Source organism: Shewanella sp. 0m-6, assembly GCF_052977325.1.
Window position 1 is genome coordinate 1 of the sequence record NZ_JBRIMD010000023.1, and the last position, 57,671, is coordinate 57,671.

A 57,671-nucleotide genomic window follows, 5' to 3' on the forward strand; every position below is an offset into this window, starting at 1 on the left:
TTCATGATTAGTGAGTTTTTTATTAAAGCAGGTGCCCTAAGTTTGCCGCTTTTGGCGGGAGGGATTTCATGATTAGTGAATTTTTTATTAAAGCAGGTGCCCTAAGTTTGCCGCTTTTGGCGGGAGGGATTTCATGATTAGTGAGTTTTTTATTAAAGCAGGTGCCCTAAGTTTGCCGCTTTTGGCGGGAGGGATTTCATGATTAGTAAATTTTTTATTAAAGCAGGTGCCCTAAGTTTGCCGCTTTTTGCGGGAGGGAACTCATGATTGGTGAATTTTTTATTAAAGCAGGTGCCCTAAGTTTGCCGCTTTTGGCGGGAGGGAGCTCATGATTAGTGAATTTTTTATTAACAGGCCGAAATTTGCCTTTGTGATCTCAACGGTTTTGACCTTGGTTGGTCTGATCGCCATTCCAGTGTTATCTGTGTCAGAATTTCCAGAAATAGCACCGCCACAAGTAAGTGTATCAACCAGTTACTCTGGTGCCAGCGCTGATATTGTCAAAGACACCATAGCCCAGCCTTTAGAAGCCGAAGTGAACGGTGTTGAAGGCATGATATATATGGAGTCGAAAAGTGCTAACGATGGTAGTTACTCGTTAAATGTTACTTTTGAGGTAGGCACCGATGCCGATATGGCTCAGGTGAAAGTACAAAACCGAGTGCAGCAGGCCATGCCGCGTCTACCTGAAGAGGTAAAGCGTCAGGGGGTTAAGGTCGAAAAACAAAGCCCTAACATGCTGATGGTGGTTAACCTGGTTTCACCTAATGAAACTTTTGATTCTCTGTTTATTACTAACTATGCCGGCTTAAACGTAAAAGATGCGCTAGCGCGTCAATATGGTGTGTCTAAAGTACAGGTCATTGGCGCACTGGATTATGCCATGCGTATTTGGCTGGACCCTGACAAAATGGCCAGTCTTGGCGTCACGGCGACCGATGTTATTGCAGCGCTACAAGAGCAAAATATTCAAGTGGCATCAGGGCGGATTGGCGCAGCGCCAGTGGATCCTGAACAGCAATTTCAGTATACATTGCAGACCAAGGGGCGTTTAAAGGACCCTAAAGAGTTTTACGACGTGATGATTAGAGCTAATAACGATGGCTCTAAGGTGGTGGTTGGCGATGTTGCTAGAGTGGAGCTTGGCTCTCAAACCTATGATGCTCAAGGTAAGCTAAATAACAAGCCATCGGCAATTATCGCCATCTATCAATCACCAGATGCAAACGCCTTAGAAGTCGGTAAAGCGATTAAGGCTGAAATGGAAAACCTGTCTGAGCGTTTTCCTGATGATCTGCAGTATGAAGTGCTGTATGACACCACTGAGTTTGTTGAAACCTCAATTAAAGAGGTGGTGCAAACCCTATTTATCTCTATTGCGCTGGTGGTTTTTGTCGTATTTATCTTTTTACAGGATGCACGCTCAACCTTAGTGCCTGCTATTGCCATTCCAGTTTCGCTTATCGGTACATTTGCCTTCTTACTTGCTTTTGATATGAGTATCAATACTGTTTCTTTATTCGCGCTTATTCTCGCGATTGGTATCGTCGTCGATGATGCGATTGTGGTGGTGGAGAACGTCACTCGTTTGATGCAAGATGAAGGCTTATCACCTAAAGAGGCGACATCTAAAGCGATGAAAGAGGTCACAGGGCCGATTATTGCAACGACCCTGGTATTGCTTGCGGTATTTGCACCAACGGCTGTGATGCCGGGGATCACTGGACAGATGTATGCCCAGTTCTCCGTGACTATCTGTATCTCTGTACTTATCTCATCAATTAATGCACTTACCTTAAGCCCAGCTCTTTGTGCATCATTACTACGCCCGCCTAAGACACATACGAAAGGCTTCCATGCTGCCTTTAATAAGTATTTTGAACAATTTACGGGCAAGTACATGAAGTTAGTGTCGTTGCTGACACGTAAGCTCGTCATCGTTGGCGTGGTGTATGTTGGTCTAATCCTTGTGACCGGCGGGGTCGCCAAAATGTTACCGTCGGGTTTTGTACCGATGGAAGATAAGAAAGCCTTCATGGTGGATATTCAGCTACCCGATGGCGCCTCACTTAACCGTACCGAAGATGTGATGCGAGATCTGGTTGAGTTAACGCTTGCCGAACCGGGGGTGGAGAATGTGATCCATGCCAGTGGCTTTAGTATTTTAACCGGTTCAGTGTCATCAAATGGTGGTTTGATGATTGTCACTCTATCAACTTGGAGTGAACGTGAATCCCCCGACATGGTTGAGTCAGCGATTGTAGCTAAGCTACAAGCTAAATATGCCGCTAACCCTGCAGTGAAGGCGATGGCATTCTCACTGCCGCCAATTCCTGGCGTAGGTAGCGTGGGTGGCTTTGAGTTTGTATTGCAAGACACTCAAGGGCGCAGTCCCCAAGAGTTGGCCTCTGTGATGCGTGCTTTAATTATGAAAGCCAATGAGCAACCTGAAATCGCCATGGCCTTTAGTAATTTCCGCGCCGATGTGCCACAAATGTTTGTTGATGTTGATAGAGATAAAGCTAAAGCACTGGGGATCTCGTTAAATGAGATCTTCTCGACGATGCAAACCATGCTTGGCTCTATGTACGTCAATGACTTTAACCGTTTCGGTAAGGTGTTTAGAGTTATTTTGCAGGCAGAATCAGAGTACCGTAACTCCGATAGAGATATTTCACGTTTCTATGTGCGCTCTAAGACTGGCGAGATGGTCCCCTTAAGTACGTTGGTGACAGTGACACCAATTTTGGGGCCTGACGTGATGAATAACTACAACATGTTTAGTTCGACCACGATTAATGGTTTTCCGGCTCCCGGCTTTAGTTCGGGTGATGCGATTACTGCAATGGAGCGCGCGGCCAACGAGTCGCTTCCGGCTGGTTACACCTTTGAGTGGACAGGACAAACTTATCAAGAGATTAAAGCGGGTAACCTAGCACCGCTGATTTTCTCGTTGGCGTTAGTCTTTACTTACCTATTCCTAGTGGCTCAGTACGAGAGTTGGACAATTCCATTTGCCGTTATTCTAGCGGTACCAATAGCGGTATTAGGAGCATTCCTTAACATCTTGTTAGTGGGGTCAGACTTAAACCTCTATGCTCAGATTGGTTTGGTGCTCTTGATTGGTCTTGCCTGTAAGAATGCGATTTTGATTGTGGAGTTTGCTAAACAGTTGCACGAAGAGGGTAAGAGTATCATTGAAGCTGCACAGACGGCGGCGCGATTACGCTTTCGTGCAGTATTGATGACGGCGTTCTCATTCCTTTTAGGGGTATTGCCATTAGTGATAGCGACGGGCGCAGGCTCAGGAAGCCGCCGCGCGTTGGGTTACTCTGTGTTTGGCGGTATGTTAGCGGCCACTATTGTGGGTACGTTATTAGTGCCGGTATTTTACGTTATCATGCAAAAGATGCGTGAAAGGGCTAAAGGCTTACCTAAAGAACCTGAGGAGTCTCAAGTTCAAGAGCATCAAGTAAAGCCATAAGACATTAGCCTACGGTTATCGCTTTAACTAAATTGCCTGCTGCAAAGCAGGCTTTTTTATGCAGAGTGATTGTGGGACTTAAGCGAGTATCGGTTATGAAAGTAAGGTCTGCCTTGGTCGTTGGCGCTAGCATGCATAACCACAATCAATATTGTTATGATTTAGAATGTACTTTATGAAATGGCGCGAAGTGGTGCGGTTAAATTGCTGCAGAAAGGAAAAAACCCACTCCGAGGAGTGGGTTTCTAAGCTTGCTTTAACTTTTGCAGGGAAAAAGCGAACCAGATAATTATATCAAACATGTATCGCTTTGTATCCTACCTCCAACATTAAAATAATCTTAAAGTAGTACTCTTTTGCTACACATTGTTAAAAATTAGCAGTTTTTTCTCTAAAAAAATTAAATCTAGAGCAGATTGTCGGCAATATGGTTAACGACTCATTATCGAATGAGAAGAGCATAAAAGGCGCAAGTCAAATTATGGGAGCTAAATTTGCTTGCGACCTTTCACCTCTTACTTAACCGTTAAGTGTTTGCTCTGGGTAAAACTAGACTTTGACTTTTTAGAGCGAGTTAATGCGTATTAACTATTGCTCTTAACTAAAGCGCATTAACTATTGCTTCTTACTTCTTACTTCTTACTTCTTACTATTGTTTCTTAACTAAAGCGCATTAGTAAAAATTTGGCAGATCTCTGCGTGAGTCGCTTGCTTAGGGTTGGTAAAACCACATGCATCTTTAAGTGCATTGTCAGCAAGTGTTGCAATATCTTCAGCCTTGACCCCAAGTTTGGTGAGGTTTTCTGGGATATTGACTGCAACAGATAGCGTTTTAATGGCTTCAATTGCAGCTTGTGCACCTTGCTCATCACTCATTGCTGTGACATCTACGCCCATGGCTTTGGCCACATCTTTTAGACGAGCGGGTACCACTTGCGCGTTGTAGGCTTGCACATGAGGCAGTAGTAATGCGTTACATACGCCATGTGGTAGGTCATAGAAACCGCCGAGTTGGTGCGCCATTGCATGCACATAACCAAGGCTCGCATTGTTAAATGCCATACCGGCTAAGAACTGTGCGTATGCCATTTGATCGCGCGCTTCAATGCTTTGGCCATTTTCAACGGCCTCGACCAAGTTTGCTTGAATGAGCTCAATCGCTTTAATCGCGCACGCATCCGTTATTGGGTTCGCGGCAATCGATACGTAAGCCTCGATGGCGTGGGTTAATGCATCCATACCTGTCGCAGCGGTTAGGCCTGCAGGCTTTAGTAGCATTAACTCAGGATCGTTTACGGAAAGAATGGGGGTCGTGTTCTTATCTACGATGGCCATCTTAATATGACGCTCTTCATCGGTAATGATGCAGAAACGGGTCATTTCACTCGCAGTGCCTGCGGTGGTGTTGATGGCAACGAGGGGAAGTTGTGGCTTAGTTGATACATCTAAACCTTCATAATCTTTAATGCTACCACCATTGGTTGCAACTAATGCGATGCCTTTTGCGCAGTCATGTGGCGAGCCACCACCAAGAGAGATCACAAAGTCACAGTTGTTAGCGGTTAATATTTCAAGACCTGCTTCGACGTTACCCACTGTTGGGTTAGGTTGTACACCATCGAAGATGACAGAGTTAATATTGTTGCTTGCCAACTTGTCTGTGACCTGGGCTACCAGACCAATATCAACGAGAGGTTTATCTGTAACAATTAATGCATTTTTAAAGCCTAGTGACTTGATGTCACCAATCGCTTCAGTAACAGCATCTTGCCCTAAGATATTGACAGATGGGATAAAAAATTTAGCAGCCATAAGAATCACCTATTACGCTTTTAATGTTAAAAGTTGTTATCTTTTCTGGTAATTAAAGTACCAACACTAGTTTGATAAAGGTGTGACCAACTTCAAATAAGGCGTTTATTTAGCTAAAAATAGCCCGAAAGTTGGATCTGTCTTACTAATTTTGTAATTTTATGACATGGAGACAAGTATTCAGTTAAGCACAATTTTTCAGGTATTCGCTCTACTGAATTTTGATATTACTGTTCGCTCTTAATCTCTTATTTTATGGCTAATATCGTTCAATATCGTTCAATATCGTTCAATATCGGTCAGCGGCTGCGCTAATTTTGTGCAGATGTCTGCCTGACTGTTTAATGCCTTTTTTAGATGTTTCGATTACATCTGTTTGTACTTCCCATTTAACGTGCTGATTTTATTAGCATGAATAATGTCACCCTGTTGCAATAAAACTGTCTTCAAGCTGTTATTTGTCTTTGGCATGGTAACTGCTCTATTAAGTTTTTGAATGGCGAAGTGCAAGGATGACAGGTATGGGGCTAGAAAAGTTACTGTATTTGCAAGGCGTAGCGGCGGAGTTTATCGACTGCCATGGCGCGCACATCCGGATCTCAGAGGAGGATAGGCTTAATATATTAGCCTGCATGCTAGCACCCCATGAGCAGCATAAATGTGAACCCGCAATGGTACGCCGTCATCAACTTCAGTCTTCCCCATGGATAGAGCAAAGAAACTATCTACTTGATGCTAAACCTTGGACACAACTATTACCGGTATTTCAGCATTGCGATATTAACCAGCTAACCCTAGAGGTTTATCTGCCACAAACTTATCGGCAGGTGCTTAATATTAAGCTGCAGCTTGAATGCGGTGAGTGTTATCAATTTAGTTGTACGCCGCACAGTAACGAGCACTGTGAGGTTATTGGTAATTATCACATCGCTGCAGATGTGTATCTGCATTATCGATTAACAATATCAGCGGCTTTAATGGGTATTGAGTTACCTCACATCGGCCTTGGGTATCATAAAGTCAGTGTCGAGCTTGATACCTTAGGGGCTATACCTGAAGCGTCATTGACTCAAGCCTTAACTGAATCGAGCAAGCAGCATGCTACGGGGACTTGGCTGGTGGCACCTGTTGAGACTTTTCAGGGAGCAGAAGCGGTAGCGCGGGCCAGTAAATTTACTAAATCTACTAATGCCAATAAGTCCACTAATGCCAATAAGCCCACGAAAGCCTGGGGACTGAGTATTCAGCTTTATAGTCTACGCAGCGAAAACCAGTGGGGGATAGGTGATTTTGGCGACTTAATGCAGCTTATCGATATGCTTGCTAAGCATGGCGGGGCATTTATTTTACTTAACCCACTACACGCACTCGATATTGCCAATCCAGATGCAGTGAGTCCTTACAGCCCAGATGATCGACGTCGACTTAATCCACTTTATATTAATATTGAGCAAGTGGCAGAATTTGAACTGCTGAAGCTTGAAGCGCTATTAACGGCATTAAATCGTGGTTACGCACCGAGTAAAGCACATAAGCCATCGGTAAGTGATGACAGCTTCAAAGGGGTTGCTAGTCTTGATGCGTTAAAAAGGGTGTTAAACCAATCAAACTGGTTAAATTATCGAGATATTAGCCACTATAAATACATCGTTTATCAACAGTTATATCAGGCATTTTGTCAGCAACACCTAGACGTTAATACACCTAGAGCGCGGCTATTTAAACAATTTGTCTGCGAGCAAGGCGCGGCGCTTAACCAGTTTTGCCAGCATCAGTCTGCAGCCCAAAAGTGTAACCGTGACGAACCGCAGTTTTTTGCTTACTTGCAGTTTATCGCTGAGCAGCAGTTAGCCCAGTGTCAATTGCACGCTAAACAGTTGCAGATGTCTATCGGGCTAGTCCGCGATCTTGCCGTTGGGGTATCGGCCGATAGCTGTGAAGTCGCGTCTCAGCCTGAGTTATTTTGTACCCATGCCAGTATTGGCGCGCCGCCCGATGAGTTTGCACCTCAGGGGCAAAACTGGGGACTGACTCCTTTTGATCCAATCGCGCTTAAATCCACTGGTTATCAGCATTTTATCGATTTATTACGCTCGAATATGCAGTCTTGCGGGGCCCTTCGTATCGATCATGTTATGTCACTACTGCGTTTATGGTGGTGGCCAAAGGATAGCGAGCTTGGTGGCGGGGCTTATGTTTATTATCCGCAGGATTGCTTGATTGCGATCTTATGCATCGAAAGTCAGCGTGCTCGCTGCCAGATTATTGGTGAAGATTTAGGCTTGATTCCGCCAGAAATAGTGTGTCGCTTGCAAGCTGCAGGGGTGATGTCAAACCAATTGTTTTATTTCAATAAGCAAGATGATCAGTTTACTCCCCCGGCGGATTATAAACGTCGTTGTTTAATGATGTTAGCCAATCATGATGTCCCAACATTAAAAGCCTGGTGGCAAGGTAGCGACTTGTACTTACGTCGCTCGCTTGAGCTTATTGATAGTGATGAAGCGCTTAAGCTTGCACAAGATGAGCGCGCCAAGAATAAGATACAACTGCTCAATCTGTTGATCAACCAAGGTGCGATGTCTAGTCAGTGCAAATTACATGAGATTGATTATCCGCAATTGTTACAGGCTTGGATAAAGGTGAGTGCAGCCGGTAATGCTGAATTATTTAGTGTACAGCTGTGCGATCTTACATTAGAGCGTTTAAGCGTTAATGTGCCGGGCACGTGGCAGCAATACCCTAACTGGCAGCGACGCTTACCTAAAACATTAGCTGAGATAGCAAAAGATGACCGCGTGCAGCATTTGATGCTGCAAGTGTCGGCAGGTCGCATGGCGGGTTTTGCCGCTAATACTAAGGACGCAGTTCAACATAGCAGCAGTGATACTGGCTCAGAGCTGTGCAGGGACAAGACGTTTGAGAGTGCAAGCTCGTCAATTTCTGAATATTCAAACCACACCAATACGGACAACCTTCTATGAACTCTATTGCTATGACTCAACATGCTGGTGAATTGCAAAGCGGTGGCGATATTGCGCTACTTAATAGCGAATATGTAGACGTATTTGGTTTGCTAGGCATGCACAGTATTAATCAAGGTAAGGCTTTGAGTGTACGTTGCTTCTTGCGTGGTGCGCTAAGTGTTGAGGTCATTTGCTATAAAACAGGTCGTAAAGTTGCCAGCCTAGAGAGACATAATGAAGAGGGGATATTTAGCGGCATTATGGGGCGTAGAGTTAAACCTTTTTTGTATCTATTGCGCGTGCAATACCCTTTGAGCCAAGAAGATATTATTGACCCTTACCAATTCCCGAGTTTGTTAGCTGATGATGACGTATATCTGTTTGGTGAAGGTCGACAAGAGCACGCTTACCAGTTTCTGGGTGCTAACTGGCGCAGCGTTCAAGGTATCGAGGGGGTGCATTTTTGTGTATGGGCTCCCAATGCAAAGCGAGTCTCGCTTCTAGGGGATTTTAATCATTGGGACGGCGCCGTTCATGTTATGCGTCAGCATTTGGCCAATGGTTTATGGGAGATTTTTCTTCCCAGCGCCAAAGGGGGTCAACATTACAAATTTGAAATTGTGAGCTGCCATGGCGAACGGTTAGAAAAGTCCGATCCTTATGCCAAGGCGATGCAAGCTGCGCCAAGTAATGCTTCTTTGGTGCCGCAGCAAACTTTATATCAATGGCAAGATAGCCAATGGCTTCAGGCTCGCGCTAAGGTCAAATGGCATCAAGCGCCGATGTCAATTTATGAAGTTCACTTAGCATCATGGCGGCGTAAAGGTGAGCAGGGTGAAGAGTATTTTGACTATCAAGACTTGATTGAACAGCTTATTCCCTATGTCGTTGATATGGGCTTTACCCATTTACAGTTAATGCCAATCAGCGAGTATCCGTTTGATGGCTCTTGGGGGTATCAGCCTGTTGGCTTGTTTGCGCCTACTTGTCGTTTTGGTGATCCCCAAGCCCTTAAAGCTTTTATTGATGCCTGCCATCAAGCTGGGATCGCAGTGATCTTAGATTGGGTGGCGGCGCATTTTCCAAAAGATCCCCATGGATTAGCTCAGTTTGATGGGAGTTGCCTGTATGAACATAACGATCCTCGCCAGGGGGAACATCCTGATTGGGACACGCTTATCTATAATTATGGCCGCGGTGAGGTACAAAGCTACCTGTTGAGTAATGCGTGCTATTGGCTCAAAGAGTTTCATTTTGACGGACTCAGGTTAGATGCCGTGTCATCTATGCTTTATCTCGATTACAGCCGAGAACCCGGAGAGTGGCAGCCTAATGAGTTTGGTGGTCGAGAAAACTTAGCGGCCATTGACTTTTTACAGGCGCTGAATCAGCGCATGTACCAAGCGTTTCCGGGGATCTGCATGATAGCCGAGGAGTCTACCGCTTGGCCGGGGGTCACTCATATGCTTGATGCGCAAGACGCCGAGCGACACGGCTCACACAATTTGGGCTTTGGCTTTAAGTGGAACATGGGCTGGATGAATGACAGCTTAGGTTATATTAAGCGCGACCCGATTTACCGAGTACACCATCACCAAGAATTGACATTCAGCTTAGTGTACCAATATACCGAGCAGTTTATTTTGGCGCTTAGCCACGATGAAGTGGTACACGGTAAAGGCTCTTTACTGCACAAAATTCCCAATGATGATAGGCAAAAATTTGCCACCCTAAGAGCCTATTATGGCTTTATGTGGGGTCATCCGGGGAAAAAGTTGCTGTTTATGGGCAGTGAGTTTGCTCAGCGTGATGAATGGAGCCATAACAAGAGTTTAGATTGGCATCTGCTGCAATACGCGCCCCATCAAGGAGTGCAATTGTGGCTTAAAGATCTCAATAGACTTTATCAGTCGAGTGAGCAATTGTGGCAGCTAGATGGCGAACCTGACGGGTTTCGTTGGTTAGATTGCAATAACAGCCAAAGCTGTATTTTTAGCTTTATGCGCAGTAGCAGGGCCGTCGATAGTAAACAAGGTGATAGTAAAAAAGGCGAGAGCCCAATTATCTTTATTATCAATATGACGCCACAGGTGCATGAAGGCTTTCGTATCGGTTTACCCGATAAGCATGATTATATCGAATTACTCAATAGTGATAGTCAGGCTTATGGTGGCAGCAATGTCGGCAATAATGGCGTTATTTTAGCGCAAGAACAGCCCTATCAGGGACTGGCTTATAGTGCTGAGATCACGATTGCTCCACTTGCTTGTTTAGTCTTAGGTCGGGGCTAAAGCGTGCAAGTACTGAAGGGAAGACCTTACCCTCTTGGGGCGACCTTAGATGACAATGGGGTTAATTTTGCGCTGTTTTCTGCCCATGCAACCAAAGTCACGCTGTGTTTATTTGACCGCAGCGGTCGTTTTGAAACCCAGCAAATCGTATTGACCGAAAACACACAACAGGTTTGGCACGTGTATTTGCAAGGCGTAGATGCCGCTCAGGTTTATGGTTACCGGGTTGATGGCTTATATGAACCTCATTCAGGGCACAGATTTAACCCTTACAAACTGTTACTCGACCCTTACGCTAAGCAGTGGGTGGGTGAGTTTATTGAGCACGAAAGTCACTATGCTTATCAGGTGCAAACTGCTGATGATGTGGGAAGTGCACATGATAAGAGCGGCAACTATGACAAGAGTAGCGATCAGGATTTATGCTTAGATCTGCGTGATAATAGCCAATATATGCCAAAGTGTAAGGTGGTTGATTGTCGAAATCTGCCCCCAATAGCCCCACTCAATCACATAGTTCAAGCTGCATATCGTCATAATGAAGTTGGCTGTCATAGCGGCAATCATAGCGGCAATATGAGTGGATATGAGCCAACAGCACTAGAGCAAAGCATTATCTATGAGCTGCATGTAAAAGGCTTTTCTCAGCAGCATCCCCAGATTGAACCACGTTTTAAAGGCACTTTTCTCGGTTTAGCTCAGTCTAGCGTACTGCAATATCTCAAACAGTTAGGGGTGACGGCAGTTGAGTTGTTGCCCGTCCATAGCTTTATCTCCGAAGCGTTTCTGCAAGATAAACAGCTAACCAATTACTGGGGATACAACAGCCTTGGGTTCTTTGCCCCCCACAACGCATATTTAAGCCAAGGTAACATTGACGAGTTTCGCCAAATGGTGAGCGCGCTGCATCAATCCGGTATCGAGGTGATCCTCGATGTGGTTTACAACCATACCGGTGAAGGAAATCACCTTGGACCTACGCTGAGTTTTAAAGGCATAGATAACCTAAGCTATTACCGCTTACTGGCGAACGATAAACGCTTTTATATTAATGACACAGGCTGTGGCAACAGTTTGAACATCACTCACCCGCGGGTGTTACAACTGGTTCTCGACTCGTTACGATATTGGGTCGAGGTGATGGGGGTTGATGGTTTTCGGTTTGATCTGGCCAGCGCGCTTGGGCGGGAGGCCTATGGATTTGATCCGGGATCCGGTTTTTTTGATGCTATCGCGCAAGATCCCGTGCTTAATCGAGTGAAATTGATCGCTGAGCCATGGGACATTGGTCCGGGCGGTTATCAGTTGGGGGGCTATCCACAAGGGTGGAGCGAGTGGAATGATCGATATCGCGATACCTTAAGGCGGTTTTGGCGCGGCGATATGGGTATGTTGCCAGAGCTTGCGCGCCGATTTCATGGCTCAAGTGATCTGTTTGAGCCGTCAAAGCGTGGCCCCTGCGCGAGCATCAACTTTATAACCAGTCACGACGGTTTTACCTTACAAGATCTTTTGAGTTACAGCGAGCGTCATAATCACGCCAATGGCGAAGATAATCGCGATGGACACCAAGAAAACGTTAGCAGTAATTACGGCGTAGAAGGGCAGACCGAGCAGGCTGAGATCCAGTCATTACGTCATCGACAGGCGCGTAATATTTTGACCTGTTTAATGTTGTCCCAAGGTGTGCCCATGTTACTGGCAGGCGATGAATTTGGCCACAGCCAACAAGGCAACAATAACGCTTACTGCCAAGATAATCCGCTTACCTGGCTTAATTGGAACCTGGCAGATTGGCAGCAACAACGTTTGCTGTTTACTCAGGCGCTCATCGCGCTAAGAAAACGTTACAGAGCGCTGTGTTACAAGCGTTATATCCATAACGACTCCTCTGATGATTCACCACAGTTACATTGGTTTTGCCGTCAAGCTGAGCCCATGAGTAAGGTGCTTTGGGCTGAAGGACAAACTCGCAGTTTAAGTCTTATTTTAAGTGGTGAATTAGAGGGGACATCGGGTAAGCAACAAGCCTTACTGTTAATGCTTAATAGCGACGAGCAAGCATTACAGTTCACCGCCCCCACGCTAGCCAATTTCTCCCCATGGCAGCGACTTATCGATACTCATAGTGAGCATTTTAGCGGCCAAGTCTGCCTTGACGCAAAGTCGCAGTTTACGCTCGAGCCCCAACAAACCTTATTGTTACAAGACAGAAGTGTAATGTTGTTTTACGCCCAATCTAAAGGAGTGACTGCATGACGACGCCTGTAAAAACAAGCGCTAAGACCTCGCTTAAAAAACAAAGCAAAGATAAAACATCGGCTGTAATCAAGGAGCAGGAGCAAGGCCTAGAAGCGATTCAAGCGATTGACCCTTGCAGTTCGCTCGGGGCTAGAATGCAGCGTCATGTTAATAATGGACTCGGTCGAGACTTACATGACAAGCAAGAGTTGTTTAATGCCTTGGCTTTAAGTGTTAAGGAGCAAATGCTTGAAAGCTGGCGCGCCACTCGTCAAGCCGATTGTCAGTTTGAGCGTAAGCAGGTGGCGTACCTGTCATTAGAGTTTCTTATGGGGCGGGCCATGGGAAACGCCGTTATGAACCTAGATCTGTTGCAGCAAACTAAAGAGGTGTTACAAAGCTATGCGGTAGAGCTCGAAGAGATTGAGCAGATGGAGCATGACGCAGGATTGGGTAATGGTGGCTTGGGCCGCTTGGCGGCTTGTTTTCTTGATAGCTGCGCCAGTTTAGATCTGTGCGTCACAGGTTACGGCATTCGTTACGAATACGGTATGTTTGCGCAAAAGCTGGTGGAGGGTTTTCAAGTAGAGCGCCCTGATCGCTGGCTTCGAGAGGGTAACCCATGGGAAGTACGGGTTGCTGAGCATAATGTCACAGTGCCATTTTTTGGCCACACCAGTAGTTATGTTGACCCAAGTGGTCGTCGTAATGTGGTCTGGTTAGATACGCAAGATGTGTTAGCTGTCGCCTATGACATGCCGGTTCCTGGCTATCAAAATAATCGTATCAATACCTTAAGGTTATGGAAATCAGAAGCTACCGATGATTTTGACTTAGAAGAGTTTAATCAAGGCGATTACACCGAGGCGGTGGCGCGAAAGAACATGGCTGAGCAGATCACTATGGTGCTCTATCCAAACGATGCCAGTGAAAACGGTAAAGAGCTGCGCTTAAGGCAGCAATACTTTCTTAGCTCTGCCAGCTTACAAGATTTACTGAGAACCTGGGTTCAGCGCCGCGGTAATGATTTTAGCCAATTTGCCAAATTTAATGTGATGCAGCTAAACGATACGCACCCGAGCATTGCCATTCCTGAGTTAATGCGGCTGTTAATTGATGAACACTTTTTAGAGTGGGATGCCGCGTGGCAAGTGGTAACACAAACCATGGCGTATACCAACCATACACTATTACCTGAAGCGCTTGAGCGCTGGCCTGTACGGATGTTGGCGCACATGTTGCCTAGGATTTTAGAGATTATTTATGAGATCAACGCCCGTTATTTAGAGCAAGTGGCGCATCACTGGCCTGGAGATGCACAGCAACTGGCGGCAATGTCAATTATCGAAGAGGGCAGTGAACCCCATGTGCGCATGGCCTACCTAGCAATTGTGGCAAGCTTTTCGGTTAATGGCGTGGCAGAGCTGCATAGCAAGCTCTTGGTGTCGGGCTTGTTTAAAGACTTCTATCAGCTATGGCCTGAAAAGTTTAATAACAAGACAAACGGTGTCACCCCAAGGCGCTGGCTAGCCCATTGTAATTCGGAGCTCGCATCATTGCTGACCAGGCGTTTGGGCGATGAGTGGGTGACAGATTTGAGTCATCTCAATGCCTTGAATGCCTTTACTGATGACAACGCTTTCCTGCAAGAGTGGCGTCAGGTCAAACAGAATAATAAAGCAAAGCTGGCACAATTGATTAAAGCCGAGTGCGACGTCGATTTTGATGTTGAGATGCTGTTTGATGTGCAAGTTAAGCGTATTCATGAATACAAACGCCAGTTACTCAATATCTTGCATGTTATCCATCTATACCACCAAATTCAGCAAGGCCATACCAGTGAACTGGTCCCCCGCTGCGTACTGATTGGCGGTAAAGCCGCGCCGGGTTATGCCATGGCCAAACTGGTCATTAAGCTTGCCAGTAATGTAGCTCACATGGTCAATTGCGATCCCGCGGTATCTAAGTATTTACGCGTAGCCTTTTTACCCAATTATAACGTCAGCGCGATGGAAAAAATCTGCCCAGGGACAGATCTGTCAGAGCAAATTTCGACAGCAGGTAAAGAAGCGTCGGGCACTGGCAATATGAAGTTTATGATGAATGGTGCCATAACCATCGGCACCTTAGATGGTGCCAATGTTGAGATGCTCGAAGAGGTGGGCAAAGACAATTTTTTCCTGTTCGGGCTAGATGCTCAAGAGGTGATGCGTCAGCGCCAAGATTATTGTCCGCAGCATTTTATTGATGCTTCTCCGGCTTTAAGTGAAGTGTTGGCGCTACTTAAAAGTGGTCATTTTAGCCTGCTTGAACAAGGGATCTTCTCACCAATCATTGATGCCATCACCAATAAAAATGACCCATGGATGATAGCCGCAGACTTTGAGTCATACCGTTTAGCGCAAGAGAAAGTGTCCAGAGCCTATAAAAATCCGATCACATGGACACAAATGAGTATCCGTAACACTGCTGCAAGCGGTCGTTTCTCTAGTGATGTCACCATCGCTAATTATCGTGACGAAATCTGGAAGGCTTAACCATGGAACAGATACAGACTCAGGTAAATAACGCACGACATAATCTCGATTTTTGTTCAAGGAGTGAACGCTAATGACTATCACCAACCCACGTTATATTAGTAACTTAACCCGCGATACTTATGCCATTATTCTTGCGGGGGGCAGAGGTTCTCGCTTACATGAACTGACGGACTGGCGCGCTAAACCTTCATTATATTTTGGAGGCAAATTTCGCATTATCGATTTTCCGTTATCTAACTGTATTAATTCTGGGATCCGCAAGATTGGTGTGGTGACTCAATATAAATCTCATTCACTGATCCGTCATGTGATGCGCGGTTGGGGGCACTTTAAGAAGGAGCTGGGTGAGTCGGTTGAGATCTTACCAGCATCACAACGTTACTCGGAAAACTGGTACCAAGGTACGGCTGATGCAGTGTTTCAGAACATTGATATTATTCGCCACGAGTTGCCCAAATACGTGATGATATTATCGGGCGATCACGTATATCGCATGGATTATGCGGGGTTGTTGGCAACTCACGTTGAATCGGGGGCTGATATGACAGTTTCCTGTTTAGAGGTTCCGGTTGCAGAGGCCGCTGGTGCATTTGGGGTGGTTGAAGTGGATGAAACCAAACGTATTTTAGGTTTTGAAGAGAAACCTGAATTACCTAAGCATTTACCTGAAAACCCTGAGATGTGTTTAGCCTCTATGGGCAACTATGTGTTTAATACAGAGTTCTTATTTGATCAACTTAAGCGTGATGCTCAAAACGAAGATTCAGATCGGGATTTTGGCAAGGATATCATTCCAGCCATTATTAAAGAGCACCAAGTGTTTGCCCACCGTTTTCGCAGTGCCTTTCCGAACGAGGAAGCTTACTGGCGTGATGTGGGGACATTAGATTCGTTTTGGCAAGCCAATATGGAGCTGCTATCACCGACACCAGCACTTAACCTTTATGACGCCAAGTGGCCGATTTGGACGTATCAAGAGCAACTGCCGCCAGCTAAATTTGTATTTGACGATGATGAACGTCGCGGCATGGCATTGGACTCGATTATTTCTGGTGGCTGCATTATCTCTGGCTCAACGGTGCGCCGCAGTGTGCTATTTAATGAAGTGCGAGTGTGTTCATTTTCCAGTGTCGAAGACTCGGTTATCTTGCCTGATGTGGTGGTGCTACGAAATTGCAAAATCAAAAATGCGATTATAGACAGGGGCTGCATTATTCCCGAAGGGACTGTGATTGGCTATAACCACGAGCATGACAAAGCCAAAGGCTTTAGAGTTTCGGAAAAAGGTAAAGTGTTAGTCACGCGAGATATGTTGGGCTTACCTGTGGGGTATGAGTGATTTATGCTGCCGCACAATAATATCGACAACCAGACTCAGGCGCTGAACGTGGGTAATGGTCTGAGCCAAAACCATACGCTAAGCAATGAGCTTAATCGTGCGCCTACTGAAACCACCCAGGCTCGGGTATTAATGCTGGCCGCTGAAAACGGAGCGATTCCAGGCGCGAAAGTTGGCGGCATGGCCGATGTGATCAATGACTTACCAGTGGCGTTAGCGGAGCTCAATATTGCCGTTGATGTGGCAATGCCAAGTTTTGGCTCATTGATAGCGGCGGCCAATGCACATTGGCTGGCAGATGTTGACGTTGAGTTTTCAGGGAAAAAGCAACAGGTCGGCGTGTACCGCGCGCTAAACCCTAAGCTTGCTAATAGTCATTTCTACTTATTTGAACATCCACTTTTTCATGGCAGTCATGGCGCTTATTCTCAAGGTGAGGCCTCTAGACCATTTGCAGAAGATGCAACTAAGTTTGCCTTGTTTAATCTTGCTGTTGCAGAAGCGCTGCGCATCGATTTTCTAACTGAAGACGGAGCGCAGTACTTTGCTGATAAACCGAGTCATATTCATCTGCATGATTGGCATAACGGATTATTTGCGGTGCTGCGTGCCTTCGATAGTCGCTATGGTTTTTTGCAAGATTTACCTTGTGTGTTCAGTATTCATAATTTGGCATTGCAGGGGATCAGGCCTTTTAACGATGAGGCATCGTCATTTGCAGCCTGGTATCCGCACTTAAGTGCCGAGCTTACTGAACTGCAATGCAGCTTGATTAAAGATCCACGCTATAGCAACTGCATTAACCCAATGCGGGCAGGTATTGTTCTCAGTGATAAGGTTCACCTGGTATCGCCAAGTTATGCCTTAGAGGTGCTCAGCCCCTCATTACCCGAGCAGGGTTTCTTTGGTGGTGAGGGCTTAGAGCTGGACTTGCAACATCAGCGTAATCGCAACAACCTGGTGGGTATACTTAATGGCTGTATGTACCCACAAGCACTGGCAGATGTTGAAAAAGAGGTCGAACAAGGCGGTGATAACGAGCATTGCAGCAATGTAGGTGCTGAAGTTACCAAGCAAGAGGCTAACAAGAAAAAGCCTAGCAAGAAAGCCAATCAACAAGGCCGAGTCGATTTAACTAGGCAGTTTATCGAGCAGGCGTTAAACACGATTATTCAATGGCAGGTGGGCAAGGCACAGGTAAGAACGCAAGACTTTATTGCTCAATGGCGTTTGCAGCAATGGCTGGCAGAGGTGACTCATCATATCGATTTAAACAGTGCCAATGCAAAAGAGGCCACTCACACTGAAGATACTAGGTTTATCATGACCTCAGTTGGTCGCCTAACGGATCAGAAGGTGATGTTGCTGCGTAGCCGTTTTGAGATCGACAATGACGACTGCACTTTACGAGGCCGCACGGTATTAGAGGCCTTGCTGATACGCATGGCAGCTTTCGATGTTAATGCACGTTTTGTCATGCTGGGGAGCGGTGATGCAGAGATAGCCCGTGAGTTTTCAGACATAGCGGCTAAACATCAACAGTTTATTTTCTTAGATGGTTATGATGAACAGCTATCCGATAAGCTTTACAAGCTAGGTTCACTATTTTTAATGCCCAGCTCGTTTGAACCTTGTGGGATCAGCCAAATGTTGGCGATGCGCGCGGGGCAGCTCTGTTTAGTTAATCGGATCGGTGGCCTTAAAGATACGGTACATCATCTAGAAACAGGTTTTACCTTTGAGGGGGGAGATATTCCATCTCAGGGCGCGGCGCTATTGCAGGTCTTTGATGAGGCTACCACTATGGTGGGAAGTGCACGTTGGAATGCTATGCAACAAAGCGCCAAGGCGCAGAGATTTGATTGGCATTCACAGGCAAAGCGTTATCAGGCGTTGTTATACGACTGCACTTGAACAATAAGCTGTTAACGGGCTTGTAGCAACGCACCTGAAAAGTAATGGCTGTTAACTGGATAAATAAATTATGGCGGACAGATAGTCCGCCATAACACTTGTCGCTCACTCAAAAAATGTCACTGTTACAGCAGTAAGCTGTCATTGATTTCGTGGAACTGTTCAGTTGAGTCAATCAGTGATTTGGCCGTTAAACTAGGCACGCCATAAACTTGGGTTTCAACACCATATCTTTGTTTTATTTTTTGCATTAACAGATCAAAGTCACCATCGCCAGATAGCAAAATCACCGCGTCGACTTCACTTGCGGCTTCCATGATGTCAATGGTAATACCTACGTCCCAATCGCCTTTAGCTGAGCCATCGCTGCGCTGAATAAAAGGCTTAAGTTTTACCTCAAACCCTATGTGTTTTAATGCATCTTGAAACTTGAGCTGGCCATCATCACCGCGATGAATGGCATAAGCGGTCGCTTGAACTATGTCACCTTCATAGCCTAAATGTTGCCACAGTTTGCGGTAATTAAATTGCCGTCCGTATGCTTGGCGGCACGTGTAATAGATGTTTTGTACATCAACAAAAAGGGCAATTTTTTTCACAGAGTACTCATTGGGTTAGCGTGCTATAGCTTAATGATGAACATTATTGTTGCAGCACTGAGGTTACTTTTCATTGGCAAGCAAAGACAATAGCGCAGCTTGGCTATTGAGTGAAGTCCAGTATTGGGAAAATTATCGCTAAATGTAGAGATCTACCAGATGGGAGTCATTATTATCTGATTGTCGGCGATCGTAGACATCTAAATGAGGACTGTGAGGGTATTTACTTTGGTTGCCACTTAAGCGGCGCTCTGCGATAAATTGCCCATTAATAAAAACTGTCTCGTAGATCCTTGGTTCGGCTTCCTGCCAATCTTTTTGTTTAAACTCTGCTTCCTGCATAAGTTCCACCTAACGCTATAAGTCATTATTCGAGCGTGAATAACGGCTGTTTATGTGTGATTTAGCAACCTTGATACCTTTTAGTATAGAAAGAATTGATTAAATCGCAGCAGTATCGGTAAGGTAAGTGGATTGCCATATAAACAAAAAGGAGCTCAATGAGCTCCTTTTTTACGCAAAAACGGGAACTTACGCTATTGTTTTGCGGGGTTTGAATGCAGATGTTCTGCAATGGCTTTATCAAGTTGTGACTCGACAAAACCGGGTGATTTAGTTGCTCCAGAGATCAAGCGATACATAGCGGGGATCACTAGCAAGGTCACAAAGGTGGCAAAGGCCATGCCAAAGAACACCACTGTACCAACGGCTATCCGGCTTTCAGAGCCTGCTCCTGTAGACAGGATAAGCGGGATTGCGCCAATTAAGGTGGTAAAGGCTGTCATTAGAATGGGGCGCAAGCGTCTTACAGAGGCATCGATAATCGCTTGTTCGATCTCAAGACCTTTATCACGTAGCTGGTTAGCAAATTCAACAATCAAAATACCATTTTTAGTTACCATGCCAATCAGCATTATCATGCCTATCTGGCTGTAAATATTCAGGCCTTGACCAGTTAAATACAAACCTAAGAAACCGCCAAATACTCCCATAGGAACAGTAAACATGACGACCAATGGGTTAATAAAGCTTTCAAACTGCGCGGCTAAAACAAGATAGGCTACCAGCAGAGCTAAACCAAAGACCATAAACACACTGCTTTGGTTTTCTTTAAAGTCTTTAGACTCGCCAGTATAGGCAACCGAAATATCGCTTGGCAGCATCTCAATGGCTTTCTGGTCAAGAAAGTCCAATGCCTGGCCTAACGTATAACCCTCACCTAAATTGGCCTTTAAGGTGATTGATTTCTGTTTATTGTTATGGCTTAGCTTTTGTGCTGACGCCACCTCTTCGATGTGGGTGATGGTGTCTAGGGTGATTAGTTCACCTTTGGCTGAGCGCATATAGATTTGGCTTAAGTCTGCTACGTTACTAAAGCTGTTTTCGTTACCGCGAAGGTAAACATCGTATTCTTCACCGCGCTCAACAAAGGTGGTTTCACTGCGACCGCCTAGCATGATCTCTAAGGTTTCAGACACTTGGGCAACACTTATCCCAAGCTCTGCAGCGCGTTCTTTATCAACTGTGACCACAAGCTCCGGTGTGGTTTCTTTATAATCGATTTCAGGGCTTTCAAAGATTGGACTATAAAGTGCTTCCTCTTCTAAAGCTTGTGCCCATTTAAAGAGCTCTTGGTAATCACTGCCACCAAGTACAAACTGAACCGGTTCGCTCGAGCCACCTCTAAAACCGGGTAATAGCGGGCGCACCATAACATCGGGAATGCCTTTTAACGCGTTGGCAATGACACCTAGGGCTTGCTGCGCATTAACGGTTCTTTCGTTCCAGTCCTCAAGTTGAATGATGACAAAGCCTGTTTGATCACCTGCTCGGCCGCCAAAGGCTGGTGCTTGCACACTGAAAGACTTGACCACACCTTGGCCTAATAGCGGCATTAACTTATCTTCCGCAATCTCCATATTGGCTGCCATACGGTTATAACTGGTGCCTTCAGCGCCTTTAATAAAGGCAAAGATAACGCCTCTATCTTCTTGGGGGGCTAGCTGAGCGGGCACTTGCTGCATTAACCAGCCGCTACCTATAATGCAGGCAATAATGACCAGGGGAGCGGCAACTCTAAATGACACTGCCTTACTTACCATCTTGCGGTAGGCGTGTTCTAGTTTGCTAAATATTGACTCAACCCAGAGGTTAAAGCGGTTTGGTTTAACGTTCGCTTTTAGTAACTTACTGCCTAATACCGGTGTTAAGGTTAGCGCAATAAGTGACGAGAACAGCACTGAGACCGCTAGCATTACCGAAAATTCGGTAAATAGCAGGCCGACCATACCCTCCATAAAGGAGATAGGTAGGAAAACCATGACCAGTACGGCGGTGGTTGCAATAACCGCAAAGCCGACTTCTCGAGTACCGTTATAGGCAGCTAAGAGAGGAGGCTCGCCCTTTTCAATATGGTGGAAGATATTTTCCACCACCACGATGGCATCATCGACCACAAGGCCAATAGAGAGGATAAGTGCCATGAGGGTGAGTAGGTTAATCGAATAACCCAACATATTGGCAGCAATAAAAGCTGAAATCAGTGACACAGGGACAGTCACTGCCGGAATTAACGTCGCCCTTGCTTGGCCGATAAAGATGTACAGTACTAAGACAACCAGCAAGGCCGTTACAGCTAAAGTACTAAACACTTCGTCAATTGAACGGTCAATAAACACTGTTGAGTCATAATCGACAATCAGTTTAGTGCCTTCGGGTAAGAATTTTTGAATACGCTCCACTTCTTTGTGGACGTCTTGAGCCACTTCAAGCGGATTGGCGTCAGACTGCGGTACAACGCCTAAGCTAATATTGACCACACCATCGCTTTTAAACGTTGAGTTTTCATTCATCGCACCAATAAATACATTGGCGACATCTTTAAGATAAATAGGTGTACCATCGGCTGCAGTGCGAATAACGAGGTAGTCAAAATCTTCAGGAGTTTGATACATACGCGCTGTGCGTACCGCCATCACGGTGGTGTCGTTTCGCACTTCACCGCCGGGTGTTTCAACGTTTTCTTTATTGAGCACGCTGACGATATCTGATGCGGTGACATTGCGGCCAGCCATTAGCTCAGGCTTAAGCTGTACATACATAACCTTGTACAAACCACCTGAGATATCAACACTGCTCACGCCAGAGATAAGGCTGAACCTATCTTCTAAAACACGCTGAGCGTAATCGGTCAACTGCGTTCTGTCCATGACAGATGAGCTTAAGTTGACGTAAACAGAAGGCTCACCGGTACCGTTATCCTTTGATACGATAGGGTCGTTGGCTTCATCGGGAAGTCGGCGTTGTGCACGCGCTACCGCGTCACGAACGTCGCTGACCCCTTCGGTTAAATTCCATCCTAAAAGGAAGGTCACTGTAATACGTGACATGCCGTTTCGGGTCACCGACTCAATTTGGTCGACACCGCTAATACCGGTTAACTCGCCTTCAAGTGCGGTAGTAATTTGGCTTTCCATAATGGTTGCAGAAGCACCTTCATAGGTGGTCATAACGGTGACCACAGGGCTTTCTACATCGGGCATTTCACGCACGGCAAGCTTACTAAAGGATACCGCGCCAAATACACACAGTAATAGGCTTAAGACGATGGCGACAACAGGGCGTTTTACTGAAACATCAGACAACCACATTTAGATGCTTCCTCGTGCTTGTTGCTCTTTAGCCGTCTCTTTTGCATCTTCTTTGTGTGCTAGTGCAACGTCGGCTAAATCGTCTACGCGTAGCCCGTCACGCATATTGACTAAACCTTGTACAACGACTTTGTCACCAATGCTTAGCCCGCCGGTAATTAACACTTCATTTTCGATGCGAGCGCCAAGGGTCACTTTAGTGCGTTTGGCAATTCCGTTTTCGTCAATGACATACACAAAACGGTTAGTGCCTGAGTATTCAAGTGCTTGTACCGGAATGACGGGTTCAGACACACTTGGAAATAGCAGGGTTGCTGACATCATCATGCCCGGTTTTAGCTGCAGGTTTGGATTATTGAATTGCACTCTCACCCTAAGATTTAAGGTGTCTTGATTGACTCGTGAGTCAATGGCGATAACCTTGCCGATAAAGTCTGTATTTGGCCATGCACGGCTTTTGGCGCTGACTCTCATGCCAACGCTGAGTTGTGACAGGTGATTTTCCGGTACCTGCAGATCAAGACGCATGCTGGATAAGTCATCTAGGGTTAATAGCTCTGTACCTGCGGTGACCATTTTGCCTTGACTGAAATCAATCAGGCCTGCAGTGCCGGCAAATGGCGCAGTTAAATAGTGATAATCAAGGTCGGCCTGTGCGGCGGCTAAACGAGCGCTCGCCATATCGACACTGGCTTTTTGGGCGTCAATTTCAGTTTGGGTGATAGCATTTTTATCTATCAGTTTTAGAAACTCTTTTAACTTACGTTTTTCATCGGCTAAATAGGCGGCTGCCTCAGCAAGGGCTGCTTGTGCTTTTGCGTCATCAAGCTGGATCAGTATCTGGTCGTTATCAATTTTTTGCTCTGTGCTGACTAGAATAGACTTTATCTTACCTGCAATTTGCGGGGCGATATAAACTGATTGCTCGGCATCAAGTTTACCGATTAAGGACAGCGACTGAGAAAGATCGTGTTGCTGAACAATGCCAGTAACGACAGGCACGGTGCGAACAGGTCTTTGTTTGAGATCTGTTCGTTTCGCTTCAGTCAGACTACTGAAGGTTATTGCGCCAGCAACAATCAATAATATAGGGATAAGAATATATGAGGATTTCATGAATGATTACTTACACAGCCAAAGTTGAGATTATTTTAGATAAAATTTCAACCTCATAGGGTAAAGCAATGTAAAGTAAAGAAAAGTAGAAGTTAATGCTTTACCTTTTGCAAACAATTTATTGGCAATTTTAACTTGCTGTAACCTTTGTTACGGCTTTTGCTAGGTTTGTATTTTATCGGTCGGTTAGCGGGGAAGGTTATCTATGAGCCAGGGAGCAGTATTCGGTAAAGCTGAGGGATGGCAAAGAAGTTAAATTATGTGGGGTTAAATTAAGCGGAGTGAAGTTGATCATGACAGGGCTGTTGCTTAGCGATAGTTAACTGGCCAACATTCAAACTAAAGCTAACCAAGCATTAACTAGCAAACTTGGCTCTAGGTTCTAGGTTCTAGGTCCTAAGTTCTACGTTCTGCGCTCTAACTTAATGCACTGGTAGCAAACATGCCCCTAGTGCACTAGATCGCGAGTGAAAGGCTACAATGCTTGGCGAGAACCATCGAAAAGGCCTCGTACTAATTCATGATTTTCAATCAGTAACAACTCACCTTGCTTACCCCGCTTAATGCTACTATCGATGGCGATGACCTTATTGTTAAATAGTCCAAGTACCCGCTTTTGAGAAGTATGGCCAACGGTTATATGCTTGACGTTAAAATAAGCCAGTATTTTATCGAGTTCAGCTTCGGTAAAACTATCTTTAAAATAGCCTCGATACCAGGTTGGTCCATTGCCATAAAATAGAAAACTCAATAACTCATCTTGTTTTAGCTCAGCCTTAGGTCGACCTATGTTAGCGCGAAACAGACGATTCGCTTCCTCGATAGTTAACTGGCGCTCTAACCATTCACTGCTGATCCCGCCATGCATATATAGCACGTCATTAATCTTAACTAAGGTATTTTTACTTCTTAGCCACTGACCAATTTCGGTGTTATCCGCGTAAAGTTCATCGTTACTTCTGTTTAATAGTTTACTGGCTAGGTCGTAACGTTGATGCACGTATCTAAGATCGCCACCGAGTACCATCTGCTCATGGTTACCCATGAGTAGGTGCAGCATACCGCCAGCCGCTTTGGCTTGTCTGTCTAGCTGGTACATAAACCAAAGTACTTCGTTGATTTGGTCGCCGCGGTCAAACATGTCGCCTGTCATCACCATATGACCATCGCCAAAGGCCCAGTTATGATCGGCATCAATGATTTTTTGATTTTTTAGTAAGGTGATTAATACATCGTACTGGCCATGAACGTCACTGAGTGCGACCACTTTTTTTATACCGCTGTAGCTATCAGGCATGACCTGCTTTATGGCATGACTCAGTGTAGGTTGTGGTAGCTGACCGCAGTTATCTGGGCGTTTAAGTGTGCGCTCACTCACTCGAGTCGTTTTAAGTTCTGCATTACAGATCCAATAGGCGGTCTGTTGATGTGACTCTTGGCTGGCATTGGCCTTCTGATCAGTTGTGACTTCTTGGATCAGGTAGGGCCCATCAAATTGATAGTCTTCATTGGCGCTAAGCTGCGTTGACAGCAAGAGCAGCGTTGCGGCATAGAGTAGAGGTTTAAACATAATGTGGTAACTCTTAATATTAGTTATTTGTATCGATTGGTACTGTAACTTGCTTCTTTTTTTTATCGTTTTACTTGGGTGGTTCTTGCTACTTACCAGCCGATTAAATAGCGGCTACGTTTACTGAGTAGCTTTTTAATGATGATGGCAATCAAGTAAGAGATAGCTACAACCACTAAGGTGACGATTAAAGTGGTAAAGATATTACCTTGGCCATTTAATCCCAAAAAATCTGGGCTGTCATAGAGCATCCACCACGGCGTTGTTATCCATGGGTGGATAAAGTAAATCGCAAAACTGACTTCTGCTAGCTTTTGTAGTGGTGCAATCGAGATATGCTCAAACTTGTTCAAAATTGCCAGTATCACCAGCGTGAGTAAGATTTTTTGTGGCAGCATTAAGTCTGGCACTGTCATTTCAAATGGGGCTTTATTAAGCGTGCCTGCACCAAAGTATTGCGCCTGTATAAGCGCTAAGGCAATACCCGTGAGTAACATCGGCAGCCAATACTTATCGATAAACGGGAACAGTTTATCGCGATGCGCCGAGCCCCAAACTCCAAGCAGGTAGACGGGTAAGAAGTAGACTAAAGACTGAATCGCATTGAGGTTTGATATGGGGCGATGCACCATAATGGCAATGATTAAAAGCGGAATCGCGTAGTAGAGTACTTGCTGCTTTTTAATGAGATACATGACCCAAGGCGATAGGGCGAATAACATCATTCCCATTGGAATATACCAATAAGCGGTAAGGGTACGGCCAGTTATTACGTACCAGCTCGCCGCCGCTGCAGGGCCGGAAATATCTGCCATTTCCTTATGCATCATGGGGTCGGTTCCCACTGTGAGATGCCAAACAATCCAAGGCAGAGACAAAAGTAGATAAGGAAGGAAAACAAATTTAGTTTTGCTCTTCATATACTTTTTGTAGTCCCAGCGGTGATAAAACACATGGTGAAAAAGAAAGCCGGAAATAAACACGAAAAAGACCGTGCCATTCATCATTAAGTTAAACCATGCTTTATCGGCAAAGGTTTCAATTTGCCAACCCGCTGGGCGATAGCAGTGCGCCATGACGATAAAGATAATCGCAATACCACGGAAGTGATTAATACTATTTAAAAAAGCTTTTGGCTTGCTAATGCTAGGTGTGACGTCTGTTTCTGCTGTGACAGTTTCTTCAGTAACTTTATTTTCCCTAATTTGGTTTTCCCTAATAAGGGACCCAGCGGGCTCTGTCTTCAGCTTATCGGCCGTTACTGCGGGCTGCTGTTTGTCATCCATTGCTTTGCTCGTCCATAAATGTTCGTCGTTTAATATATCGAGTGCACGACTTGTTGTTTTTAATTGGCTATTTTATACCAATGGATATCTTCGCATAATTAGCAGGTATTTTGTTACGCAGTTGAAAAATATTTATTTATTAGCCATCTATTTATTGGCCATCTATTTATTAGATGACTGTTCATTAGGTTCATTAGGTAGCTATTTATTAGGTGGCCACTTATTCGCTAGCTGCTGAGGAAGGCGGGAGTAAACTTAACGGGACAAGTAGATAATAAAAAGGAGGCCAATGAGGCCTCCTTGTTTAATCGAGTGTAAGAATTATTTAACCATGCGCTTATACTTCAAGCGATGTGGCTCAACAACATCAGTACCCATAGTTTCTTTCAACCATGTTGAGTACTCGGTGTAGTTACCCTCATAGAAGTTCACCTTGCCCTCATCACGGTAATCTAGGATATGGGTCGCGATTCTATCGAGGAACCAACGGTCGTGCGAAATCACCATGGCACAACCAGGGAATTCAAGTAACGCTTCCTCTAGTGCACGTAAGGTTTCCACGTCCAAATCGTTGGTTGGTTCATCGAGTAGCAGTACGTTACCGCCAGCTTGTAGAAGCTTAGCTAAATGCACACGATTACGTTCACCACCTGATAGGCTGCCGATAATCTTTTGCTGATCGCCACCACGGAAGTTAAAGCGGCCTACATAGGCACGGCTTGGAATTTCGGTGTTGTTGATGCGCATGATATCTTGGCCATCAGAGATCTCTTGCCAAACCGTGTTCTTGTCATTCATTGAATCACGGAACTGCTCAACAGAAGCGATTTGTACAGATTCGCCTAACTCAACGCTGCCGCTGTCTGGCTGCTCTGCACCTGAAATCATCTTAAATAGCGTTGATTTACCCGCGCCGTTAGCACCGATAATACCAACGATAGCGCCTTTTGGTACTGAGAAAGTCAAGTCGTCAATCAGTACACGGTCGCCATAAGATTTAGTCAGGTTAGTGATTTCAATAACCTTGTCACCTAGGCGTGGTCCTGGTGGAATAAATAGCTCGTTGGTCTCGTTACGCTTTTGGTAGTCGTTAGTATTAAGCTCTTCAAAGCGAGCCATACGCGCCTTACCTTTAGACTGACGGCCTTTAGCCCCTTGGCGCACCCATTCAAGTTCTTTGGCAATTGTTTTTTGACGCGCGCTTTCTGTGGCAGATTCTTGGGTTAGACGGGCATCTTTTTGCTCAAGCCAAGATGAGTAGTTACCTTCCCATGGAATACCTTCACCACGGTCAAGTTCTAAAATCCAACCAGCGGCATTATCAAGGAAGTATCTATCGTGGGTAATGGCCACAACGGTACCTGTGTACTCTTGTAAGAAGCGCTCTAACCAGGCTACCGATTCGGCATCCAAGTGGTTGGTTGGTTCGTCGAGCAACAGCATGTCTGGCTTTTCAAGCAGTAAGCGACAAATTGCCACACGGCGGCGTTCACCACCTGAAAGCACTTCAATTTTCTCATCCCAATCGGGTAGTCGTAGTGCGTTAGCGGCACGGTCCAAAACTACATCTAGGTTGTGAGCATCTTGCGATTGAATAATGGCTTCTAACTGGCCCTGCTCTTTAGCAAGGGCGTCAAAGTCAGCATCGGGCTCGGCATAAAGCGCATAAACTTCGTCTAAACGTACCAGTGCATTTTTGGCTTCGGCCACGGCTTCTTCAACCGCTTCACGTACAGTTTGGTTTGGATCAAGTTTTGGTTCCTGCGGTAAGTAACCAATTTTTAGGTCCTGCATTGGGCGCGCTTCGCCCTCAATTTCAGTATCCAAGCCCGCCATAATGCGCAGTAGGGTGGATTTACCTGAGCCGTTTAAGCCTAAGACACCGATTTTTGCGCCAGGGAAAAAGCTTAATGAAATATCTTTTAAGATCTGTTTTTTAGGCGGGACAATCTTGCCCACTCTAAGCATGCTATATACAAATTGAGCCATGTTATTTCTCTTTGATTGTATTTTTTCTACGTTGATTGGCGGCAATTCTACTTGATTCGATACAGAACTTAAATCTGAATTCGAGCAGTTTCATTCACAGTTAACGCATAAATCTGTTAGCTAGGTATTGGTGGTTATTTATACCGATTAGTGCTTTTTACGAAACTCTCTCATCTAGAAATGCAAGTAATTTCATGTTGTAAATACTGGGATTGTGATCGAATGCGCTGTATCATACCGCGCAACCCTACTAGAAGAATTTTACAGCTGGAGTGAGTAATGCTGAAAAAAGATATGAATATCGCGGATTACGATCCACAACTATTTGCAGCAATTGAAGATGAAACGCGTCGTCAAGAAGAGCACATCGAACTCATTGCTTCAGAAAACTACACTAGTCCTCGTGTTATCGAAGCTCAAGGTACACAGCTAACTAACAAGTACGCTGAAGGTTACCCAGGTAAGCGTTACTACGGTGGTTGTGAGCATGTAGATATCGTTGAAGAATTAGCTATCTCGCGCGCTAAAGAGCTATTTGGCGCTACATACGCTAACGTTCAGCCACACTCTGGCTCACAAGCAAACGCAGCTGTGTTTATGGCATTGCTACAAGGTGGCGATACCGTTTTAGGCATGAGCCTAGCCCACGGTGGTCACTTAACTCACGGTTCTCATGTGAGCTTCTCTGGCAAGCTATACAATGCTGTTCAGTACGGTATCGATGAATCAACAGGTAAGATTGATTACGCTGAAGTTGAGCGTCTTGCTTTTGAGCACAAGCCTAAGATGATTATTGCGGGTTTCAGCGCATATTCGGGCATTGTTGATTGGGGTAAATTCCGTGAAATCGCTGATAAAGTAGGTGCATACCTGTTTGTTGATATGGCGCATGTTGCAGGTTTAGTTGCCGCGGGGATCTACCCGAGCCCTATGCCACACGCTCACGTTGTGACAACAACAACGCATAAGACACTAGCTGGCCCACGTGGCGGCTTGATTCTATCTGCGATTAACGATGAAGATATCTACAAAAAGCTAAACTCTGCGGTATTCCCAGGCGGCCAGGGTGGTCCTTTAATGCACGTTATTGCTGCTAAAGCCGTTGCATTTAAAGAAGCACTAGACCCTGAGTTCACGACTTACCAAGAGCAAGTGGTTGTTAACGCTAAAGCGATGGCGCGTACGTTCATTGAACGTGGCTATGATGTGGTATCTGGTGGTACTGAAAACCACCTATTCTTGCTTGATTTAATCAGCAAGGACATCACAGGTAAAGATGCTGATGCCGCTCTTGGCAATGCTAACATTACCGTTAACAAGAACTCTGTACCAAACGACCCTCGCTCACCATTTGTGACCTCTGGTCTGCGTATAGGTTCACCTGCAATTACCCGTCGTGGATTTGGTGAAGAAGAATCGGTGCTGTTAACTAACTGGATGTGTGACATCTTAGATGACATTTCAGATCTTGCCGTTAGCGAACGGGTTAAGAGTCAGGTTCTGGAATTGTGCGCTAAGTTCCCTGTTTACGGTTAACCTTAAGCGTTTAATCAGGTAGACTCCTATGGCCGCATTTATGCGGCCATTTTTGTTATTATTCGAGCATACTTTTGATTCGAGCCTACTTTCTGAGGTTTTGCTAAATTCAGTGAGTGAAACTACCTAATTTCTAACCGGAGGCTAAATGCATTGTCCATTTTGCAGCGCAACTGACACAAAAGTGATTGATTCGCGATTAGTCGCTGACGGCCATCAGGTTCGTCGACGTAGAGAGTGTGTTCAATGCCATGAACGTTTTACTACCTTTGAAGGTGCCGAGCTTGTGATGCCTCGCGTAGTGAAACAAGATGGCAGTCGCCAGCCGTTTGATGAAGAAAAATTACGTGGTGGCATGTTAAGAGCCGTAGAGAAAAGACCTGTGTCTATGGATCAAATTGAACAGGCATTAACTAAGATTAAATCGACTTTACGCGCGACGGGTGAGCGTGAAGTTAAATCAGAAATGATAGGTAATCTGATGATGGACCACTTAGTCAACTTAGATAAAGTTGCCTATATTCGTTTTGCTTCTGTCTATCGTGCCTTTGAAGATGTTTCAGAGTTTGGTGATGCAATCGCTAAACTGCAAAAATAACCTATGCTACATGGGCTAAGCCAACCGCTTAGTCCTCAAACAATCGAACAATCGGAATTGCCGCCATTATGTGGTCTATCGAAGACAGTCAAATGATGAGCCTGGCCATTGAATTGGCACAAAAGGGCATTTACACCACTCGTCCAAATCCTTGTGTTGGCAGCGTTATCGTCAAAGATGGCGAAATTGTTGGCGAAGGCTACCATATTCGTGCTGGCGGTCCTCACGCCGAAGTTTACGCCTTAAATATGGCTGGAATCGATGCCAAAGGGGCTACCGCCTATGTCACGCTAGAACCTTGCAGCCACTATGGCCGTACGCCTCCTTGTGCTAAAGCATTAATCGAGCACGGTGTAAGCCGTGTTGTCATTGCCGTTACCGACCCCAATCCACAAGTGTCTGGTCGTGGCATTGCCATGCTGCGAGAGGCTGGCATTCAAGTCGATGTGGGCTTGATGACCGAAGAAGCGAAGCAAGTTAACCTAGGCTTTTTAAAGCGAATGGAGAAAGGCTTGCCGTGGGTCACGGTTAAGCTTGCTGCGAGTATCGATGGTAAGACTGCGCTGTCTAATGGTGTGTCAAAATGGATAACGGGACCTGAAGCGCGCAGCGACGTTCAGCGGCTTCGTGCGCGCCATTGTGCATTGGTCACAGGTGTTGAGACGATACTTGCTGATGATCCGAGCCTCAATGTGCGTCATAGCGAATTAGGCTCGCTTGCACACCAGTTAGCCCCAGCAGAAATTCATCAACCACTGCGGGTAGTATTAGACAGTCAAGCACGCCTTGGCGCTGAGCTAAACTTATTTAACACAACAAGCCCAATTTTGTTGGTGTCGACAATCGCGTACCCCGAGAATGTGAAAGCAGCTTGGCCAGCTCATGTGACTCATCAAATTTTGCCCGCGGTTGATTCTCGTATTGACCTGCAAGCCTTGTTGGGTTTATTGGGGGAGAGTTGTAACTCAGTACTCGTTGAAGCTGGGGCAACACTCGCAGGGGCCTTTGTTAACCAAGAGCTTGCAGATGAAATCGTGCTGTATCAAGCGATGAAAATCTTAGGCTCTCATGGGCGTAATTTGCTCGCGCTAGATGATTTTCAAGCCATGATGGACATACCGCGCCTCAACCTAATCGATGAGCGCAAAGTGGGTAAAGACACCCGCTTAACGTTAAGAGTGAGTAATTAGTTTATGTTTACTGGGATTATTGAGTCAGTTGGTCACTTAAGAAAAGTGCAGCGCCGTGGTGATGATATTCGTTTAACCGTCGCCAGCGGAAAACTGGATTTGTCAGATGTTAAACTTGGCGACAGTATTGCCACCAATGGTGTGTGTTTAACCGTTGTTGAGTTAATGAGCGACGGTTATGTGGCAGATATTTCAGCCGAAACAGTCAATTTGACGGGGTTCTCTCATTATCAGGTTGGAAAAGCCGTTAACCTTGAAAAAGCCGTTACCCCCACAACCCGTTTAGGTGGGCATATGGTCAGTGGTCATGTTGATGGTATTGCCCATGTGGACGACAGACAGTTTCGGGGCCAAGCGATTGAGTTTTGGCTAACACCACCTGTAGAACTGGGCCGCTATATCGCCCATAAAGGTTCAATTACAATCGATGGTGTGAGCTTAACCGTTAATGAAGTGCAAGGGCATAGATTTAGGCTGACCATAGTACCGCACACTGCAGGTGAAACGACCTTAGTGGATTTGAAGGCCGGCGACAACGTTAATATTGAAGTGGACTTGATAGCCCGTCATTTAGAAAGGCTAATGAGTTACGGCACCCAAGAGCAAGAGAGCAGCCCCAAGTCAGAAGTGACTATGGAATTGTTAGCTCGCTCAGGTTTTTTACGATAAAGACTGGCTTAAGGCGGATTTGACGATTAAATTTGTCTTAATCAAGTCTATATACAATCAAGAATAATCATTACATTAGATACTGGTTTAAGTTCATCGTTATTGACGCATGTAACTTAGAATACAGTGAGAAAAATAAAGGTCTGAACATGGCGTTACATAGTATAGAAGAGATCATCGAAGATATTCGTCTAGGTAAGATGGTGATCTTGATGGATGACGAAGACAGAGAAAATGAAGGCGATCTGATCATGGCTGCCGACATGGTGACGCCTGAAGCTGTGAATTTCATGGCGACATTTGGCCGTGGCCTTATCTGCCAAACATTGACTAAAGCGCGCTGTCAGCAGCTTAACTTACCTTTGATGGTCACTAACAACAATGCCCAGTTTTCGACTAACTTTACCGTTTCAATCGAAGCGGCCGAGGGCGTAACCACGGGCATTTCGGCGCAAGACCGTGCAGTAACCGTGCTTGCGGCGGTGGGTAAAGATGCAAAGCCATCGGATATCGTGCAGCCTGGCCACATCTTCCCGCTAATGGCGCAAGAAGGTGGTGTACTTATTCGTGCTGGTCACACTGAAGCGGGCTGTGATTTAGCGCGCCTAGCAGGTTTTGAAGCATCATCGGTCATTGTTGAAATTCTTAATGATGACGGCACCATGGCACGTCGCCCTGATCTTGAAATCTTTGCGAAAAAGCATGGCTTGAAGATGGGCACGATTGCCGACCTTATCGAATACCGTAACACCAAAGAAACCAGTGTTGTTCGTGAAGCGAAATGTAAGTTGCCAACTCGTTTTGGCGAGTTTGAAATGCTGACTTACCGCGATACAATCGATAACCAGTTGCATCATGTATTAGTTAAAGGCGACGTTACCGAAAACACATTAGTACGTGTGCATCTACAAAACACCTTCAATGATTTATTGCATTCAGAGCGTGATCAGCAGCGTAGCTGGCCATTAGAGAAAGCGATGGAGCGCATTAGCAATGAGGGTGGCGTGTTGGTGTTATTGGGTAATCATGAGCACAGCAGCGATATTCTAGCCAAAGTTAAAGCTTTTGAAGCTGAAGATAACGGTAGCACACCTGTTGCTGCACAATGGCAAGGTACGTCTCGCCAAGTGGGTGTAGGCTCACAAATTCTTGCGGATGTGGGCGTAACAAAGATGCGTTTATTAAGCTCGCCAAAGCGCTATCATTCTCTTTCAGGCTTTGGTTTAGAAGTAACTGAATATATTGCAGAATAAATGCTGGCCTCAGGTTGATTGTCAGTCTGAGGCTTAAATTCACACTTTTCTTATTAATTGCATAGCGATCAGTGCGGAGTGCTGTGGTATCATACCGCCTCTTCCGTCCCTATGCTGGGTAATTAAGCTAATTTAGGTAAGATAAATGAACGTAGTTCAAGGTAATATCGAATCGAAAAACGCCAAAGTTGCGATCGTAGTTTCACGTTTTAACAGTTTTCTTGTTGATAGTTTACTCGATGGCGCGGTTGACACTCTTAAGCGTTTTGGCCAAGTTGCAGATGACAATATCACTGTAGTTAAAGTGCCTGGCGCTGTTGAACTGCCACTCGCTGCACGCCGCGTCGCGGCTAGCGGAAAATTTGACGGTATCATCGCACTAGGTGCGGTTATCCGTGGTGGTACACCTCATTTCGATTTTGTTGCAGGTGAATGTAATAAAGGTTTGGCTCAAGTAGCACTTGAGTTTGATATTCCCGTTGCATTTGGCGTTTTAACCACAGATACCATTGAACAAGCTATTGAGCGTTCGGGTACTAAAGCAGGTAACAAAGGCGGCGAAGCTGCACTTGGTCTGCTAGAAATGGTTAACGTTCTGCAAGCACTTGAAGAACAGCTGTAATTTAGGACAATTTAATGAAGCCTTCAGAGCGCCGTAAGGCCCGCCGTTTAGCCGTTCAGGCCATTTACTCATGGCAGCTAAGTGGTAACAATATTGCTGATGTTGAGCATGAGTTTCTAACAGAACAAGTTATTGATGGCGTCGATATCGCTTACTTTCGTGAGCTATTAGGTGGCGTTGCAACAAAGAAGAGTCAATTGGATGAGTTAATCACTCCATTCTTGACTCGTCCACTTGATGAAGTGGACCCAGTTGAAAAAGCGATTGTACGTCTAGCAACTTATGAACTGACATTCCGCAAGGATGTGCCTTATAAGGTAGCGATTAACGAAGCTATCGAGCTTGCAAAAGCATTCGGCGCAGAAGATGGACATAAGTTTGTTAACGGCATTCTCGATAAGCTGGTAGCACGCAATAGATAGTTAATAGAAACGGCATCCTAGGATGCCGTTTTTGTTAGATCTGACAGTGGGATAAGAACAGTCCATGCATTTTCCACCTGAGCAAAGCGCAGTAATTCCTAATCTTTGCTAGCGTGACGGCCTGATTTACACTTACCTTATTTATCCCTGAATCCTTCCTCTAATTTGTGATTGGTATTGTGAAAGAATTTCAATTAATCGAAAGTTTTTTTACTGGGCGCGCTCAGTCTCGCAAAGACGTTGTTATTGGTATTGGCGATGATTGCGCCATAGTTAAGCCAGCAGAAAATAAGTCTATTGCCATCTCGTGTGACACTTTAGTTGAAAATGTACACTTTTTCCCTGATATGCCAGCTAAAGAGCTTGGCTATAAGTCGCTTGCAGTAAACTTATCTGATTTGGCGTCAATGGGCGCAGAACCTGCTTGGATGACCTTAGCACTGACCTTACCCGAGGTTGATGAGGCTTGGCTCGCTGACTTTAGTGCGGGCTTGTTTGAGATAGCAGAATATTATGGTGTCGCACTTATCGGTGGCGACACCACACGCGGTCCACGCTCTATCACCATCACTATTAATGGTCAGGTACCTAGAGGCAGCGGGCTGACTCGTAGTGGTGCTAAAAATGGTGATTGGATTTATGTAACAGGAAATCTAGGGGACTCAGCACTAGGCTTAGATCTTCTGCGTAATAAAGCTGAGGCGAACATCGATGACAGAGCGTATCTGATAAACCGTCATTACAGGCCTACTCCGCGGGTGCTAGCTGGGCAATCACTGCGCACACTTGCCTCAAGCGCCATTGATATCTCTGATGGACTCATATCAGATATTCAACATGTGCTTAAAAGCTCACAAGTTGGCGCTATCATTAATGTCGATAATATCCCAATGTCTGCACAGCTTAAACGTAATACGTCAGCTGAGATGGCACTAAGCTATGCATTAACCGGTGGTGAAGATTATGAGCTATTATTCACCGTTCCAGAAGCTCAAAAAGGTGCGCTAGAGATATCACTCGTTGAATCGGGTGTGAAATTTACCCAGATTGGACAAGTATGTACTGGCGGGCAATTACAATTGCTTAGTGGAAATCAGCCATTTGAACCTATTAATTTGGGCTTTGAGCACTTTAACTAATGAATTTACTCTCTAAAGATCCTGTACTAGCTAAGCTTTCATTAAAAAATCCTATCCACTTTTTGGCTTTAGGATTTGGCTCTGGGCTCGCGGCAAAAGCGCCGGGTACTTTTGGCACTATCGCTGCCATTCCACTTTATTTACTCATGGCACCTTTGAGTTTGCCTTGGTATATCGGATTGACTGTTATCTGTATGCTTGCGGGTTTTTACATCTGTGATAAAGCATCAAAAGATATGGGCGTGCATGACCATGGTGCGATTGTTTGGGATGAGGTAGTCGGATTGTTGATCACCATGATTGCCGCACCAGCAGGGTGGCAGTGGTTGGCTATTGGTTTTCTACTGTTTCGTTTATTCGATATCTTAAAGCCATGGCCCATTCGTTGGCTTGATGCTAAGGTTCATGGCGGTTTTGGTATTATGATTGACGATGTGCTTGCGGGTATTTTTTCGCTACTTTGTTTACAAGGTTTAGCTTACTACTTTGCTTGATAGCTGTTTAAAGAATAAAAAATGCAGAGCTTAGCTCTGCATTTTTGTTTTACTCGCTAAAAAAGAGATTAGCTAAGCAGGAGTTCCTTTGCGTTCGCCAGAGTATTGCTGGTGATGGTGTCGCCACCTAATAGACGTGCGAGCTCTTCAATGCGCTGAGTTTTATCGAGCGTCACCATTGAGGTCTCCGTTTTGCCGGCCTTACTGCTTTTATTAACGAACATATGTTGATGGCCATTACCTGCAACCTGAGGCAAATGAGTCACACAAAATACCTGTGTTGATCCACCAAGACTTCTAAGCATACGACCAACAACGGCAGCTGTCGGCCCTGAAATACCGACGTCGACCTCATCAAAAATCAAGGTTGGAGTTGAGACCTTCTTAGCGGTGATCACCTGAATACCTAAACCAATACGTGACAGTTCACCACCCGATGCCACTTTGGCAATTGGCTGCAGAGGCTGACCAGGGTTAGTTGAAACTAAAAATTCAATATTGTCACAACCCGTTGGCGTAACAACAGCCTCGTTAAAATTCACCGCAATAGTAAACTTGCCCTTAGGCATGTTGAGCTCATGGATAGACTGAGTCACTTGCTTATCAAGCTCTTTAGCGTAGCGGCTGCGGCTTTGACTGAGTTTTTTAGCATGCTGTAAATAGGCTGCCTGGCTTGCTCTTAGTTGCTCACGTATATCGTCAAGTTTGTCGTCATCAGAGCCTAAATCCATGAGTTCATCTAATAGACTTTGGTGATGTTTATAGAGTTCGTTACCTGATACTTGATGTTTACGCGCAAGTTGCATAGCTTTTGAGAGTCGCAGCTCTAAGTGAGCGAAGTATTCTGGATCGAGCTCTAAGCCATCTAAGTAGCGTTCAAGTTCACTGCTACTCTCCTGCACTTGGATCAGCGCATCGTTAAGCATAGCCACGACATTACCCAGTTCAGGATCGTAGCTTTCGAGATCTTGCCCTTGGCTGATACTGGTATTTAGCAGTGATTCAACACAGCCTTCATCACAGTCTTGTAGAATGTGTAGTTGGCTACGGCAAAGCTCGATAAGCGCGGTGCTGTTCGCCAGCTTCTTGTGCTCGGCTTCAATAGACTCAAATTCACCTTCATTAATGGCAAACTCGTTTAGCTCTTCAACTTGATATTGCAGCAACTGCTTTCGAGCTAAGCGTTCTTGCTGGGACATTTCTAATAGGTGTAGCTGTTTTTCGATTGTCTTACATCTATGGTAGCTGGCGGTCACACCGTCGAGCAGCATCTTATGGTTAGCATAGCTATCTAATAGAGTGAGTTGATGTTCACTTTTTAACATGGCGTGGTGGGCATGTTGACCGTGAATACCAATTAATAGTTGTCCTAGCGACTTGATTTGCACTAAGGGAACTGGGTTACCGTTTATGTAGGCGCGTGAGCGGCCGTCACTGCTAATCGTGCGGCGTAAGATGCATTCATCATCAAGTTCAAGATCGTTATCTTCAAGCCAGCGTTTAGCGGCTGGAGTATCATCTAATAAAAAGCGGGCACTTACTTCGGCCTTAGTGGCACCAGGTCTAATGCTATTCGCGTCGGCTCGATTACCTAAACAAAGGCCAAGGGCATCGATAGCAATCGATTTCCCCGCGCCAGTCTCACCAGTAATACTGGTCATACCGGCTTTAAAGTCGAGTTCCAAAAAACGCACAATAGCAAAGTTGTTGATGCTGAGTTGGCAAAGCATAGTGATGTCCTTTTCAAAACACTGTATTGATAAACAGTATATACTGTTTTTATGTACAGTAAATACCTGGTTGGTAAATCAATCGATTTGATTGCATTTATGGGACGCTGTTTCAAATGGAATGAATCTGACAAATAGCCACTTTTAAGAGTTTAGAAATAAAGTATCTATTTTTCAATGTGGTAAGATGAGCTGCATCATAGCGATAGGCCATGTATGTCTGTTTTAGGTTGTACCCCAGTTATGGCTATCTATGGCATTTTAGACGGTATAAACAGTTTTCGATTGCAGTAAGTTGAATTTATTATGTGAATAGCGGCTTGTTAGAAGGTGCTAGGTGCTTCATTTTGTATGAGGGGAAATAACAGGAGTGTTCATGCTACACAGCCGCTATGTTTGAGATAACAATTGTGAGCAACTATTCGCAGTTACCATTTGAGTAAATATGCGAGCAACTAACAGTAATCTGATAAGAATGAGCTATCAGTTAGCAAATATCATTTATAAACCATGAGTTATCAATCATCACGTATTGAATATAGCGATAGTTTAAGAGTAAGCAATGACAACATATAATGATGAGTATTATATTGCTTTTCGTCCTCGTGGTGATGAGCAGGTATACATTCGGCCTGATAGAGAAACAGCGCAAAAAAAATATCATTACACAAAGCTAGTTAGCGGTGAACAACCATTGATTTTTTCTAATGGTTTTAGAGACGAAACAAATCAGAAACGGCCTTTAACGGATCTGTTTGTTGATACTTCAGGTTTATTGATAAACGATGAACTGAAGGACAAATTTAGCCAATACAAGATCGAGGGGATGCAAATTTACCCCGCTGTATTTATAGATGATACTAGCGTTTGGCATGATAGTTATTGGTATTTTGGCTTCTATAAAGAGTTGGACTGTATTGATCTTGTTAACTCCGAAATTGAAATGTTTTATTTTGACGATGACGATGACGATGACGATGACGATCTGCTTGAGGTAAAGCGCTATTCTCTGAATAAGACTGTATTAGATAGTATTGATGAAGCTAATCGTCTGATTTTTAAAGTTGCCAACTGCTCTAAGAGTTATGTTTTTTTTCATAAAAGCATCGTTGAGTTCATCTCTAATAGAGCGTTTTCTGGTGTTCAATTTATTAAAGTGTCTGACTTTAGAGAGGGCGATCAGTTTTAAATCTTATTACTACATATCGCAGAGTCATTAATAAGGTTAATGACTCTGCGCACTAACAAGAAGACCTTGTTCAAAGTAGAGGTGCTGCACTCATTTTAAAGTGGCTTAATGGTTAGCTTTTCACTCGCAAAAAGCAGTTACTCAGCTTGGTTTGTACACTTATCGAGGGCTGATTGGTAATACTCTTGGTAATTGTTTGCTACGAGTTCTTCATCAACATACAGCTGCCTGATAACATTATCGCATCGAGCGATGATCTGCTGAACTTGCCCCGCGCCATATTGCCTAGGCCAAACATAAGACAATGACTTGATAATATTCAAGCACACGGTTTTTAGCAGTGGAGCCTTTTCATTTATTGCGAGGTAGGTTTCAAGCAGAGTTAATTTGTCTGCGCCGTTATTTTTTACGAAGGTGTATTGCTCTTTTAACCAGACTCGTTTTACTGCATTTCCCGTTTTCAAACTATCGAGCATCGCGACTTTACTCGAAAAAATAATCTGACTTGTCTCATAGCCTAAGGTTTCACTAGACCATTGGATTGCTAGATCAAATTCATTTTCAACACTCATAACATTCAGTAGCCAGGCATAATGAAATGCGGCGTAAAAGTGCTGAAAAGCCCCCTTAGAGTGTAAGCCCTTTAACATACTGATGGCACTGCGATAATAGCCTAACTCAATTGAGATATGAGCTTTAATAAGTGTGACTTCATTTTTAATTGACTCGTCTTTTGAGTCCATCAATAGCCGAAGGTGATGTTTCGCTTCTTCTATTAAGGTATTTCTTTTATGAGAAGTGCGGGCTGAATAGAGAATGGTACGGATCAAACTCAGTTTGGCGTATTCATTATTTCGGTAGGTATCTTTGTTGATCTCCAGATAAAGTCTAAAGCGCTCAAGTGCCTGATCATAGTCGTTAACTGAAAGGCAAAGGTTAACGATGATCTGCTCTCTTTCAGAATTACCCGGTACAAGTTGACTGGCTAGCTCTAGATGCGATATCGCCGTGGGAATATCGTTATTCTTAAGTTTTACATAGGCAGCTTCAGTTCTTACTCGCGTATCGTTGGGTAAAGAGATAAGCAATTGGTTGATAATACAATCGGCTTCCTCGGTTTGCCCTAGGTTTGCTAACGAATTGGCTAATCCTACTTTAGCCCAGTCCAGATCTTTTTTGGCGAGTGTAGACTGGTACACTATTTTAGCCTGTTCATGACGCTCCAGCATCGTTAAGAATACGCCTCTAAAGCGTTGGATGACAAAGTAGTATTCAGGGTGAAATGGTGCCATTTCGTCGCATAGTTGTAGCCCTTGGTGGGCATCTAATTTTCGCTCAGCAGTATAGAGACCTAATAATTTTTTTCTGCGCCTAATGGCGATAGATAAGCGATTTTTTAAGGTAATGGCATTGAAAGGCTTTAATAAATACTCGTCAGGTTTCAGTTCAAGAATAGGTCTGACAGTAGCGGACGAATTATCTCCCGTGACTAGTATAAAGACGGCTTCATCGCTCAGCAGGTTTAGGTGCTTGAACTCCTCAAACAATTGTTTCCCATTCATGCCTACACCAAAGTTGAAATCACAAATAATTACATCAAACTGCTTATTTGCAGCAAGAGCGAGTGCCATTTTGGCGCTTTTTGATGTCAGCACGTCGGTTTCAGAAAAACCTAGCTTTACCAACATACTCTTGATGGTAAATAGAAATGTGGGGGCATCATCGATGATAAGTACTTTTAGTGTTTGAAACGATTGCATAGCAAATATTGTCCAGAAAGAAATGTTGACTGCAGTGCTCAGTAATAAAATCCGCGTTAAAACTCTATAGCAATATCTGATAATGTTGCTATTTTTTGCTATTTTTTGCTTAGTTGCTTAGTTGCTTAGTTGCTTAGTTGCTTAGTTGCTTAGTTGCTTAGTTGCTTAGTTGCTTAGTTAGCCGCTTAACGACCTCATGAGGTCGTTAAGTAAAGTGGACTTTCATTTAGCCACGTAATTACGGTTAACATTCTAAGGCTTATTGATACTGGCTAATTAACCATTGATTGATTGTATTTACAACTGCATCAATCTCCGCGCTCAGTTGCTTAATTGCATCCGGTGCACCGTTGCAGTTAACTGATTCACAGTTAGCTGCTGCAGTGGCTAATTGAGTTAGCCCTAGTGCATTTGCTGCGCCTTTAATGCGGTGGCCTAATGCTGATAATGGAATAGCTTGCTCTGTTAGCTCGGCTTTATCTGCCAGTAATGAATCTCTGACGATGGCAGAAAGTTCGAGTTGTTCTTCAGCACTATAGTCACTTAGCCACTCCAGCTGCTCTTGGTTATCGCCATTGGTTTTCTCGGCGCAGTAACGCCCTAAAACCTCACTAAGCAAGATAAAAGAGTAAGGCTTATATAGTACCTCACTCATACCTGCCTGATTTGCTTTTTCAGCTGCAAGACGTGAGTCTTCAGCTGTGCAGCCGACGATAGCTAAGTTTTTAAATTCAGGCTTGGATCTCAACTGGCGCACCAGGTCATAACCATTAAGATTTGGCATATGACAGTCTGTTATAAGCAGTGATACATTGTTTTTATTGGATGCTAAGTAAAGTAGCGCTTCTAGCCCATCGTTGACGGTTACCACTTCTAGCCCAAGTTTGCTAAGCTGCTTTTGAAATAAAAAGCGGTTAATCGGATCATCATCAGCAACTAAAACCTTGCCTTGGTATTGTTTGCTTTTAGCCGCGATCATCTCTTTGCTTTGGTGATTAGATCGTAAGACTTGTCTTAATAACAGATCCGGATATACATTGCTTGTTTCTGCTGAGGATTCGACCGTCAACACATTTGTGGCACTTTGCTGTAAGGTGATCCCCCATAGTGTAAGCCAACTTTTAATAGCCTCGTCTTGAGCGTACGCCTCGCTGACAAGTCCTAGATCTAAAACTGAAAACTTTGCAGGTAAACTTACCAATACTTTAGTGCCTAGATTAAGCTGACTGGTTACAGATATTTGCCCGCCCATTAGTTCAACGAGGTGCTGAACAATTGACATGCCTAGCCCCGAACCTCCATATTTACGGTTAATACTGGCATCTGCTTGCACAAAAGGCTGAAATAGCTTCTGTTGTTGTTCGGGAGTCATACCACAACCACTGTCTTCAATAACTAATGAGAGTGTATTGCTAGTATTGCTAACAGAGACTTTGACAAATCCTTGTTGGGTAAATTTGATTGAATTACTGACCAGATTGTTGACTATTTGGCTAAGGCGTAACCAATCTAATTCTGCGCGGCATAGCGTGGTGGGTTGCCAATCAAGCTTAAAGTTAACCTGTTTAACCTTTATGTTTGCAGCCTGCAGTCTCAGCGTCGCCCCAAGCTCTTCAAATAAGCAGCTGTTGTAACAATCAAGTTGCAACTGGTCCGCTTCCATTTTGGAAAAGTCTAAAATATCGTTCACTAAACCTTTTAATCGTTCAGCGGAAGCCTGAGCATTTTTCATTAACTCTTTATTCTTTGATGACTTGAGTTCAGGGCTAAGCAGTTCCATTAGGCCCATCATTGCTGCTAAGGGGGTTCTTAGCTCGTGACTGATAATGGCTAAAAATGACTCTCGGGTTTTTAAGGCTTCAATAGCTTGTCGTTTAGATGCTTTTAGCTCAGTAAAATCAGTAAAAACGGTGATGTGATACGCTTGGCCATCATTATGATGCACCACTTCTCGAGACACTCGATAATACTTGCCAGCAACAAAGCATTCGTTATTCGATGTTATTAGCCCTTCATTGGTCATATTTGACCGCTGTGCAGTTTCGCTATCGAGATAGGCACAAGGCACGGCGTTAGCTTTGTAGTCGTTATATGCTTGATTAGACAATAACGGTTTACCACTGGCGTCAGAAATAATCACCATGCCTGGAAAACTGTTCAATATGCTGGTTAACCACTGCATTTCATCATTAGACTTTTTGCCATTAGCGATAGCTTCTGATAAATATACTTTTAGCTTCTTATTCCATAAAAAACCGATAAAAACAGAAGCAATAGCAATTAATAACAATAAGATAATGGTATTTATTGTTTGCGCTTTATCATAGCCATAGAGTGTATGGATCTTTTGATGATTTTGAACGGCTAAGTGAATTTCATTTTTTGTGGTGACAGCGATTGCCACATCAAGCATATTTCTTAAGGCAAGTGATGTTGAGCTGAGTTTTATACACATGAGACTTTCTAGCGGCGGTTGTTCACCTATGACTAACTCGAAGTCTTCACCGGCACCATAGTACAGATATTGCTGCGCAGTGGTTTCAGGTATGTACGCGTGGGTGATAACACCATCTTTTATATCGTTTTTTAACGCTGTAAAATCTGAATAAATCGCAGGTGTACTGTCAAGGAAATCGAATGTATCTTGTATAGATATATGATTGGTGCGATCGAGTATTGCTATTTTAGTTTGGCTGTATGGCTTTTTGGTACGGATATACGACCACTTTACCGTATAAAAAGGCTGCGTCGAACTGGTATTGGGCTGAGCAATAAAGCGTCCGGGAATGAAGTCAACAATCGCTTGTTCAAGCATTGCATCAACATCCCTGCCATCTGGGTACACATATTCAAAATTCAAACCCGTTTTGCGAGCATAAATTTTCATGATGTCATGAATGTAGCCTGAGATCTCCCCAGTTTCTTTTTGAATGTACGACAGTGGATATAGGTTTTCTTCGATCGTATAGCGAATCGTATCTCTGTTGTATTGCTGATAGATAGCTTTGATGGCTAGCTTATTGTGCAACAAACTTAAATTTTTGAAATTAAAAGGCTGTATCGCGGGACTGTCTTGGTTTTGTTGCAGATATTGATTCAATATCTGCATTAAAGTCAGGTTGTTTTTAGCGACAATAAATGATGATTCGATAGGTTTTGCATCTTCATGAAATACAATGTCCCCTAGCCAGTCATGAGTTGTGACAGTTTGATAGTAATGGTGGACGGCACCAAAATGTATCACTGCAGCATCGGCCTTACCTGTCGATAACTGGTGTATTAAGCTTTTGATTGAATCGACTTTAATCAGTGATTTGTAGCCACGTTTTGCGCTAATGTCACAAGAAAATGAGCCTTTAATACATATCCAGTTTAACTTAGAGGGGGCGGTGTCGCGATAAGTTGAGTTACTTAACCAGTTTAATTGATAGTTTTTAAATACAGGTTGAGAGAACAGCAGCTTCTTTTCTCGCTCAGTCGTTGGTGAAAACCCAAGGGATAAGTCTGCTTCTCCAGATGCAACGGCCTCAATAAGTGTATCTAAGCTACTATATTCTTTAAATTCAATCTGGATGTCCAACTGCTGACCCAGTTCAGCGATGTAATCGGCATACCGCCCTTGATAGCCTGAAGCCATGTTCCAGTGAGTGCGAAGCCCTTCGCTAGGCTTAGCAACAACCAGTACTTTTTTATTTTGCAGAAAGGCTTTCTCTTGTGGTTCAAGTTCGAAAGATTGTGCGAACGCAGAGCTTAAAAGCGTTGTGAGTAACAAGAAAAAACCAGCAAACTTTGTCATTTTTTGAGCGGTGTATGAAAAAAGGTTGCGAATAGTAATCTACAAATCACTTTTTGACCAATCAATTTTTTACGAAAATCATGTTTTATAAAACCAGCATTCATGGCGTTAAAGCGAATGTAAAATCGCTTTGGTTAAAATGCACTTACTGGTTGGTTTTGCGTATTTTTTCGTTAATTTTTTGCTGGTGCGCGTTGCTGGTAATTTAATCTGTTGGTGGTTTTTACGTTGCTTATTAACAGCAAGGTTTTAGCTTTATACGTCATTTTACTATCTAGCTAATTAATGAGCTAGATATGTTTCCAGCATGGGCAAAGTCACAAAGGTAATTAGGGTGCCAAGTAAGATCCCTTGAGCACTGGTTATGACTTGGGTTTGATACCTTTGTGCCAACAGGTAGACACTGGCGGCAGTGGGGAGCGCAGCTAGTATGACTCCCATAGCAACTAGTTGTGGTTCTACATTCAATCCACGCATTATGATATAGGTCATTAGCGGCTGGAAAAATAATTTAGCAGAGTTAATTAAGCTTATTTCTAAGGCCTGTTTAAGGCTCATAAAATGTCGAGAGGTTTGATATTGGCTCGATTTTGCTAACACCATTCCGATGGCAAATAACGCACAAGGACTGGATGTCATACCTAATTGATGAACCATTAGCGCTAAACTGTCAGGTAGCTTAAGGTTAAGGGCTGAGAGACTAATACCTATTAAGCTGCCGATGACAATCGGATTCCTCATTAATGCCGTGATGATGATCTTAGCGGGTGAGGCTTTATTGGTTTGCTTGGTGATCTCCAGTGATACCAGCGCGATAGCAAAGACAAGCACTGATAATAAACTGGCTATTGCCGCCGCAGTGAGTGCGATTTGTTCATCAGGAAATAGCATCGCCATAAGTGGAATACCAATAAAAGCCGTGTTGCCAAACGTTGCATTTAGAGCGCGCATGGTAGCGATAGCACTGCTCTTAGGGTTAACAAATAGTGATAACAGATAACTTAAACCATAGCTTGCCAGCATGGCTAAGCTAAAGCCTAGGATGAAACCCCAATGCATAATGTCATTTATGGGGGTCTGCGCTAGAGTGATCAACATGATGGCAGGGAAAGCAATATAATAGACATATTGGTTTAAGACTTGGTCAGTCTCAACGGGCAAGAGTTTTAATTTTTGTATTAAGGTGCCCATCAGCATAATACCGAAAACAGCAAGTAGTGGTGTTAGTGTTGCTGACATATTGTTCTCTAATGTATCTAATTTAAGATAAGTAAAATGGGATAAAGTTGAGCCAGAACATTACCATAATTATGCATTAGTATAATATTGACCTTAGGTCGAATCTCGGCCTGCTATTGTGTTTTAAACTGCGGGAATGATATCGATGAGTACCAATTTTGGCTTGGAGCTACAGCTAATCTACCAATTTGTCCATCTGGTGAATGCGGGCAGTTTTTCGCAGGCAGCCAAAGAGCTGGATATGCCAATTGCTACAGTGAGCCGTAAACTGACGAAGTTAGAAACAGTGTTAGATAAACAGCTGCTGATGCGTAATACCCGCAAACTGAGGTTGACTGAAGAGGGCATTGCACTATTTCAGCAATATCAATCTATTATCTCACAGTTTGACGGTATCAGTGGCTCAACGGTAGATAAGCCTGAGGGTACGCTACGCATTGCTGCCCCCGTGTCGATAATCTCGATGATTTTTATTAAGACGCTGAATGACTTTTGTGAAGCTTATCCTGATATTCAATTGCATATTGCGCAAAACAATAACGTCATCGACTTAATTGATGAAGGCGTCGATGTGGCGATTGTCGGAGGGACTCAGCCTGATTCATCTTGGATCTCTAGTTCGCTCGGTGTGCTCAATTATGGCTTATTCGCATCACCACAATATATCAATAATGCGCCCACATTAACCCATCCAAGGGAGCTTGCTGAACACGCATTAATTAAAGTGTGGCCGCTATATAACTGGTCACTTAAGCACCCCAATGGTGACGCTTTTTATTATGATGGTAAGGCCAAACTGACATTAAGTGACTTGCATGGCGCTGTAGAGGCGACGGTTGATGATGGCGGTATTCTTTATGGACCAGAATTATTTGTAAAGCAACAGCTTAAATCTGGGACACTGCAGGCATTGCTACCCGAGTGGATTGGTGAGAAGAGGCGGATCTCTATCTTGTATCATCAGAGAAGCCATCAACCATTAAAGGTTAAACTGTTTATTGAATTTATGCAGTTGAAGGCGGATAGTCTATTTTCAATGCAGAGTTGAGGTCTAAGACCTAAGACTGCAGTATTTTTGGGCTTGATAACGTAGCCTTAGCTTGAAGTCTCTGTTTTAATTCAGGGTCTGAAAGCGGCGGCTTTTAATGTGAGTTGTAGGCTTGCGATGATAAACCGCCAATAAAAAAGCGCACGGGTGTGAACCTCTGTGCGCTTAGTTAAACGGGTATGTTTAGCTTATCGACTTGCTTCGATACCAATGTTAGAAACACCAATTTCAACAATTTCTCGGCGCAGTTCTTTAATAAACTCGGCCTTCATGTTTGGGTTCTCTTCAATGATCTCTAAAAGAGAGCTTTGCATCTCTTTTTCTTCTTGCATCACTTCATGGCTAAAGATGTAATCATCTAATGCATCTTCATTATCAAACTCTTGCTCACAAGTTGCTTCGATATAGTTAGCGACCGTGGCTGATGACAACTTGCTGATATTAACAATATCTTCTTCTACTTTGCTCTGTAGCGCACTGATCAGCGAAGTTAACGCAACGGCGGCATCCATTGCTGGATAAACACCATAAACATCAAAATCGGCAGGCTCTGGGGTATTGGCTTCAAGTCGCTCAAGGTAGATGTCGATATTGAGTTTTAGCTTGCTGTCGTACATCGACTGCCAAAGCAGGTTTAGTAAGGTATCGAGTACCTTAGGGTCGCCAAATTCGCATACTTCTGAAAACAGCTGATAGTTAGGCAGCATGCGTTGGCATAGGGCAACCGCAAAAAGCTTTTTTTGAGGTAACTCTAATGCTTTTAGGCGTTTAAAAAATCCCTGTTTGTTTGTCATCTTATATATCCACTGATAGCTGGGAGATCACTTGATTAGCGGCAGATTCTACCTTAGTTAACTCATCAAGTAACTCTAGTATTTCCGGTTCTACATCGTCTATTGTCACGCCGCGCTTTAATCCAGATTCTATTTCTCGACAAAGATTCTGCGTAGTTGGCACGCCGCAATAACAACAAGCTCCATGAAGCTTATGGATGCATGCGAGCATTTTATCATTGTCTGAACTTGAAAGGGCACCTTCTATCTGCTCAATTGTCTCTGGTAATGACTTTAACAGCATCTTTAACATGTCTAACGCTAAGTCTGGCTTATTATTGGCCTGGGTCAAACAAAGGTCCCAATTTAATGTGCGTTGATCAAAGTGCGTAAACTTAGGTTTGGTTTTCCACCGAGTGATAACCCCTTTTAACGCCGCCTCATCAATAGGCTTTGGTAAGTAGCCATCCATTCCACTAGACGAGATCCGTTCTCGTTCTTCGGCAATAGCGTGAGCGGTAACAGCAATAATTGGCGTGTTACGGTTAGAAGAGCTATGTCTGATCTGTTTGGTTGCGGTGATACCATCAGTCCCCGGCATCTGAATATCCATAAAGATAAGATCGTAACTGCGTTCCTTGGCGAGCTTGACGGCTAATTCACCATTATCTGCAACTTGAACTTGGGTGACTAATTCTTTTAATAACGTATCAATCAGTTTTAGGTTTGCGGGGTTATCGTCGACGGCAAGAACGCTTAAGTTTTCACGTTTTGCTGGCGTAAGTGCTGGCCCGATAGGAAGAAGCGTTTCGTTCATTAAGCTGGAATGCTGACCAAGTAGTGAGCTTGAAAGCAGCCTTTCTCCCACAGGCATAGAAAGTTGCTTATCGATATAAGATCGCATCTGGGAGAAAACCGCTTCTTGCTCGGCACAATCAGAGACTAGCAGTAAGTAATCGATTTTAGACTTTGCAAGTTTTAGTACCTCAGCGGGTTGTCCGGTAGCTGCCACTGCGCGGCAACTCAGCAGACCAAAATCAAAAACATGATTTGATTGCGTGGTAATAAACTCTAACTGTTTAATATTTTTAGCGATAGAGACCTTTAAGCCCCAGCGCTGTAACATTCGCTCTATGGCATGTCGTGAAAGGTTGCTAGGCTCAAATAGCAGGATGCTCTTACCCTCTAATGTCGTTAAAGGTAAGGTGTCATTAATTGGATATTGACTAATATTTAATGGAAGAGAAAACCAGAAGGTAGAGCCTTGTTTCACTTCTGAATAGCAGCCAATTTGCCCTCCCATGCGGTTAACTAAGCGTTTAGTAATAACCAGCCCAAGACCTGTACCACCAAAGCGGCGTGATATTGATGAATCTGCCTGACCAAAGGCCTGAAATAGTGACGACTGCTGCTGCTCATCAATACCAATACCCGTGTCTATCACCTCACAGCGCAGATGAACTTTTTGATCTTTTATCTCTTCAAGTTGTAGCTTTAACTGCACGCTGCCCTTATCGGTAAATTTAATTGCGTTACCGACTAAGTTGGTGATCACCTGGCTAAAGCGCATGGCATCACCGGTGACATCTTCTGGGATGCGAGCGTCGACATCGATAACTAACTCAAGCTCTTTTTCGCGCGCAGTGCTCGATAGCATGGTAACGGTTTCTTCTAATGTTTCGCGAAGAGAGAAAGGAATATTCTCGAGTACCATTTTACCGGCCTCGAGTTTAGAAAAATCAAGAATATCGTTAATAATGCCGAGCAGGTTGGTTGCGCTGCGCTCTATGGTACGAATATAGTCTTGCTGACTTGAGTGCAGTGGGGTTTTTAATAACTGCTTAGCAAAGCCAATCACTCCGTTAAGCGGCGTTCTTAGCTCGTGAGACATGTTAGCTAAGAACTCAGATTTGATGCGGCTAGCTTCTTGAGCCCGCTTCTTTGCCATGTCTAACTCGACGTTTTGGATCTCAATTTGCTCTAGTGTTTCACGCAAATCTGAGGTTGCCTGATCGATATTTTGCTGCATCTCATCGTGGTATTCAGAGAGCGAGCCTGCCATCGCATTAATACCGCGCTTAAGCAGATCAAGCTCGCCAATCAAGTTGCCGGTTAAACGGGTATCGAGTTTGCCTTCACGGATTTTAGCAACTACACGCACCATCTCTGTAATTGGCTGAGTGACGTTTTTAACCAGACGAAAAGTAAAGAACAGATTTAGCTGCACACCGATTAATACAATAATAAAGGCTGCTACGGCAGCGCGGTGTTGCTGTAGTAGTGCATTCTCTTTATTGATCAAGATGGCAATATAGCCAATTTTTATGATGTCTTGACCAATTTGCTGGTTTTTATCGAAGCCTTGAACGGGCGCATTACTGCTCTTGAAGATGGGGGCGCGCAAAATCATGCTGTCGCCGACTTGTTCAAGCTCAGTGCGTAGCACAGAGTCTAAAGGCTTATCAAAGCGCATGACTTCGTGATTTTTATAATGATGTGAGGTGACAACTACCCGGTTATTGTCGTCAAAGATGGCAATAAACTGCACCAATGAAGCTTTATTCAATTGCGCTGAGGTGATAAGTCTTTTGGTGGTTTCGAAATCTTTACTTTCAAGCCCAACTTCAGCGGCAATGGCCAGAGGCTCGATGATATTACTTGCTTGTTCTATGAGCGTATCTTCAAGTTCATAGAATCTATTTATGGTAAAATAGCTACCTAACAAGATCCCCACTAATATTGTAGGGGCTAACGCCAATACCAGAACCCACGAACGAAGGCTGTATTTGGTCATATTGTTGGCATTATTCATTCTTTGTAAAGGTTACCATTAAATAATAGTGTGGGTAACCGATAGACTGCCAGATATTAACCTGTGTTGGCCAGTTTTTTTATCTATTTAGAGAGCAAAATGGCACAATTTTTTAAAGCAAAACCAAATAGATCTAAGCAATTATCGTCAAAGTTATCGCTGAAAGTGACTCAACTTGATCATCTTGGTGCGGGTATAGCGCATCACGATGGCAAGATTGTGTTTATTAATGGCTCGCTGCCGGGTGAGACGGTATCGGTACAGTTGACTGAGCAAAAGAAGAAGTTTGCTCGAGCTAAGTTACTTAAAATAGAGCAAGCCTCGGCCGAACGCGTTGAGGCGGCATGTCCGCACTACCAACTGTGTGGTGGTTGTGACTTACAGCACCTTGATATCGCAGCACAGCGTAAACATAAAGCCAACACCTTAGTGGATTTGGTGCATAAGTTTTCTCAGGCTCAGGCTAGCGAACTTAGCGACACCATAAGTGATAACGCTTGGCATTATCGACGTCGTGCTCGCTTAGCGACCTGGTATGACAAAAATACCAAGCACATCAGTCTTGGATTTAGAGCGAGTAGCAGTAGTGATGTTGTCGAAATTCAGTCCTGTGCGGTGTTGGCAGAGCCTTTATCCGCTTTGATCCCAGACCTTGCGTTTCTGCTTAATCAGTTAAGCGGTAAAAAAGCACTGGGTCACGTCGAACTGACTCAGGCTGATAACGGTAATTTTGTTGTGCTTCGAGTCACTAAAATATTTTCGGATAAAGATAAGGCTCGCCTTGTCGAGTTTGCTGAAAAGCATGGCGTGATTGTTTTGCTGCAAGGTGATGAGGGCGAATGCGAGCATCTCAATGGGCCTGGGCTACAAGCTTACTATGGTTTTACGTCAGAGGCAGATGATGCCGATATCAAGCTGAATTTTTCGGCGGGTAACTTTATTCAAGTTAATGACGCAGTCAACCAGGCTATGGTTAAGCAAGCGGTACAATGGTTATCACCTCAAGCGGGTGAGCGAGTATTAGATCTATTTTGCGGGATCGGTAATTTTAGCCTGCCACTAGCCAAAGGCGGCGCCGAGGTGATTGGTGTGGAAGGTGTGCCAGCGATGGTTGAGCAAGCACGAGTCAATGCTAAGCAAAGTGGTTTAGATAACGTTTCCTTCTATCATGCAGATTTGAGTGCTGACCTATCAAAAGAGCCTTGGCTTGGTAAGGTCGATAAGATGCTTATCGACCCGGCACGAGCAGGCGCTTATGAAAGTATGCAGTCGCTTAAGAAGCTCAAGCCAAAAGCATTAGTGTATGTTTCGTGTAATCCAGCGAGCCTTGCCCGTGATAGTGAAGTGATTTTAAAGCAAGGTTATAAGCTTAAAAAAATTGGCTTAATCGATATGTTCCCTCAAACCCATCACTTAGAGTCGATGGCGCTGTTTGAGTTAGGGAAATAAACAAAAAGACACAAAAAGATACATTTAATGAAACGTTTTGCTTAAATATAACCCATACAAATCAAACTCTGGTGTTATAGCTGTTTTTAGTCGCAATTGTCAGCTTTTGTTCATTGACAATAATCGCTGAATGCTGAAGATAGAGCGTATAAATTAAAAAGATATAGTTAAGCGGTTGTTAACCTCTATCTGCGGTATGTAAAGGAATTAAATACGATGGTATCTGTTCGTGAAGCACATTTTAGCGCCCCTGATTTTCAACTCGAAGAGTGGGTGCAACGTTATATAAGTGATGCTTCGGAAGCTCAAACTCTTTTGGCCTTAATTGAACGGGTCGAACTGCTCGTGGGACAAAAGAAAGAGGCGAGCGTTACCGTATTAAATCGCGCGCGTGAGATGATAGAAATCCTCGCGCCATTGAATATGGATATTGAAACCCTACAGGCTGCCATTTTGTTTGTGGTATTTGATGCAGGGCTTATCACTCAAGAAGATATTGAAGAGCAGTTCGGCGCTAAACTCGCGATACTGGTTTCTAGCGTTGAGACCATGAATGCCATTGGCGCGTTAAAGATAGATAATCAAACCCGTAATGGCGAGCCGCAAATCGACAATATTCGCAAGATGTTGTTAGCGATGGTGGAAGATGTGCGCGCGGTAGTGATTAAACTTGCCGAGCGTATTTGCCTATTGCGAGAAATAAAGAATGCCGACGAAGAGGTTAAGGTGCTTATCGCGCGTGAAATTGCCGATATCTATGCCCCACTGGCTAACCGACTCGGTATTGGTCAGCTTAAGTGGGAACTAGAAGATATTTCATTTCGCTACCTGCATCCGCAGACATATAAAGATATTGCTAAGCAACTAGATGGCAAGCGCCTCGATAGAGAAACCTTTATCGATGACTTTGTTAGTCAGCTGCAAGCCCGTTTAGATAAAGACCATATTCGTGCAAAAGTGTATGGTAGGCCAAAGCATATTTATAGCATTTGGAAAAAGATGAAAGGCAAGCAGCTTAAGTTTGATGAGCTGTTTGACGTACGTGCGGTGCGAATCGTCACGGACCGCTTGCAAGACTGTTATGGCGCCTTAGGTGTGGTGCATACGCTTTGGCATCATATTCCACGAGAATTTGATGATTACGTCGCTAACCCTAAACCAAACGGTTATCAGTCTATTCATACGGTTGTTGTCGGGCCAGAAGATAAAACGGTTGAGATCCAAATCCGCACCGAGCAGATGCATGAAGATGCTGAGCTTGGCGTTGCGGCGCATTGGAAATATAAAGAAGGTAGCGCAAGCGGAAAGCAAAGCGGTTATGAAGAGAAGATCAACTGGCTACGTAAGATCTTGCAATGGCAAGAAGATGTGGCTGAAAGCGGTAACTTAGTTGATGAAGTGCGTAGCCAGGTATTTGAAGACCGTGTTTATGTGTTTACCCCAAGTGGCGAAGTGGTTGACTTGCCGTTAGGTTCAACGGTGCTAGATTTTGCCTATTATATTCACTCCCATGTTGGGCATAAGTGTATTGGCGCTAAAGTTGACGGCCGTATTGTACAGTTTACTTATCAAGTGGAAACGGGCCAGCGTATAGAGATTATAACCTCTAAGCACCCAAATCCTAAGCGGGATTGGCTTAACCCTAACTTGGGGTATATCAGAACCTCGCGTGCACGATCGAAAATTCTGCACTGGTTTAAACAGCAAGATAGAGATAAAAATATTGTTGCTGGTCGCGAAATGCTTGAAGCTGAGCTGGCTAAGATCCACTTACTCATCAAAGATGCTCAGTCTGCAGTTGAACGCTTCAATTTAGTGAGCATGGATGATTTACTGGCGGGTATTGGCGGCGGCGATGTGCGCCTTAATCAGGTTGTTAATCATGTTCAAAGCCGTTTACGCACTAAAGATTTAAGTGATGAAGCCGCGGTTGAAGACTTAGTTAAAAAGAGTCAAAGCAAGTCGATTAAAAAAGGCAAAGGCCAAGTCGAAGTGAATGGTGTCGGCAACCTGATGAGCCATATTGCTAAGTGTTGTCAGCCGGTACCAGGTGATGAGATCTTTGGCTTTATCACAAAAGGCCGTGGCATTTCGGTCCATAGAGCGGATTGCGATCAAGTTAAAGAACTGGTTCGCGCATCACCTGAGCGTTCAGTTGAAGTGGTGTGGGGCGAAAACTATTCAGGCGGTTATAAAATCCGCTTGAGCATTGTAGCCAATGATCGCTCTGGTTTGCTCAGAGATTTAACCTCTGTGCTGGCGGCAGAAAAGACTCACGTAATGGCGTTGAGCTCAACATCTGATGTGAAAACTCAAACAGCGACTATTGAACTGGAGCTTGAGTTATATAACTTAGATGGTTTGTCTAAAGTACTCGCGAAAATAAATCAGGTCGATGGCGTAATGCAGGCCAGAAGAGTTTAATTGCTATAACGACAAACTTAACGGCAACTCAATAGTTGCCGTTTTTTATGGTTTACTCTTAACATCAATACTGGCCAAGGTATGCAGTCTTATGGGCAATAAACACCAGGCGATATAAGAACAGGTTAATAGGAAAGTAAAATGACAAACTTTGTTGGTGATACTCGCCCCCTACTCAATATTATGCACAAGCTGCGTGATCCTGATTTGGGTTGCCCTTGGGATAAGGCGCAGAGTTTTCAAACTATCGTCCCTTTTACTATCGAAGAGGCTTATGAAGTCGCCGATACCATTGAGCGTATGGCGCTTGATGAGTTGCCTGACGAGTTAGGTGATCTACTCTTTCAGGTGGTATTTTACTGCCAGTTGGGAAAAGAGCAGGGGCTTTTTGATTTCAATACCGTGGTTGAGCGGATATGCGATAAATTGACTCGCCGTCACCCCCATGTGTTTGAAGGATTAGCAACAATAAGTACTGATGAGATCAAGCAAAACTGGGAACAGTTAAAAGCTTTAGAGCGCAGCGAACGTGCACTCTATTCTGTACTCGATGATATTCCACTGAGTTTGCCTGCATTATCACGCTCAATGAAAATTCAAAAGCGTGTTGCCCGAGTGGGTTTTGACTGGGCAGAGTTACCGCCGGTGGTTGCAAAAATCCATGAAGAGATCGATGAAGTGCTTTTTGAAGTTGAGCAAGAAAAAATCGATGCTCAAAAAGTGCAAGACGAAATGGGTGACTTATTGTTTGCCGTTGTGAACCTTGCCCGGCACTTAGGGGTTGAGCCTGAAAAGGCATTAAGGCAAGCAAATCATAAGTTTGAAAGACGATTTAGAGGTGTTGAAGCCTATGCGCAAGCGGACGGTCGCAGCATGAATGAACACTCATTAACGGAGCTAGATGGCTACTGGGATAAAGTAAAACTGGATGAGAGAAATAAATAACTTAGCTTTTAAGTTAATTCTAGTTTGTCGAATCACTGTTGCTTTGGTATAATATTGCCCCGTCCTAGTGCTTTCTTACAAGCACATATTTCCAACTCATTTTCTCAGGTTCAGCATGACTACAAGGTATATCTTCGTTACTGGTGGCGTGGTTTCATCACTAGGTAAAGGCATTGCAGCAGCTTCTTTGGCTGCAATATTAGAGGCTCGCGGCCTAAACGTAACCATTATGAAGCTGGATCCATACATTAACGTAGATCCAGGTACCATGAGTCCAACACAACACGGTGAAGTGTTTGTGACAGAAGACGGCGCTGAAACTGATCTAGATTTAGGTCACTATGAGCGTTTCATCCGTACCAAGATGAACCGTCGTAACAACTTTACTACGGGTCGTATTTATGAAGAAGTACTTCGTAAAGAACGTCGTGGTGACTATTTAGGTGCAACCATTCAGGTTATTCCACACATTACTAACGCTATCAAGGAAAAAGTCCTTGCTGGTGGCGAAGGTCATGATGTGGCGATTGTTGAGATTGGTGGCACGGTAGGTGATATTGAATCATTACCATTCCTAGAGTCTATCCGTCAGCTAGGCGTTGAGCTTGGCCGTGATAGAACCCTATTTATGCATTTGACGCTTGTTCCTTTCTTAGGCGCTGCGGGCGAAGTTAAGACTAAGCCAACACAGCACTCTGTAAAAGAGCTACGTTCTATCGGTATCGCTCCAGATGTGTTGGTTTGTCGTGGTGATCGCGCTATTCCTGCAAACGAGAAAGCTAAGATTTCTCTATTCTGTAACGTTGAAGAACGTGCAGTTATCTCACTAAAAGACGTAGACAGTATCTATAAGATCCCTGCACTACTAAAAGCACAAGGTCTAGACCAACTTGTGACCAAGCGTTTCGGCATCGATTGTAAAGAAGCCGATTTGTCTGAGTGGGAACAGGTTGTTTACCAAGAAGCTAACCCTGTAGGTGAAGTGACGATTGGTATGGTAGGTAAGTATATTGAACTACCTGATGCATATAAGTCAGTTAACGAAGCCTTAAAGCATGCGGGTCTATTTAATCGCGTATCAGTGAACATCAAGTATATTGATTCACAAAACGTAGAAGCTAAGGGTGATGAAGTCCTACAAGGCTTAGACGGTATCTTGGTTCCTGGCGGATTCGGTGAGCGCGGTGTTGAAGGTAAGATTATGGCGGCTCAGTACGCTCGTGAAAATAACCTTCCATATTTTGGTATCTGTTTAGGTATGCAGGTTGCGTTGATTGAATTCGCACGCCATGTAGCGGGTCTTGAAGGCGCACACTCAACTGAGTTTGCACCAAATACGCCGCATCCAGTTGTTGGTTTGATCACTGAGTGGATCAATGAAGATGGCCAAGTTGAAGAGCGTCATGAAGAGTCTGATTTAGGCGGTACTATGCGTCTAGGTGCTCAGCTATGTCACCTTGAAGAAGGCACTAAAGCTGCAAAGGCTTATAAATCGACAACCTGTGTAGAGCGTCATCGTCACCGTTACGAAGTGAATAACAATTATAAAGAGCGCCTTGAAAAAGCAGGCTTGATCTTTAGTGGTCTTTCATCAGACCGCTCACTGGTTGAAATGATTGAGTTGCCAAACCACCCATGGTTCGTAGCCGGTCAATTCCACCCAGAGTTTACATCGACTCCTCGCGATGGTCAGCCGTTATTTGAAGGGTTTGTTGCTGCCGCAGCTGCCTACCAGAAACGTGATTTAGAAGACTAAACAAAACACAACCGCTTCCATGCTATGGGG

General features: G+C 44.3%; 36 protein-coding genes. 22 read left to right on the top strand and 14 right to left on the bottom strand.

Features of this window, described 5'->3' with window-relative positions:
• Positions 1 to 328: 328 nt before the first annotated feature.
• Entirely contained in the window at positions 329 to 3,484 is a 3,156-nt protein-coding gene (locus ACVBJC_RS15735) for an efflux RND transporter permease subunit (protein WP_447161903.1), read from the top strand.
• A gap of 663 nt (positions 3,485 to 4,147) precedes the next feature.
• On the opposite strand, the gene yiaY is transcribed toward ACVBJC_RS15735, so the two are convergent.
• Complete coding sequence (yiaY, locus tag ACVBJC_RS15740) at positions 4,148 to 5,296, bottom strand: L-threonine dehydrogenase (RefSeq protein WP_447161902.1); 1,149 nt, start codon at positions 5,294 to 5,296, stop codon at positions 4,148 to 4,150.
• Between the two features lie 521 nt (positions 5,297 to 5,817).
• On the opposite strand from yiaY, the gene malQ reads away from it, so the two are divergent.
• The 6 genes from malQ (at position 5,818) to ACVBJC_RS15770 (ending at position 18,587) form a co-directional block, all read left to right on the top strand.
• Positions 5,818 to 8,280 (top strand): 4-alpha-glucanotransferase, encoded by a 2,463-nt coding sequence (gene malQ, locus ACVBJC_RS15745; protein WP_447161901.1) that lies wholly within the window; start codon positions 5,818 to 5,820, stop codon positions 8,278 to 8,280.
• Positions 8,277 to 10,553, top strand: coding sequence for a 1,4-alpha-glucan branching protein GlgB (gene glgB / locus ACVBJC_RS15750; protein WP_447161900.1), 2,277 nt, complete (start codon positions 8,277 to 8,279; stop codon positions 10,551 to 10,553). The genes malQ and glgB overlap by 4 nt, the downstream gene beginning before the upstream one ends.
• 3 nt (positions 10,554 to 10,556) lie before the next feature.
• Positions 10,557 to 12,812, top strand: a complete 2,256-nt coding sequence (gene glgX, locus ACVBJC_RS15755; protein ID WP_447161899.1) for a glycogen debranching protein GlgX — start codon at positions 10,557 to 10,559, stop codon at positions 12,810 to 12,812.
• Entirely contained in the window at positions 12,809 to 15,331 is a 2,523-nt protein-coding gene (locus tag ACVBJC_RS15760) for a glycogen/starch/alpha-glucan phosphorylase (RefSeq protein ID WP_447161898.1), read from the top strand. The genes glgX and ACVBJC_RS15760 overlap by 4 nt, the downstream gene beginning before the upstream one ends.
• Positions 15,332 to 15,410: 79 nt before the next feature.
• Positions 15,411 to 16,673 (top strand): glucose-1-phosphate adenylyltransferase, encoded by a 1,263-nt coding sequence (gene glgC, locus ACVBJC_RS15765; protein WP_447161905.1) that lies wholly within the window; start codon positions 15,411 to 15,413, stop codon positions 16,671 to 16,673.
• A 3-nt stretch (positions 16,674 to 16,676) separates the two neighbouring features.
• Positions 16,677 to 18,587, top strand: coding sequence for a glycogen synthase (locus ACVBJC_RS15770; RefSeq protein ID WP_447161897.1), 1,911 nt, complete (start codon positions 16,677 to 16,679; stop codon positions 18,585 to 18,587).
• A 125-nt stretch (positions 18,588 to 18,712) separates the two neighbouring features.
• On the opposite strand, the gene ACVBJC_RS15775 is transcribed toward ACVBJC_RS15770, so the two are convergent.
• The 7 genes from ACVBJC_RS15775 to ettA all read right to left on the bottom strand — a co-directional run bounded on the left by ACVBJC_RS15775 (position 18,713) and on the right by ettA (position 28,797).
• Positions 18,713 to 19,186 (bottom strand): LabA-like NYN domain-containing protein, encoded by a 474-nt coding sequence (locus tag ACVBJC_RS15775; RefSeq protein ID WP_447161896.1) that lies wholly within the window; start codon positions 19,184 to 19,186, stop codon positions 18,713 to 18,715.
• 138 nt (positions 19,187 to 19,324) lie between these two features.
• Positions 19,325 to 19,528: a hypothetical protein gene (locus tag ACVBJC_RS15780; protein WP_447161895.1), complete on the bottom strand. Its 204-nt coding sequence runs from the start codon at positions 19,526 to 19,528 to the stop codon at positions 19,325 to 19,327.
• Positions 19,529 to 19,722: 194 nt separating this feature from the next.
• The gene (locus ACVBJC_RS15785) at positions 19,723 to 22,836 is read right to left on the bottom strand and encodes a multidrug efflux RND transporter permease subunit (protein WP_447161894.1); all 3,114 of its coding nucleotides are present in this window, start codon (positions 22,834 to 22,836) and stop codon (positions 19,723 to 19,725) included.
• On the bottom strand, positions 22,837 to 23,952 hold the full coding sequence (locus tag ACVBJC_RS15790) for an efflux RND transporter periplasmic adaptor subunit (RefSeq protein ID WP_447161893.1): 1,116 nt from the start codon (positions 23,950 to 23,952) through the stop codon (positions 22,837 to 22,839).
• 475 nt (positions 23,953 to 24,427) lie between these two features.
• Positions 24,428 to 25,522 carry a shewanella-like protein phosphatase gene (locus ACVBJC_RS15795; protein ID WP_447161892.1) on the bottom strand — a complete coding sequence of 365 codons (1,095 nt, stop codon included), beginning with the start codon at positions 25,520 to 25,522 and terminating at the stop codon, positions 24,428 to 24,430.
• 92 nt (positions 25,523 to 25,614) lie between these two features.
• Positions 25,615 to 26,808 (bottom strand): acyltransferase family protein, encoded by a 1,194-nt coding sequence (locus ACVBJC_RS15800; protein ID WP_447161891.1) that lies wholly within the window; start codon positions 26,806 to 26,808, stop codon positions 25,615 to 25,617.
• A gap of 321 nt (positions 26,809 to 27,129) precedes the next feature.
• A complete protein-coding gene (gene ettA, locus ACVBJC_RS15805) occupies positions 27,130 to 28,797 on the bottom strand; it encodes an energy-dependent translational throttle protein EttA (RefSeq protein WP_447161890.1) in 1,668 nt (555 codons plus the stop codon).
• Positions 28,798 to 29,076: 279 nt separating this feature from the next.
• Between ettA and glyA the strand changes: the two genes are divergently transcribed.
• The 9 genes from glyA (at position 29,077) to ACVBJC_RS15850 (ending at position 36,720) form a co-directional block, all read left to right on the top strand.
• Positions 29,077 to 30,333 (top strand): serine hydroxymethyltransferase, encoded by a 1,257-nt coding sequence (glyA, locus tag ACVBJC_RS15810; protein WP_447161889.1) that lies wholly within the window; start codon positions 29,077 to 29,079, stop codon positions 30,331 to 30,333.
• A 148-nt stretch (positions 30,334 to 30,481) separates the two neighbouring features.
• Positions 30,482 to 30,931, top strand: coding sequence for a transcriptional regulator NrdR (gene nrdR, locus ACVBJC_RS15815; protein ID WP_012276315.1), 450 nt, complete (start codon positions 30,482 to 30,484; stop codon positions 30,929 to 30,931).
• A 68-nt stretch (positions 30,932 to 30,999) separates the two neighbouring features.
• Entirely contained in the window at positions 31,000 to 32,121 is a 1,122-nt protein-coding gene (ribD, locus tag ACVBJC_RS15820) for a bifunctional diaminohydroxyphosphoribosylaminopyrimidine deaminase/5-amino-6-(5-phosphoribosylamino)uracil reductase RibD (RefSeq protein ID WP_447161888.1), read from the top strand.
• A gap of 3 nt (positions 32,122 to 32,124) precedes the next feature.
• Positions 32,125 to 32,790: a riboflavin synthase gene (locus ACVBJC_RS15825; RefSeq protein WP_447161887.1), complete on the top strand. Its 666-nt coding sequence runs from the start codon at positions 32,125 to 32,127 to the stop codon at positions 32,788 to 32,790.
• 149 nt (positions 32,791 to 32,939) lie between these two features.
• Positions 32,940 to 34,043 (top strand): bifunctional 3,4-dihydroxy-2-butanone-4-phosphate synthase/GTP cyclohydrolase II, encoded by a 1,104-nt coding sequence (gene ribBA, locus ACVBJC_RS15830; protein WP_447161886.1) that lies wholly within the window; start codon positions 32,940 to 32,942, stop codon positions 34,041 to 34,043.
• Positions 34,044 to 34,188: 145 nt separating this feature from the next.
• Positions 34,189 to 34,665 carry a 6,7-dimethyl-8-ribityllumazine synthase gene (gene ribH / locus ACVBJC_RS15835; RefSeq protein WP_447161885.1) on the top strand — a complete coding sequence of 159 codons (477 nt, stop codon included), beginning with the start codon at positions 34,189 to 34,191 and terminating at the stop codon, positions 34,663 to 34,665.
• A 14-nt stretch (positions 34,666 to 34,679) separates the two neighbouring features.
• Entirely contained in the window at positions 34,680 to 35,087 is a 408-nt protein-coding gene (gene nusB / locus ACVBJC_RS15840) for a transcription antitermination factor NusB (RefSeq protein WP_447161884.1), read from the top strand.
• Between the two features lie 179 nt (positions 35,088 to 35,266).
• Positions 35,267 to 36,226 carry a thiamine-phosphate kinase gene (gene thiL, locus ACVBJC_RS15845; RefSeq protein ID WP_447161883.1) on the top strand — a complete coding sequence of 320 codons (960 nt, stop codon included), beginning with the start codon at positions 35,267 to 35,269 and terminating at the stop codon, positions 36,224 to 36,226.
• Positions 36,226 to 36,720, top strand: a complete 495-nt coding sequence (locus tag ACVBJC_RS15850; RefSeq protein ID WP_447161882.1) for a phosphatidylglycerophosphatase A family protein — start codon at positions 36,226 to 36,228, stop codon at positions 36,718 to 36,720. The genes thiL and ACVBJC_RS15850 overlap by 1 nt, the downstream gene beginning before the upstream one ends.
• Positions 36,721 to 36,788: 68 nt before the next feature.
• On the opposite strand, the gene recN is transcribed toward ACVBJC_RS15850, so the two are convergent.
• Positions 36,789 to 38,450: a DNA repair protein RecN gene (gene recN, locus ACVBJC_RS15855; protein WP_447161881.1), complete on the bottom strand. Its 1,662-nt coding sequence runs from the start codon at positions 38,448 to 38,450 to the stop codon at positions 36,789 to 36,791.
• A 562-nt stretch (positions 38,451 to 39,012) separates the two neighbouring features.
• Here recN and ACVBJC_RS15860 point away from each other — a divergent pair.
• The gene (locus tag ACVBJC_RS15860; RefSeq protein WP_447161880.1) at positions 39,013 to 39,639 is read left to right on the top strand and encodes an imm11 family protein; all 627 of its coding nucleotides are present in this window, start codon (positions 39,013 to 39,015) and stop codon (positions 39,637 to 39,639) included.
• Positions 39,640 to 39,776: 137 nt separating this feature from the next.
• Here ACVBJC_RS15860 and ACVBJC_RS15865 read toward each other — a convergent pair whose 3' ends face one another.
• The 3 genes from ACVBJC_RS15865 to ACVBJC_RS15875 all read right to left on the bottom strand — a co-directional run bounded on the left by ACVBJC_RS15865 (position 39,777) and on the right by ACVBJC_RS15875 (position 46,434).
• Positions 39,777 to 41,399: a response regulator gene (locus ACVBJC_RS15865; protein WP_447161879.1), complete on the bottom strand. Its 1,623-nt coding sequence runs from the start codon at positions 41,397 to 41,399 to the stop codon at positions 39,777 to 39,779.
• 259 nt (positions 41,400 to 41,658) lie between these two features.
• Positions 41,659 to 45,195, bottom strand: coding sequence for an ATP-binding protein (locus ACVBJC_RS15870; protein WP_447161878.1), 3,537 nt, complete (start codon positions 45,193 to 45,195; stop codon positions 41,659 to 41,661).
• Positions 45,196 to 45,477: 282 nt separating this feature from the next.
• Positions 45,478 to 46,434, bottom strand: a complete 957-nt coding sequence (locus ACVBJC_RS15875) for an AEC family transporter (RefSeq protein ID WP_447161877.1) — start codon at positions 46,432 to 46,434, stop codon at positions 45,478 to 45,480.
• Positions 46,435 to 46,579: 145 nt separating this feature from the next.
• Between ACVBJC_RS15875 and ACVBJC_RS15880 the strand changes: the two genes are divergently transcribed.
• Entirely contained in the window at positions 46,580 to 47,482 is a 903-nt protein-coding gene (locus ACVBJC_RS15880) for a LysR substrate-binding domain-containing protein (RefSeq protein ID WP_447161876.1), read from the top strand.
• A gap of 188 nt (positions 47,483 to 47,670) precedes the next feature.
• Here the strand turns inward: ACVBJC_RS15880 and ACVBJC_RS15885 are convergent, their stop codons facing one another.
• Together ACVBJC_RS15885 and barA are read right to left on the bottom strand one after the other, a co-directional pair.
• Positions 47,671 to 48,276, bottom strand: coding sequence for a YjaG family protein (locus ACVBJC_RS15885; protein WP_447161875.1), 606 nt, complete (start codon positions 48,274 to 48,276; stop codon positions 47,671 to 47,673).
• A gap of 1 nt (position 48,277) precedes the next feature.
• Positions 48,278 to 51,049, bottom strand: a complete 2,772-nt coding sequence (gene barA / locus ACVBJC_RS15890) for a two-component sensor histidine kinase BarA (RefSeq protein WP_447161874.1) — start codon at positions 51,047 to 51,049, stop codon at positions 48,278 to 48,280.
• 117 nt (positions 51,050 to 51,166) lie between these two features.
• Here barA and rlmD point away from each other — a divergent pair, with 117 nt between their 5' ends.
• From rlmD to ACVBJC_RS15910, 4 genes are all read left to right on the top strand, one after another.
• Positions 51,167 to 52,516: a 23S rRNA (uracil(1939)-C(5))-methyltransferase RlmD gene (gene rlmD / locus ACVBJC_RS15895; RefSeq protein ID WP_447161873.1), complete on the top strand. Its 1,350-nt coding sequence runs from the start codon at positions 51,167 to 51,169 to the stop codon at positions 52,514 to 52,516.
• Between the two features lie 216 nt (positions 52,517 to 52,732).
• Entirely contained in the window at positions 52,733 to 54,940 is a 2,208-nt protein-coding gene (gene relA / locus ACVBJC_RS15900) for a GTP diphosphokinase (protein WP_447161872.1), read from the top strand.
• A gap of 141 nt (positions 54,941 to 55,081) precedes the next feature.
• Positions 55,082 to 55,885 carry a nucleoside triphosphate pyrophosphohydrolase gene (gene mazG, locus ACVBJC_RS15905; protein WP_447161871.1) on the top strand — a complete coding sequence of 268 codons (804 nt, stop codon included), beginning with the start codon at positions 55,082 to 55,084 and terminating at the stop codon, positions 55,883 to 55,885.
• Between the two features lie 115 nt (positions 55,886 to 56,000).
• The gene (locus ACVBJC_RS15910; protein WP_447161870.1) at positions 56,001 to 57,641 is read left to right on the top strand and encodes a CTP synthase; all 1,641 of its coding nucleotides are present in this window, start codon (positions 56,001 to 56,003) and stop codon (positions 57,639 to 57,641) included.
• Positions 57,642 to 57,671: the final 30 nt, after the last annotated feature.

Bases quoted from the DNA above. Each gene is read 5' to 3' on its own strand.
- ACVBJC_RS15875 (WP_447161877.1), bottom strand. From the start codon at position 46,434: ATGTCAGCAACACTAACACCACTACTTGCTGTTTTCGGTATTATGCTG.
- rlmD (WP_447161873.1), top strand. From the start codon at position 51,167: ATGGCACAATTTTTTAAAGCAAAACCAAATAGATCTAAGCAATTATCG.
- glyA (WP_447161889.1), top strand. From the start codon at position 29,077: ATGCTGAAAAAAGATATGAATATCGCGGATTACGATCCACAACTATTT.
- ACVBJC_RS15770 (WP_447161897.1), top strand. From the start codon at position 16,677: ATGCTGCCGCACAATAATATCGACAACCAGACTCAGGCGCTGAACGTG.
- nrdR (WP_012276315.1), top strand. From the start codon at position 30,482: ATGCATTGTCCATTTTGCAGCGCAACTGACACAAAAGTGATTGATTCG.
- ACVBJC_RS15785 (WP_447161894.1), bottom strand. From the start codon at position 22,836: ATGTGGTTGTCTGATGTTTCAGTAAAACGCCCTGTTGTCGCCATCGTC.
- ACVBJC_RS15880 (WP_447161876.1), top strand. From the start codon at position 46,580: ATGAGTACCAATTTTGGCTTGGAGCTACAGCTAATCTACCAATTTGTC.
- ACVBJC_RS15870 (WP_447161878.1), bottom strand. From the start codon at position 45,195: ATGACAAAGTTTGCTGGTTTTTTCTTGTTACTCACAACGCTTTTAAGC.
- mazG (WP_447161871.1), top strand. From the start codon at position 55,082: ATGACAAACTTTGTTGGTGATACTCGCCCCCTACTCAATATTATGCAC.
- yiaY (WP_447161902.1), bottom strand. From the start codon at position 5,296: ATGGCTGCTAAATTTTTTATCCCATCTGTCAATATCTTAGGGCAAGAT.
- nusB (WP_447161884.1), top strand. From the start codon at position 34,680: ATGAAGCCTTCAGAGCGCCGTAAGGCCCGCCGTTTAGCCGTTCAGGCC.
- ettA (WP_447161890.1), bottom strand. From the start codon at position 28,797: ATGGCTCAATTTGTATATAGCATGCTTAGAGTGGGCAAGATTGTCCCG.
- ACVBJC_RS15825 (WP_447161887.1), top strand. From the start codon at position 32,125: ATGTTTACTGGGATTATTGAGTCAGTTGGTCACTTAAGAAAAGTGCAG.
- ACVBJC_RS15865 (WP_447161879.1), bottom strand. From the start codon at position 41,399: ATGCAATCGTTTCAAACACTAAAAGTACTTATCATCGATGATGCCCCC.
- ACVBJC_RS15780 (WP_447161895.1), bottom strand. From the start codon at position 19,528: ATGCAGGAAGCAGAGTTTAAACAAAAAGATTGGCAGGAAGCCGAACCA.
- relA (WP_447161872.1), top strand. From the start codon at position 52,733: ATGGTATCTGTTCGTGAAGCACATTTTAGCGCCCCTGATTTTCAACTC.
- ACVBJC_RS15800 (WP_447161891.1), bottom strand. From the start codon at position 26,808: ATGGATGACAAACAGCAGCCCGCAGTAACGGCCGATAAGCTGAAGACA.
- barA (WP_447161874.1), bottom strand. From the start codon at position 51,049: ATGACCAAATACAGCCTTCGTTCGTGGGTTCTGGTATTGGCGTTAGCC.
- malQ (WP_447161901.1), top strand. From the start codon at position 5,818: ATGGGGCTAGAAAAGTTACTGTATTTGCAAGGCGTAGCGGCGGAGTTT.
- ACVBJC_RS15885 (WP_447161875.1), bottom strand. From the start codon at position 48,276: ATGACAAACAAACAGGGATTTTTTAAACGCCTAAAAGCATTAGAGTTA.
- ribH (WP_447161885.1), top strand. From the start codon at position 34,189: ATGAACGTAGTTCAAGGTAATATCGAATCGAAAAACGCCAAAGTTGCG.
- ribBA (WP_447161886.1), top strand. From the start codon at position 32,940: ATGGCGTTACATAGTATAGAAGAGATCATCGAAGATATTCGTCTAGGT.
- ACVBJC_RS15795 (WP_447161892.1), bottom strand. From the start codon at position 25,522: ATGTTTAAACCTCTACTCTATGCCGCAACGCTGCTCTTGCTGTCAACG.
- ACVBJC_RS15850 (WP_447161882.1), top strand. From the start codon at position 36,226: ATGAATTTACTCTCTAAAGATCCTGTACTAGCTAAGCTTTCATTAAAA.
- ACVBJC_RS15760 (WP_447161898.1), top strand. From the start codon at position 12,809: ATGACGACGCCTGTAAAAACAAGCGCTAAGACCTCGCTTAAAAAACAA.
- ACVBJC_RS15790 (WP_447161893.1), bottom strand. From the start codon at position 23,952: ATGAAATCCTCATATATTCTTATCCCTATATTATTGATTGTTGCTGGC.
- ACVBJC_RS15860 (WP_447161880.1), top strand. From the start codon at position 39,013: ATGACAACATATAATGATGAGTATTATATTGCTTTTCGTCCTCGTGGT.
- ACVBJC_RS15910 (WP_447161870.1), top strand. From the start codon at position 56,001: ATGACTACAAGGTATATCTTCGTTACTGGTGGCGTGGTTTCATCACTA.
- ACVBJC_RS15735 (WP_447161903.1), top strand. From the start codon at position 329: ATGATTAGTGAATTTTTTATTAACAGGCCGAAATTTGCCTTTGTGATC.
- recN (WP_447161881.1), bottom strand. From the start codon at position 38,450: ATGCTTTGCCAACTCAGCATCAACAACTTTGCTATTGTGCGTTTTTTG.
- ribD (WP_447161888.1), top strand. From the start codon at position 31,000: ATGTGGTCTATCGAAGACAGTCAAATGATGAGCCTGGCCATTGAATTG.
- glgB (WP_447161900.1), top strand. From the start codon at position 8,277: ATGAACTCTATTGCTATGACTCAACATGCTGGTGAATTGCAAAGCGGT.